The organism is Streptomyces sp. NPDC047841 (assembly GCF_040704085.1).
GTDB classification, from domain to species: domain Bacteria; phylum Actinomycetota; class Actinomycetes; order Streptomycetales; family Streptomycetaceae; genus Streptomyces; species Streptomyces argyrophylli.
In genome coordinates this window covers 115,343-170,921 of the sequence record NZ_JBEYRP010000010.1, presented here as the reverse complement: position 1 = coordinate 170,921, position 55,579 = coordinate 115,343, and the positions used below count along the sequence as shown (strand labels likewise).

Here is a 55,579-nt window from a genome sequence, read left to right as displayed (position 1 = left end):
TGGAGCGCGAGCCGGACAACGCGTACGCGCACTTCGCACTCGCCCGCACCTACGAACGCCAGGGCCGCCCCGACCAGGCCAAGCGCCACTTCCGGCTGGCGGCGGCGCTGGACCCCAACCCGCAGTACCTGAAGGCGGCACGCTTCGAGGAGTGACGGAGCGGCGTGACGCGCCGGCTGTGACCGGCCGCGCCGGCCGGTCACGGGTGGCGGTGTCGCGACTTCCCCCGGTACGGGTGGCGGTGTCCCGGCCGCTGCGGATTCGGCGGGCCGTCCGGCGGCCGGTACGGGGGTACGTCCCGGCCCGGCTGGTAGTGCGGGCCCTGCCGTATGTGCCGGAGGATCACGGTCATGTCGACGGTGACCAGCAGCCACAGCACCCCGCAGGCCGCCGCCCAGCCCGGACGCCCGGCCAGCGCGAACGCCGCCGTGCCGAAGACCGCCCAGCCCAGACCCCACAGGCTCAGCCAGAACCGCGCTCGCAGCGCACTGCGCGCGGTCGCCGGTTCACTGCCCGTACGCATCGGACCACCACTCCTCCTCAGCAACGTACTCTTCGACGACGACGCGCATCAACACTCGACGAGGCGACGGGAACCCCCGATGAGGGGGTGTGCCGATGCCGCCCGTCGAGGCCGAAGGGGGACCGCCCGTGCTGCCGGACGCCGACGACCTGCCCGCACTGCTCCTCGACCTGGCCGTACCGCACGAGGACGTCAACGAACTGGTCGCCCAGTGGCGCGGGCTGACCGGTGATCCCGGCACGCTCCGGCTCCTGACGCAATGCGTCGAGGAACTCTTCCGGGAGCCGGAGGACACCGGCCGCACGCCCGACCTGCCCGGTCTCCTCGCCTCGGCCCCGGCCGGTCTGACGGACACCTTCGCCGTGCACGTCCTCCTCGCCGCGCTGCCCCGCACCCAGGCGTACCACCGGGCGCGCGGCATCCCGGCCGAGATCTCCCGGCGCACCCTGGCCGACCTCGGCCGTCACCTCGCCCTCCATCGCAGACGTCAGGGCAGGGCCGGGATGCAGTCACTGCGCTGGCTCGTCCGGCACTTCCGCGGCGAGCTGTACCAGCTCGGGCGGCTGCAGTTCGAGCGGGCGAGGCTCGGGGACCGCGACGCGCGGCTGACGGCGCCGGCCGGACTGGACGCGGCGCCCGGAACGCCCTGCCTGAGCCTGCACATCCCCGACTTCCACGGCCCGCTGACCCCCTCCGCCTGCGACCGCTCCCTGGTGCTGGCCCGTGCGTTCTTCGCCCGGCACTTCCCCGAGGAGCGGCCGGTGGCGGTGCTGTGCCACTCCTGGCTGCTGGACCCGCAGTTGCGGCGGTATCTGCCCGCCGGCTCCAACATCGTGCGCTTCCAGGAACGGTTCCGCATCGCCCGCGAGGAGAGTGAGCCGGCCGACGCCGAGCCCGTCCAGTTCGTCTTCGGGGACCCGGACCTGCCGGTGGCCACGCTGCCCCGCCGGACGTCCGTGGAGCGGGCGGTCGGGGACCATCTGCGGGCGGGCGGCCACTGGTACATCGGGCACGGATGGTTCCCGTTCCGGACTGAATAGCTCGAACGAGTGAACTGGGGGAGGGTGGGAACGGGCGTGCGGGGGCGGGCCGTTGTCCCGGTATGAGGATCGAGACGCGTGAGGGCTACGAGGGCACGGGACCGGGTGCGATCACCCCGGACGGCTGCGCGGTCGAGTTGTACGCGCGCCTGCCGGTGGGCGGGGAGCCGGACATCATCGCCGCGGCCGTGCCGGCCGGGGCACACATCCTGGAACTCGGCAGTGGGGTGGGCCGGATGACCCATCCGCTGCTGGAGCGCGGCTTCACGGTGACGGCGGTGGACGAGTCGGCCGACATGCTGGCCCGGGTCCGCGGAGCGCGCACGATACACAGCTCCATCGAGGACCTCGACCTGGGCGAGAGGTTCGACGTGGTGATGCTTGCGTCGTTCCTGGTGCACGCCGGCGACGAGGAGGTGCGCCGGGGCATCCTGAGCACCTGCGCCCGGCATGTGGCGGACGGCGGATGTGTGCTGATCCAGCGCGAGGGCGCGGACTACCACACCCACGTGCCCAGGGAGCGGGTCGACCCGAGCGGCTTCACCGTGCGGGTCGCCTCGGTGCGGCCGGCCGGCGAGGGGGTGAACTCGGTCCACGTGGAGTATGTGTTCCCGGACGCCGTCTGGACGCAGACGTTCCTCTCCAGACCCCTGACGAAGGAGCAGTTCGAGTCGGCGCTGGCGGAAGCGGGACTGGAGGTGGACAGCTATCTGACACCGGACGGGATATGGGTCCGGGCGGTGCCCTCGGCGTAGTCACCTCGGCCCCCGCACACGGGATCGTGCGTCCGGGACCGGATGGCGAGCGTGCTCGACCGGTGGGGCGTCGGCCGATGAGTTCCGGAGCGCCGGCTGGTCTACCTCGGTGACAGCAATCGGGACCGCTTCACCGGGAGACCGCCATGTCCAGGACCACCGCCCCCGCCAGTTCCACGATGACGACGCCCGCCGGGGTCTGCGCCGGCGGGCTCACCGGCCGGGCGCGCGGAGCCCGGGTCGCGCTGCGCGTGGTGCAGGTGCTGCTCGCGCTGTTCTACGGCATCGCGAGTGCCCTGCCCAAGCTCATCGCGCACCCCACGGCCGTCGAGTCCTTCGACAGGATCGGCTGGGGCAGCGGGGCCATGTACACCATCGGCGCACTCGAACTCGCGGGAGCCATCGCGCTGTTGGTCCCGGTGCTGCAGTCCGTGGCGGCGATCGCCCTCAGTGCGCTCATGGTGGGGGCGTTCGCCGTCCAGGTCACCGTGTTCCACGGCCAGAACGCGGCGACGCCGCTGATCCTGATCGTTCCCCTCGCCCTGATCGCCTGGACCCGCCGGGCGCACAGCAGGGAACTGCTGCGGCTGCTGGGCCGACGGTGACGCCGGAACCGTGGGCCGGGTGAGGGCGCTTCGGCCGGCTCGGCAGCGGACGGCCCGGCGCGGGCGCGGTCTCGTCGGCTCAGCGTCCGCGCGGTCGTCCTCCCGAGCCGCCGGAGCCCCCCGAGCCGCCGCGTCCGCCGGAAGCGCGCGGGCCACCGCGTCCGCCACGGCCACCGGTCCCGCCAGGTCCGCCGGACGTGCCGGGGCCGCCCGGATCCGTCAGACCGGGGAAGCCCGCCGGGATGCCCGGGCCGGTGACACCGCGGAGGCGTTCCAGTTCGCGGCGGTCCCGTTTGGTGGGGCGGCCGGTGCCGCGGTCGCGCAGGCCGGCGGGGGCGGTGGCCTCGCGGGGCGGAGGCGGAGGGGAGTTGTCGATGTAGCACTGGGCGGCCACGGGTGCGCCCACCCGCTTGCGGATCAGGCGCTTGACGATCACGACCCGTTCCCGGCCCTCGTGCCGCAGCCGCACCTCGTCGCCGACGTGCACGGAGTGGGCGGGCTTCACCCGCTCACCGTTCACGTGCACATGCCCACCCCGGCAGGCGGTGGCGCCGAGGGAACGGGTCTTGATCAGGCGGACGGCCCAGATCCAGCTGTCGATACGGACGGTTTCACCGCCGGCGGGCCCGGCGGCCTCGGCGGCGGCCACCGCGGCGGCGACCTTGGGATCGAGCGGCCGGCCGTCCGGGGCGGGGCCGGTCGCGCCCGGCTCGCCGGTTTCCCCAGCGGTCCCACGGTCCACGTTCTCGTCCGCGTCATCGGTAGCCATGCACCGACCTTAACGCCCCGGACCCGCGGACCCGGAAGCGTTTTCCCGGTGGCAGCGGGCCCCTGGAGCCACCGCGCCCGGAGCACCGGCGGAGCCCGGCCTCCACGAATGGTGCCCCGGCGCCGAGGGCGGTGGCGCACCGGGCGCCGGCCGTGTCGCGGGTCCCGCCGCACCCGGCCTCCCCACGGCGGACCGCCCGCGCCCAGGGCATACCGTGGCCGTATGGACGACAGCAGTGCCCTGGCCCGGCTCGACCGGCGGGTCGCGGACTGCCGGGCGTGCCCCCGGCTGGTCGAATGGCGTGAGGAGGTGGCCCGTACGAAGCGGGCCGCGTTCGCCGACTGGACGTACTGGGGGCGGCCGGTGCCCGGGTTCGGGCCGGCCGACGCGCGGCTGGCGATCATCGGGCTGGCCCCGGCCGCGCACGGCGGCAACCGCACCGGCCGCATGTTCACCGGGGACCGTTCGGGAGACGTGCTGTACCAGGCGCTGTACGACGTGGGGCTGGCCTCGCAGCCGACCTCGGTCAGCGCCGACGACGGGCTGGAGCTGTACGGCGTGCGGATCACGGCGCCCGTGCACTGCGCCCCGCCCGCCAACAAGCCGACCCCGGGGGAGCGCGACACCTGCCGTCCCTGGCTGGTCCAGGAGCTGACGCTGCTCCGGCCGACCCTGCGGGCCGTGGTCGTGCTCGGCGCCTTCGGCTGGCAGGCCGCGCTGCCCGCGTTCGCGGCGGCGGGCTGGACCGTGCCCCGCCCCCGCCCGGCCTTCGCCCACGGCACCCGGGTCCCGCTCGACGGCCTGGACCTCTTCGGCTGCTTCCATGTCAGCCAGCGCAACACCTTCACCGGCCGGCTCACCCCCGCCATGCTCCGCGAGGTCCTGCGCACGGCGGCGCAGGCGGCCGGGCTGCCGTAGAGCTCGCGGAGGCGGTGCCGGTCCGCCTCAGCGCGGCAACTGGCGTTGACTGGCGACGAGTTCGGGCCACTCCTCGGTGCGCCGGCCGTGCCGCGGCGGGTCCGGGCACCACCGTGGCCGGGCTGACCCCTACCCGGGGCCCGAGTCCGCCGAGGGCTGGCTGGACAGCCATCTGTCCGCCGCTGCCGTCCTCGACGCGCTGACGGACGTACGACGGTCACGCCTACGACGCGGTCGTGCCGGCCGGGTTAAGGGAGCACGGCTGGAAGGCGCACGGGAGTCGGCGTTCCTGGCCGCCGCCGAACGGGCGCGGAGTCACTGGTGGGCCTGGGCCTGGCCCTGGGACTGAGGACGAGCCGGGCGGAAGGCCACGCGCGGCCGCTGCCGAAGGGGAGGACGTGCGGGCGGCCGGCCGGATGAGCCGCCCTCCGCACCCGCGGGAGGGGCGGGCGCCCGGCACCGCAGGTGACCGTCAGGGACGCCGGACGTACCGGGCGCCCGGCACCGGAGGTGGCGGTCAGGGACGCCAGACGTACCGGACGTCCGGCTCCCGCTCCTCGTTGCCGCTGCCGTCCGTGTGCTCGGCGGCGAGGAACCCGTGCCGCTCGTAGAAGCGGTGGGCGGGCGCGTTGACCTGGAAGGTCCACAGGCTGAGGCCCTGGGGACGGCGTTCCTTGGCGAGCGCCACGAACCGGTCCCCGATGCCCCGCCCCCGCCACTCCGGGTCCAGGTACAGCTGGGACAGCGACTCTCCGTCCAGGACCATCAGGCCGACCACCCCGGCCCCGGCCGCCTCGGCCACCCAGGTCTCCCGGAGCGGCACCACGACGTTCCGGATGTGGTCCCGGACCTCGTCGTCGGTGTGCGGCCGGACGACCGTCGGCAGCGCGGCGTCGAAGGAGCGCAGATAGACGTCGGCGGCGGCGCGGGCGTCCGCCGCGACGGCGCGGCGCAGGACGACCGCGTCCGTCATCGGCCGTCTCCCGCCCGCTCCGGCACCACGGCGGTGGCCGTGATCTCCACGAGCTGACCGGTGTAGCCGAGACAGGCGACGCCGAGCAGGGTCGAGGAGTGCGGTCCCGCGCCCAGCCCCGAGGACTCCACCACCTCCCACACCGTGGACAGCAGCGAGGGCTCGCCGCTCACGACGTACACGTCCGTCGACAGCACGTGCTCCAGGTCGCTGCCGACGGCACGGAGTTGCTCCCGGAGGTTGGCGATCACCTGCTCGGCCTGCCGTACGGGGTCGCCGGGGCCGACTATCTCTCCCCGCTCGTCCAGCGGCACGGCCCCGGCGAGGAACGCGAGCTTGGTGCCGGCCTCGACGACGGAGGCGTGGGAGTAGGTGGGCGGCGGGAAGAGGGCGGGGGCGGTGACGCGCCGGATCACGGTGAGCGGCTCCTCGGACAACAACGGTCGGCGGGCGACCCTCCGATGATCGGACCTCACCGGGTCCGCCCGCATCCGAATTACGCGCTCGCCGTCACCCCGAACCACCCGGGCCACCTCACCGGCGCTCACGAATTCCAGCAGCGGACCGGGGCGCGGCTGCGCCAGGCTGAGGGCATGCCGCACTCCTCCGACGCCGACTTCCTCGCCGGCACCGCCGACCGCCTGGCCGCCCTGCCCACCGTACGGGCCGTGGCCCTCGGCGGTTCCCGCGCCCAGGGCACCCACCGCCCCGACAGCGACTGGGACCTGGCCGTCTACTACCAGGGCCCCTTCGACCCCGACGACCTCCGTGCCCTCGGCTGGCCGGGCGAGGTCTCCGACATCGGCGGCTGGGGCGGCGGCGTCTTCAACGGCGGGGCCTGGCTGACCATCGACGGGCGCCGGGTCGACGTGCACTACCGGGACCTGGACGTCGTCGCACACGAGCTGGCCGAGGCGGAGCAGGGCCGGTTCCGGGTGGAGCCGCTGCTGTTTCACCTGGCCGGCATCCCTTCCTACCTGGTCGTCGCGGAACTGGCGCTGAACCAGGTCCTGCGCGGCGACCTCCCGCGCCCGGCCGCCTACCCACCCGCACTCCGCCGCACCGCCTTCGACCACTGGTCCGGCACCGCCCGCGCCACCCTCTCCTACGCCAGGACCCACCACGCCCCCCACGCCCGCCTCACCGAAACCGCCGGCGCCCTGGCCACGGCCGCCACCCAGTCCGCCCATGCCGTCCTCGCGGCCCGCGGCGAATGGGCGACCAACGAAAAACGCCTCCTGGAGCGGGCGGGGCTGCGGGAGGTCGACGCGGTGGTGGCCGCGCTGCGGGCCGAGCCCGGCGCCCTGGTGGATGCGGTGGCGGCGGCCGAGGACATCATCGCCGGGACGTTGCGTTCATAAAGAAACACCGCCTCCGGCACCTTTCACCTGCCCGAAACGTGAGCGTGCCGTTCGCGCGGGGAACGCGGTCTACCGTGGACGTACCCCACCGGCCACCGTCGTCCGAAGGCCCACCCCCGCCCTCGTGTGAACAGGAGCCCCGTGTCGCGGCGTGCTGTACCCCTCTGGCTCGCTCATGCCTTCCGCGCCCAGCGCGGTCCCGTTCCCTGGAGTGCCGTGTGCCGGGGAGCGCTCGCCGCCGGGCCGCTGCTGCTGGCCGGGATGCTCGGCGGGCAGACGGCCTCCGGGGTGCTCGCCGCCATCGGTGCGATGCTCGCCGGCATCAACGACCGGCCCGGCAGCAGGCGCGCGTCCGTGAAGCGGCTCGGGGTGCCCGCGCTGGCCGGGGCACTGGGGCTGTTCCTCGGCACGTGCGCCGGGCAGGGGCTCACCGCCGTACCGCTGACCCTCGCCCTCACCGCGTTGGGGCTGGTCGCCGGCGGCGTCAGCGCGGTCGGGCCCGTCGCCTCCGCCGCCGGCACCCAGCTGCTCGTCACCGCGGCCATCGGCGCCGGGATGCCCGCGGCCGAGAGCGGCTGGCAGCGGGCCCTGGTCTTCCTGGCCGGCGCCGGCTGGCTGCTGGCGCTGCGCCTGGCCCTGCCCACCCCCGGTTCGATCGCCGGTGACTTCCGGTTCGACGGCGAGCGGGACGCCGTCGCCGGGGTGTACGACGCCATCGCCGCGCTCCTCGACGCCGTGGGCGGGAAGGACGCCACCGCCCGGCGGGCCGCGCTGACCGCCGCGCTCGACCACGCCCAGGACGCCCTCGCCGGACCCCGGCTGCGCCGGTACACCGGTTCCGCCGCCGAACGCCGGCTGCACGCCCGGTTCGCAGCGGCCCTGCCCCTGGCCGAGGCCGCCACCGCCCTGTACTGGGCGGGAGAGGCCGTGCCGGCGCGGGCGGCGCAGGGACCCCGGCGGCTCGCCGCCGCCGTCCGTGGCGACAGAGGTACCGGCCCGCTGCCCGCACCGCACCGGTCGGCGCCCGCCCTGCGCGCCCTGGACGACGCCCTGCTGCAGGCCGCCGACGCCTTCGACCGGGGCGACGGCGCGCACCGCGGGCTGCTCGGCCGCCGCCGCGGCTTCCGGCACGCCCTGCGGGCCGCGCTGGGCACCGGCGGGCGCGAGTACGGGCTGCGTGTCGCCCTCTGCTTCGGCGCCAGCGCCGCCATCGCCCAGGCCCTGCACCACGCCCGCTGGTACGGACAGCACGAGCACTGGTACTGGCTGCCCGCCACCACCGTCTTCCTCGTCAAGCCCGACCTCGGCCCGCTCGCCTCACGGGTGCTGTGCCGGGCCGCCGGGACCGTGCTCGGCGCCCTGGTGTTCGCCGCTCTCGCCCCGCTGCTGCCCCGTCCCGCCGGGCTGGTCGCGCTGGTGGCGGTCTGCGGCGCGGTCATCCCGGTCGCCACCCGGCACTTCGCGGCGCTCACCGCCGCCGTCACCGTCCTCGTCCTCGCCCTGGTCATGGCCGGCGGGGAGCCGCAGGCCTCGGTCAGCCGGATCGGCGAGTCCCTGCTGGCCTGCGTGCTCGTGCTGGTCGTGGGGCATCTGCCGATGCCGGGGGAGCGGGGCGGCGGGGTACGGGCCCGGCTCGCCGCGGCCGGCAGCGCCGCCGACGCCTACCTCGTACACGTCCTCGGCGAGTCCGGCGACCGCGCCGAGCGGTGGGCGCTGCGCCGGGAGGCCTACCGGACCCTCGCCGAGGCCCGGACCGCCATCGCCCTCGCCGCCGCGGAACTGCCCGCCCTCGCCCGCCACACGGAGGGCACGGACGCCGTCGCCGAGGTGCTCGAACGGCTCGTGGACACGACCACGGCCTGCGCGGTGCACCTCGACGAGACCGGCCGGCTCACCCCCCGTCACCTGCGCCGCCTCCGGGATGCGCTGGGTGAGCTGGAGCGGCGGGGGATGCGGGTACCGGTGCAGGCGGCGGCTGCCGCGTAGCGGTGTCCGCCCGGCGGGTCGCGCGGCGGTGGTAGGACCTTGACCTCGCCGGGCTCCTCGGCACCGACCTCCTCATCGCCCACGGCATCCTCGCCCTCGAAGTACCCGCAGCCCCTACGGGAGCTGACGGACCGGCTGCTCGCGCCGCGCGCATCCACGGACGGCGTCCCCGCCAGTAGGGCACCCGAGCCCGCTCCTGGCCGAAAGCCGGGCGGGAGTTGGCCGGAAATCCTCCGTCCCGCGCGATGAGTTCCGCTGCCGCCGACGGTCACCACCCTGAACCGACCGTCGGACAGGAGGACCCATGTCGTACCCGGAGATCGTCTCGCGCGAGCAGTGGCGCGCGGCGCGCGAGGAGTTGCTGCGCAAGGAGGAGGCGGTCAGACGGGCGCGCGAGGCACTGGGCTCCGAGCGGCGGCGGCTGCCCATGGTCGAGGTCGACCCGGAGTACGTCTTCGAGGGCGGCGACGGCAAGGCCACCCTGCTCGACCTCTTCGGGGGGCGGGCCCAGCTCGTCGTCCACCACTTCATGTTCGCCCCGGAGTGGGAGACCGGCTGTCCGTGCTGCGCGGCCTTCCTGGACCAGGTCGGCCACCTGGCCCACCTGCGCGCCCGGAACACCTCCTTCGCGGCCGTCTCCCGGGCACCGTTCACCCGCATCCTGCCGTTCAAGGCGCGGATGGGCTGGGCGGTGCCCTGGTACTCCTCGGCGCACAGTGGCGACGACGGCGACCGCGACCGCCGCTCCGGCCGCGTCCGTGACGTCGACCGCGACGTCAACCGTGACTTCAACCGCGACTTCGAGGCCACCGTCGAGGCGGACGGCGAACTGGTCGAGCGCCCGGGGCTCAGCTGCTTCCTGCGCGACCACGACCGGGTCTTCCACACCTACTCGGTGTTCGACGACGGGCTGGACGGACTGGGCACCACCTCGGCCCTGCTCGACCTGACCGCACTCGGCCGCAGCCCGGCCGGAAGCGAGCGGCTCCGGCTGCATGACGAGTACGAGTACTGAGACGTGGTGATACCGGAGGTGCGGACGCTGACACGCATGGTGCGGTTCCGGATGCGGAGCGTGCGGTTCGTGTCACAAGGTGAGCGGATCCTCACGGTCCGCGCCGACCTGGTTCCGACAAGGTCTCAGTCCCGTCACTGACCGAGCCGTTTCCCCTCTCCAGGGCGTTAACTCCCTACACGTACAACGCTTTCTGGAGGTGCGAGATGGTGAACGGGCGAACGGTGCTCGAACGCTTTCCCGCCGGTGGTCCCCGGGGCTCCTGGCCCGCGGAGGAGTTCGCGCACGCCCGGCGGCTCGAAGGGCTGCCCGCCGAAGTCGTCATGGATCTCGCGACGGACGCCTTCCTCGTGATCGTCCGCGGCGGCGAGATGGCCGAATGAGTGCTGCCGGGGCGGTTCAGCCCGGCTCCGGGGCCGGCACCCGCGCCGTGAACTGCCGCGCTTGGAGGGAGTACAGCTCCGCATAGACACCGCCCCTGGACAGCAGCTCCTCCGGGGTGCCGGACTCCACCAGACGCCCGTGCTCCAGCACGTGCACCAGGTCGGCATGCCGGACCGAGGCCAGCCGGTGGGTGATCAGGACGACCGTCTGCCCACCGCCCGCCAGCGCCCGGATCTTCTCGAACACCTCCAGCTCGGCCCGCGCGTCCAGCGCCGCCGTCGGCTCGTCCACGATCAGGATGCTCCCGCGCCGGTAGGCGGCCCGGGCGATGCCGAGCCGCTGCCACTGGCCGCCGGACAGCTCGTGTCCGCCGCTGAAGTTCCGGGCCAGCAGGGTGTCCAGGCCGCGCGGCAGATCCGCGACCACGGCTTCGGCGCCCGCCTCGGTGATCGACGTGGCCAGCCGTTCCTCGGTCATCGGCGCGGTGGAGCGGCCGACGGCCACGTTCACCCGGGCGGTGAACGGCCACCGCTTGAAGTCCTGGGCCACCATCGCGATGCGCTCGGCGAGCAGCCGCCGGTCGGCTCGGGCCGCGTCGACGCCGTCCCACAGGATCCGGCCCCGGTCCGGTGTGTACAGCCCCGCGAGCAGCTTGACCAGCGTGGTCTTGCCCGAGCCGTTCTCACCGACGAGGGCGATGATCCGGCCCAGGGGGAGGGCGAGGGTGACGTTGTCGAGGGCGGGGCGGGGGACGGCGCCGGCCGGGTGTCCTCCGGCTGGGTGTCCTCCGGCCGGCTGTTCCCCGGCCGTGCGTTCTCCGGCCGGGTGGGGGACGGTCGCAGCCGGGGCGGCCCCGTGGTCGCAGGCCGGGTGCCGCTCGGCCGGAGGCTCGTCGTGCGGGTAACTGAAGGTGACGTTCTCGAAGCGGATCTCCTTGGGATCCTCGGGGAGCGGCTCGCCGCCCGCCGGGACGGCCCGCTCGGCCGCCTCGGCGTACAGCCGCTGGAGATCACCGACGAAGAGAGCCTCCTCGTGCAGCTGGTTGACCTCCAGCACCAGCGTGTCCAGGCTCGCCGCACCCGTGCGGATCGCGATCACCGCCGTACCGGCCACCGCCAGGGCCATCGTGCCCGACAGCAGCAGCGCGCCCAGCGTCGCGTACGTGGCGAGGGTCGCCAGGCCCGTCCAGGCCGCGGCGATCAGACCGGTCCGCGCGGCCAGCCGGGACAGCCGGGCCTGCTCCGCCTCCGCGGTCTCCGACATGGACCGGAAGTGGCGCAGCAGGAACGGGCCCACACCGTGCACCCGGATCTCGGGCGCGGCGGCCGGCTCGGTGAGCAGACTGCTGATCAGCTGACCGGCCCGCGCGTGCTGGACCCAGGTGTGGAACGACTCGTAGCGGCGCCGGGCGTTGGTCAGCGCGCTCCAGGCGCTGGGCAGGGTCATGGTGACCAGCAGGGGCAGCAGCGCGGGGTGCAGCACGGTGAGCACGCCCGCCGCGGCGACCAGCGAGATCATCGCGTTGATCACCCCGGTGCTGTAGCCGATCATGTGCCGGGCGGACCGGGCGCCGTACTGGGCCGTGTCCAGCAGCTTGTGGAAGGCGTGGTCCTCGATCGCGGCCAGCTCGACGTTCGCCGCCCGCTCCAGGTACAGCTCGGTCGCCACCCGCTCCACCTTGGGTTCCAGCCGTCCGGTGGCGTAGACGGAGGCGGCCCGCAGCAGCGCGGCGACCAGGGTCACGGCGGCCATCACGACGAGGGCGGGGGCGGCCGCGCGCAGCCGTTGCTCGACGCCGGGGCCGGTGAGCAGCTTGCCGAGCGCGTTGTTCACGGCCAGCAGGCTCACCGCCTGGGCCACGCCCCGGCCCGCCTCGGCGGCCAGCACCACCCGCGCGGCCCGCGCGTCCGCCTGCCGGGCCAGCCGGAGACTGGACGACAGCATGCCGGGCAGCCGGGTCAGCATCGCCCGGAAGGACAGCGTGAGGAAGGCGTCCGCATGCCGGTTCCAGCCCATGTCGTACCGCAGCGGGCCGCCGAACAGCAGCCGTTCCGACGCCGACACCACCGGCTCGGACGCCTCCCGCTTCTTCCTCACCGTGACCTCCCGCGCCCCGACGGAACGGCCACTATTCCGGCCGGGGACCCCGGCTCGGCAGGGCGCGAGCGGACGTACGAGGGGCGCGGAGGGAGCACGATCCGCGTGAGCGGCGCGGCGGGCGGGCGGTGGGAGGCGTGTGGGCCCTGGCCGAGACCGGGGCCGGGGGACCGGGCGGACCTGGGGGACCGGGCGGTACGGATCGGCGGCCGGACTGGGGCATCGTCGGTGGCGCCGGACGGCGAACAGCGCGCCGGGGACGGAGGGGACGGCCGTGCCCGGGCGGCGACGGCTACGCCGAGACCGCCCGCGACCAGTCCGGCGCCGTTCCCGTCACCCGGCACAGGGCCAGGTACAGCGGGATCGGCGGGGTGTACGGAACCGTGCCCTCCGGGCGATGGATGAGCCGGGCGGTGCCGGTGACCAGGGCACCGACTGCGTAGTGGGCCGGGGACGGCCAGGGCAGGGCGTAGTCGGAGTCCGACGGAACGATCCACCACCAATGGGAACCGTCGGCGTACACGCATCCCAGCCGTGGCAGCCGGGGTACGACGAGCGGACCGAGGCGGTCGGGCACGGCGACGGCGTCGCAGCCGAGCGGGGTCGTCATGCCGTCCGGCAGGGACAGGCGGTGGGCCGGATCAGGGGCCGGGCGCCGGCGTTGCAGCCGTACCAGCGTGTCCAGGCCGATGGCGTGCTCCTGGCCGGCACCGCCGCCACCGGGCCGCCCGCCGGTCACGGCCGCTCCCTGTGCAGAGGGGACGCCGGTGCGTGGTGCGGGGCCTGATCCGGTACCGGGGGCCGGTGCTGCTCCGGGTGCGCGGCGTGCGGGTGCTGTCCCGCCGCCATCCCATAGCCGTGCTGCTCGGGCAGCCGGTGCGTCGGTTGCCCGGCGGGGAGGTGCCTGTGGTGCTCCGGCTCCCCCCGCTCGTGCGGCCCGGGAGCACCTGGCCCGAGCGCATGCGGCCCGAGCTGCCCAAGCGCCCCGGACCCGAGCTGCCCAGTGGTCCCAGACCCGAACGCACCCGGGCCGAGCTGCCCGGTCCCCCCGGGCCCGAACCGCCCCGCCTTCCCCGGCCCGTTCAGCCGAGGAGTCCGCCGTTGCTGCTCCGGTACGGCGTCCCGGCGGTGCTCCCTGGCCGTGTCCCCGTGTTGCCCGGAGGCCACGTCGGGGCGGCCCTCCCGTACGGCGTCCCCGTGCTGCCCGAAGGCGACGTCCCCCTGCTGCCCGGAGGCCGCGGCCGCGTCCCGGCGCTCCTCCGGTACGGCGTCCCGGTGCGGCCCCGGTGCCGTACCCCGTCGCTCGTCCCGCGCCGCCCGCCCACTCGCCCCGGCCGGCCGGTCGTTGTCGGAGTCGCCCGGGCGGCCCGGCTTGGGGCGGGCGCCCCAGCCCAGGTCGTCGCGCGGCTCGGCGGCGTCCTGGGAGGCGGCGTCGCCCTGCCGGGGCAGCTCCGCCCAGACGAGCAGGCCGGGGCCGTGCTCCTGGGCACCCCAGGCCCGGCACAGCGCGTCGACGAGGAGCAACCCCCTCCCGTGCTCCTCGTCAGGTCGCTGCGGAGAAGGGTGGGGTTCGCCAGGAGCACAGCCCTCGTCACGTACGGCTATGCGCACCATGTCGTCGTGGTCGTGCAGCTCGCACACGACCCGGCCGCTCGCGGTGTGCACGATCGCGTTGGTGACCAGCTCGGATATGACCAGGGCGGCGCTGTCACAGGTGTCCGCGCACACCGCCCAGCCCGACAGCCGGGCGCGCGTCAGGCGTCTGGCCTGGGCGACGGAGCCCGGATGTGCGGCGAGTTCGAAGCGGAACCTGCGCTCGGCAGTGCCCCCCGGGGAGGTCGCCGCCTCCCCCGCGTTCGAACCGGCTCGCGCGGGGGAACCCGCAGCGGCGCCGAGACCGGGACGGTCAGCGGCGGCGTCTGTTCCTAAAGGCGCGGACGGAATCACGCCTGCCACTATCGCCCTGCCACGGACACTTGGCAAGAGTCACTCTGAAAATTGCAGAGTGCTGTGTGACTCGGTCAGGGCACGTGGCAGACTGCTCGCAACAGCACGTCGCGCGGCGCCAATTGGAGTCCTCGGAGGTCCGGCCCGGTCTTCGAATGAACTTTCGAGTGGCGCCGTAGGGCTGTCAGCGAACTTTCGGTGGAGGTGGGAGCGTGAGCGAACCGCGGTCCGCGCCGACGGTGGGCCAGGTGGTCCTCGGCCGGCGCCTGCTGGACCTGCGGGAACGCGCCGGACTGAAGCGCGAGGAGGCCGCCCGCGTCCTCCGTGTCGCCCCCGCCACCGTCCGCCGCATGGAGACGGCCGAGGTCTCCCTCAAGATCCCGTACCTCCAACTGCTGCTGAAGGCCTACGGCGTCCCCGACGACGAGGCCGAGATCTTCGTCCAGCTGGCCGAGGAGGCGAACAAGCCCGGCTGGTGGCAGCGGTTCCACGACATCCTGCCGGGCTGGTTCTCGATGTACGTCAGCCTGGAGGGCGCGGCCGGCCTCATCCGCTCCTACGAGCCGCACTTCGTCCCCGGTCTGCTGCAGACCGAGGACTACGCGCGCGGGGTGCTGAAGTCCGGTGCCGTCGGCCAGACGAGCCCGGAGGACATCGAGCGGCACGTCGCGCTGCGCATGCAACGCCAGCAACTGCTCACCCGTCCCGACGCCCCCCGCTTCTGGGTGGTGATGGACGAGACCGCCCTGCGCCGCCCGGTCGGCGGCCCGGAGGTGATGCGCGCGCAGATCGACAAGTTGCTCCAGGCCACGGAGCTGCCCCATGTGACGCTCCAGGTCGCCCCGTTCGCCCACGGGCCGCACCCGGGCACGTACGGGCCCTTCGTGCTGTTCCGATTCGCCATGCCGGAACTGCCCGACATGGTCTACAGCGAGTACCTGACCGGCGCCGTCTACCTCGACGCGCGCACCGAGGTGGCGACCCACCTGGAGGTCATGGACCGCATGGCGGCGCAGGCCGCTACTGCACAACGCACGAAGGAGATCCTCCGGGATCTCCGCAAGGAGCTGTGAATGGATCGCATCAAGCCGCGCGGACACGTCTACAACGGCATGCCCGCGCGGGAGTTGGGAAGCGAGGGGTGGCACAAGCCCTGGAGCGGCGGCAACGGCGGGAACTGCCTGGAGGCGATGAAGCTGGCCGACGGGCGGATCGCCGTACGCCAGTCGACCGACCCGGACGGGCCGGCCCTGATCTACACCACGGCGGAGATGACCGCGTTCATACAGGGCGCCAAGGCAGGGGAGGCCGATTTCCTGCTGTCCTGACTACGGCGTGTGTTGTTTCTGACCCAACTCCCTCACTGTGACAGCAAGTTGCTGATCGACCCCGCTTGACGCCCGCGGAGTGCGGCATGACGGGGCAGAACCCGACGGCCGTCCGGATCGACACCGGCGAGCCGCGTCCCGCGCGGACGTACGACTGGTATCCCGGCGGCAAGGACAACCACCCCGTCGACGAGGCGATGGGCCGGCAGATGCCGGCCCTCGACCCCAGGGCGCCGGTGACCATCCGGGTCCACCGCGCGTTCCTGCACCCCGCCACGCGCCGGCCGGCCCAGCAGGGCGTACGGCGGTTCCTGCACATCGGCACCGGCATCCCCACCGAACCGAACCGCACCAGGTCGCCCAGCGGCGCCCGGCGCGTCGCGGACCCGGACCGGCCGGTCGCCGCCTCCCTGGTCGCCCTGCCGCACTTCATTCCGACGAGGACGGAGCGCACCCCGCGCTTCCGCAAGGCCGGTCAGGCCGCGCGGGAACCCGGTCTACGGCTTGCGGGCCACCGCCCCGCAAGCGGGGATCATGCCGTTGTCCCGGCCCGGGAACGGTCCCTGCCTCACTCCGGCGGCAGCACCCCGCACAGCGCCTCCAGCGCGGCCCCGTAGACGTGTTCGGCCGGGGCGGCGTATCCCACCACCAGGCCGTCGCCGGCATCCGTCGGACTCCGCGGATGCCGGAACGCGGCCAGCCCGTCGAGCGCGACGCCCTGCCACACGGCGGCCTTCACCGTCGACCGCTCCGTGCCGGGCGGCAGCCGCAGCACCGCGTGCAGCCCGGCCGCGATCCCCGTCACCTCGATGTGCGGCGCCCGCGCGGCGAGCGCCGCGACGAGCCGGTCCCGCCTGCGCCGGTACCGCTGCCGCATACGCCGCACATGACGGTCGTACGACCCACAGGCGACGAAGTCCGCGAGAGCCAGCTGGTCCAGCACGCTCGCCCACCCCTCCCGCTCACCCTTCGCCGCCAGCACCGGCTCCACGTACCGCTGCGGCAGGACCATCCAGCCCAGCCGCAGCGCCGGCGACAGGCTCTTGCTGACCGACCCGATGTGGATCACCCGCTCCGGGTCGAGCCCCTGCAACGCGCCGACGGGCCGGCGGTCGTAGCGGAACTCGCCGTCGTAGTCGTCCTCCAGCACCACCGCCCCCCGCGCGCGTGCCCAGTCGATCACCGCCGCCCGGCGCTCCGGGTGCAGCGGGCCGCCGGTCGGGAACTGGTGCGCAGGTGTCAGCAGCACCGCCCGCTCGCGCCCCAGCGCGTCCACCCGCGCCCCGTGCTCGTCCAGCGGCAGCGGTACGGTGCGCACGCCCGCCGCCGTGAGCAGTTCCCGGTGGAACCCCAGCCCGTACGCCTCCACGCCCAGCGGACCGCGCACCACCCCGCCCGTACCCGGCCCGTCCCGGACGCCCCGGCCGAAGAGAAGCCGCAGCGCGTGCGCGAACCCCGAGCAGATCACGATCCGGTCCGGCTCGGTACGCACCCCCCGCGCGCGAGCCAGGTACTCCGTCAGCGTCTCGCGCAACTCGCGGCGCCCGGCGGGATCGCCCGGACCGAACGCCTCGCTCGGCGCCGCCTGCAAGGCCCGGCGGTACGAGGCCGCCCACGCCGCACGCGGAAAGGCCGACGCGTCCGGCGCCCCCTGCCGCAGGTCGTGCACCGGCCCCCGTGCGCGCGGGGGCACCTCGACGGGCGTTCGTACGGTGTCACGCGGCGGCCCGGCCCGCTCCGCCACCCGCGTCCCGGAACCCTGCCGGGCGGTCAGCCAGCCCTCGGCGACCAGCTCGGCGTAGGCGTCGGCCACCGTGTTGCGGGCCACCCCCAGGTCCGCGGCGAGCGACCGGTACGGCGGCAACCGGGTGCCCGGCGCCAGCCGCCCGCTGCGCACGGCCTCGCGCAGAGCCCTGGTCAGCGCCGCCCGCCGGCCACCCGGACCCGACAGCTCGAGATGCAGGTCCGCACCGATCCGCTCCGCGGAATTGACCCACGATTCCGTCATGGAAATGCACCCTACTGCCGGTCTTTTCGGTCCCTAGGCTGGAGACATGACGACGAACACGACCACCGCGACCGCCGCCACCTCCACCGTCGGCCTCCCGCACGGCATCGCCCCGGCCGGGGCCACCCGTACCCGCCTGGACTTCGCGAAGGCCGCCCCGAAGGTGTTCCGGGCGGTCGTCGGCCTGGACGCCGCCGCCCGCCAGGGCCTCGAACCGGCCCTGGTCGAACTGATCCAGATCCGCGCCTCCCATCTCAACCGCTGCGCCTACTGCCTGCACATGCACACCAACGACGCCCGCAAGGCCGGCGAGAACGAGGACCGGCTGCACATGGTCGCCGTCTGGCGCGAGGCCCGGCACTTCTTCACCCCGAGGGAACAGGCCGCCCTCGCCCTGACGGAGGCGGTGACCCTGGTAGCCGACGGCGGTGTCCCCGACACCGTCTACGCCGAGGCCGCCGCACACTTCGAGGACCAGGAACTGGCCCACGTCCTGTCGCTGATCCTCACGATCAACACGTGGAACCGCGTGGCCCTGGCCACGGGAAAGGTCGCGGGCACCGACGAACGCGCCGCCGGCTGAGGGCAGCTCCCGGCGGTCCCCGGCCGCACCCGTTCTTGTGCGGCTCCCCGTCGGTGTGTCAGACCACCATCGGCCGGTCCGTGGGCCGGATCGGGGCCGGCAGCCGGGAACTCCCCGTCAGATAGCGGTCCACGGCCGCCGCGACCGCCCGGCCCTCCGCTATCGCCCACACGATGAGCGACTGCCCGCGCGCCGCGTCCCCCGCGACGAACACCCCCGGGGCGTTGGTCGCGAAACCGTCGTCCCGGGCGATCGTGCCGCGCGGCTGCAACGCCAGCCCCAACTGCTCGATGAGACCGTCCTCCTGGTCCGGCCCGGAGAACCCGAGGGCGAGCAGCACCAGGTCGGCGGGGAGCGTCCGCCCGGTACCCGGCACCGGACGCCGCTGCTCGTCGACCTCCACCAGGTGCAGTGACCGTACGTTCCCCCTCTCGTCGCCGGTGAAGCGGAGCGTGGACGCCGCGAACAGCCGCGCGTCCGCGTCCGCCGCCGGTGCCGTCCGCAGGTCCCGCGCCTCCTCGTGCGCGGCCGACAGCCGGTAGACCTTGGGGTACGTCGGCCACGGCTCGGCGTCCTCGTCGCGCTCCGCCGTCGGCTGTGCGTAGATGTCCAGCTGGGTCACGGACGCGGCCCCCTCGCGCACCGCGGTGCCCAGACAGTCCGCCCCGGTGTCCCCGCCGCCGACGATCACGACGTGCTTGCCGGCGGCCGACAGCGGCGACACCTCCAGATCCCCCTCGCACACGCGGTTGGCCAGCGGCAGGTACTCCATCGCCTGGTGTATCCCGTTCAACGCACGGCCCGGCACCGGGAGTTCCCGCCACGCCGTCGCACCCGTGGCGATCACCACCGCGTCGTACCGGGACCGCAGTTCGGCCGCCGGGACGTCCCGGCCGACCGCCGTCGACGTGCGGAACTTCGTCCCCTCGGCCCGCATCTGCTCGATCCGCCTCTCCAGGTGCCGCTTCTCCATCTTGAACCCGGGGATGCCGTACCGCATCAGCCCGCCGATTCGGTCGTCCTTCTCGTACACCGCCACCGTGTGTCCCGCCCGGGTCAGCTGCTGTGCCGCGGCCAGCCCGGTGGGCCCGGAGCCGATGACGGCGACCGTCTTCCCGGACAGCCGCTCGGGCGGCCGGGGAGGCGTGAAACCCTCCTCCCACGCCCGGTCGGCGATCGCGCACTCGACGTTCTTGATGGTGACGGCCGGCTGGTTGATCGCCAGCACGCACCCCGCCTCGCACGGCGCCGGGCACAGCCGCCCGGTGAACTCCGGGAAGTTGTTCGTGGCGTGCAGCCGGTCGCTCGCCGACCGCCAGTCCTCCCGTGCGACCAGGTCGTTCCACTCCGGGATGAGATTGCCCAGCGGGCAGGCCTGGTGGCAGAAGGGGACGCCACAGTCCATGCAGCGGTCGGCCTGCTTGCTGATGATGGGCAGCAGCGCGCCCGGGACGTACACCTCGTCCCAGTCCCGCACCCGCTGCTCCACGGGCCGCCGCGGCCACTCCTGGCGCGGCGTGGTCATGAACCCCTTGGGATCGGCCATGGCGTCTTCCTCGCGTACGGGCAGCGGAGGCACCGGGTGAACGAAGGGCCGTGCGTCATCGGGCGGCGCTCTTGCGGCCACGATACGTCTCCGCGGACGCCCGCGCAGAGTGGCGGACAGCGCTTTCTCCCAGGGTGCGCGGCCGGGGCGGCTCAGGCGAGGGCCAATATGTAGAACAGGGCCGCCGCGGCGGCGGCGACCGTCCGGACGTGGTTCCAGAACGTCCACTCGCGCACATACGCCGGCCAGTACACCGCGGCCTCCGGCGCTCCCGGGGTGAGCCGGGCCAGCCGGTCGTTTCGGGGCACGTTCGCGACGACCGTCAGCCCGAACGAGCCGGCCAGGTACAACGCGCTGCCCAGCAGCAGTTCCGCCTTCCCCTCCTCAGGCCACACCACGAACGTCACCACCGCGATCAGCGCGCACAACGCCGCCGACCCGGCGAACACGGTCATGAAGGCCGGCCGCACCGCCGCGACGTTGATCGCGTTTATCGCCGCCACACCCTGCGCGGGCGGCAGCGCCGCGAGCCCCCGCATCACGAAGGTCGAGAACCCGCAGAAGACCCCGGCCACCAGCCCGGTCCCGAGAACGCCCACCACGACCAGCACGAAGAACGGCCCGCCGATCATCCCCGCACCCCCATTTCCGTCCCGGCCGGACCGCAGCCCGGCACCGATCCCTCTCATCCGTCACCGCACCCCATCCGCACCACGGGCGCGCCCTGGCCACTCACACAGCTCCCATGCCCCATCCGGGTACGGGTGAGCGCTGGAGGCGCCGCCACCAGGGCGAGGCACCCCGCCGGCGCGGGCAAGCGTCGCCAGGCCCGGCCGAGGCCCGCTGTCACACGAGCCCTCCGCGGACGCCGGTGGCCCTGCAAGCGCCAGCCGGGCCCACCCCGTCCACGTTCACCCCGAGCCCGTTCCTCAACCCACGTCCTCCTCACCAGCCTCCTGCCACGCCCGCAGCACGCTCTCCACGGTCCCCGTGATCCGCCGCCGCGCCTCGTACCGGGGGACCCCGCTCATCAAGAGCCGGTCGTACGCCGTGTCCCCATGCCGCACGCCCGCCACGACCGCCGAGATCACCGCCCCTTCGGTCAGTGCCCGTCCGGCCGCGCTGCGACCCACCCGTCCACTGCCCCGCACCGACGCGTGAGCCGCGATGGCGCGGGCCCGCTCGGCGGGGCAACCGGGGAACAGCCGAAGGATCTCGGCCGCGAACGCCGCCGCGAACCGCTCGTCCTCCGCCGCCCGGCGCCGCGCGTCCCGCGCCCGCCGCCGGCGCCGGGCCTCGGCGTCCGCCAGACAGCGGGCCTCGGCCCGGGCCAGCGCGGCCTCCTGCACGAGCACGCCCTGGCGTTCGTAGCGGCTCTTGCGCCGGTTGAACCGCACGACCACCACCGACAGCCCGCTCTCCTCCCGCGACCTGCGCGTCAGGGCCGTGTCGCCGCGCGGCAGGAACACCAGATGGCCGAGGTCGGCGCAGTCCAGGCAGCGCGGCGCCCCGTCCTCCAGCATCAGCAGCGACAGCGGACCGCGCCGGCAACCGGCACACCGCCTGCGCTTCAGCGGCTGGATGGCGACAAGACGACCGGGGGAGTGGGGAGTTGCGGGAAGCGCCATACGCGGTACTTTCCCCGTCACCGCCCACGGCTCCCACGCCCGCCTACCTTCCTTCCCCTCCGGTCAGTCCCTCCTGCGTACGTCCTCCTGTCCCACCTCTCGGAACTACCTCTTCTCCTCCCGGTAGTTGAACACCGACACCCGCTTCCGGTGCCGCACCGGTTGCTCGATCTCGTCGACCACCGCCACCGCGAGGTCCGCGTACGACAGCCATGGCTCAGGATCGCCGCCCGGCAGCCGCTCCCCTCCGACGCGGTACCGCCCCGTCCGCGCACCGCTGTGCTCCAGGTACCCGGCGGGCGTCAGCATCACCCAGTCGACGGGCCCGTCCCCGCGCTCCCGCAGCCGGTGCAGGCCGGCCGTGTGCGCCAGCGCGAACGGCCGGATCGCCGGGGGGAACGCGCCCGGGTCGTCCATCACCGGCCGCCCGTCCGCGCCGAGCAGGTTCGCCCCGAGACCCACCGCGACGAGCCGGCCCACGCCGGCCGCGGCGAGGCCTTCGAGCAGCGCGTCCGCCGCCTTCACGAAGAACCCGGGGTCGAGCGTGTCGAAACCCTGCTCCGGCCCGCTGAACGGCGAAACGGCGTGCACGGCCCCGGCATGCCCGGCGGCGACCCCCGTGACCGACCGGAGATCGGTGACATCGCCCCGTACGACCGTGACACCCTCCGCTCCGAGATCCGGATATCTCGCCGGATCCCGCACCACGGCCGTCACCGCGTACCCACGCGCCCGTGCCTCGGCCGTCACCGCCCGACCGGCCCGGCCCCCGGCACCGAAGACCACGATCCCGCTCATCCCGACCTCCAAGTCCTGCGCGGTCGCCCGCGATCGGACCAGGACGTTAGGGACCGGACCCCCGGTTACCGCAACGGAATCGGCGTTACCCTCGACGGATGACCGACGCGACGGCCCACGACCGTGCCGCACCTCTCGATCCCGGCATGTTCCACCCCCTCTGTCCGTCGTCCGCCATGCCCTTCCGGGTCGGCGACAAGTGGTCCGGCATGGTGATCCGCTGTCTCCAGAACGGCCCACGCCGTTTCGGTGAACTGCGGGTCCCGCTCAGGGCCGTCACACCCAAGGTCCTCAGCGAGACCCTGCGCGCCATGGAGCGCGACGGCCTGGTGACCCGTACCGCGTACGACGAGAACCCGCCCCGCGTCGAGTACGCACTCACTCCCCTCGGTCGCACCCTCATTCCCCTCCTCGACGCCGCCCGCACGCGGAGCGAGACGCACCTCCCCGCCCTGCTCGCGGCCCGCCGCGCGGCCGGACGGCCCGCCTGACGCCGGCACCCGCGCCGCTCTCCTCCGCCACCCGGCATCATGGGCGTGTGCGACTGGAAGCGATCACCTGGGAACGGCTGGCCGAGCGGCTCGCCGACCGGCTGGCCGGCGCGGGACCGTCCGACGGCGCCGCCTGGCAGCGCGTCGGCATCGACGGGGCCCCGGCCGCCCGTCCGGGAGACCTCGCCACGCGTGTCGGCGAGGCGCTGCGGGTGCGCGGCCGGCCCTCGCTCGTGATCGGCACCGAAGGCTTCCTGCGGCCCGCCTCGCTCCGCCTGGAGCACGGCCGGCGCGACGCGGAGTCGTACTACAACGGATGGTTCGACACGGGCGCCCTGTGGCGGGAGGTCTTCGGGCCGCTCGACCCCGGAGGCACCGGGCGGATCCTGCCCGACCTGTGGGATCCGGCCACGGACCGGGCCACCCGCAGCCCTTACGTCCCACTCCCGCCCGGCGGCATCCTGTTGCTCCACGGCCCCCTCCTGCTGCGCCACTGGTTCCCCTTCGACCTGACCGTGCACCTCCTCCTCTCCCCGGGCGCCCTCCGCCGCCGTACGCCCGAGGCCGACCACTGGACCCTCCCCGCCTTCGAGCGCTACGAGGCCGAGACCGACCCGGCCGGCACGGCGGACGTCCTGGTGCGAGCCGACGACCCGCGCCATCCCGCTTGGAGCGGCTGATCCGGAAGCGCCGTCCGGAGATCCGGCCGCGATGACTGTGGGAACCGGCACCGCGTAGACCGGTACCGGCAGCCCGCCGATCCCCGCTGCCGCCGTCGCTCAGAGCCAGCCGTTGCGCCGGAAGCCCCTGTACACCGCCAGACACGCCCCCGCCGTCACGGCCATGATCAATGGGTAGCCGAACCGCCAGTGCAGCTCCGGCATGTGCTCGAAGTTCATGCCGTACACCCCGCACACCATCGTCGGCACGGCGATCACCGCGGCCCAGGCCGTGATCTTCCGCATGTCCTCGTTCTGCGCCACCGTCACCTGCGCGAGATGTGCTTGCAGGATCGAGTTGAGCAGCTCGTCGAACGCGGCGATCTGTTCCTTGGCCCGGATCAAGTGGTCGAGCACATCCCGGAAGTACGTCTGTATCTCCGGGGCGACGACCCGTATCGGCCGGGTCGCCAGGTCCTCCAGCGGGCGCCCCAGGGGCACCACCGCCCGCTTCAGCTCCAGCAGTTCGCGCTTCATCTGATAAATGCGGCCCGCGTCCAGACGCGCGCCGTTCTCCGAGAACACGTCGGTCTCGACCTGGTCGATGTCGGCCTGCACCGCGTCCGTGACGCTGAGGTAGTCGTCCACCACATGGTCGGCGATCGCGTGCAGCACGGCCGCCGGTCCCTTGGCCAGCTGGTGCGGGTCCGCCTCCAACTCCTCGCGCAGCGGCCCCAGCGAGCCGTGCCGGCCGTGCCGCACCGTGATCACGAAGTCCTCGCCGGCGAACACCATGATCTCGCCGGTGTCCACCACCTCACTGGTCGCCGTCAGCTGCTCGTGCTCCACGTAACACACGGTCTTGAACACCGCGAAGAGCGTGTCGCCGTAGTGCTCCAGCTTCGGCCGCTGGTGTGCCTCGATCGCGTCCTCCACCGCCAGCGGATGCAGGTCGAACAGCTCGGCGATCCCGGTGAACTCACGGTCCGTCGGCTCGTGCAGCCCGAGCCAGACGAAGCCTTCGCCGGTCTTGCGCACGAGCCGTACGGCATCCACCAGGTCGGCGCACCCGGGCACGCGCACGCCGTCCTGATACGTCACGCAGTTCACCACCGACGAGCCCAGCGGCGACCTGGCGGGATGGCTCAGGTCCACGCGCGGCCGGCGCCGGGCCAGCCGCGCCACCGTGCGCAGGCCGCCGACCCTGCCCAGCCCCGTGACCTTCCGCAGATTCCCTGCCATGGACATCTGGATCTCCCCGTGTGGATCTCCTCATGCGACGCTTCCGCGCCTTGCCCGGCAAGTCTGCCAGTCCCGGGCAAAGCGCGGGCAAGCCTGTGGGAACAGGGAGTTCCGCTTTGTTCCCGCCTGTGGACGAAGGGGCGACCGAGCCGGGCGGGCCGGCTGACCGGGATGATGGGAGCATGGCGCGCTCCGACGGATACCTCCTGGACAACCGGCAGAACGAGGCGGGCGAACGCTTCGACGCCTTCACCGCCCTCTTCGACCCCACGACCTTCCGGCACCTCGAAGGACTCGGCGTCGGCCCCGGCTGGCGCTGCTGGGAAGTGGGGGCCGGCGGCCCCTCCGTCACGTCCTGGCTCGCCGGGAAGGCGGGACCGGCCGGTCAGGTCGTCGCCACCGACATCGACACCTCCCGTCTCACCGCCGCGGACCGCCCGCCGGTGGAGATCCGCGTCCACGACGTGGGCGCCGAGGAGCCGCCCGGGGAGGACTTCGACCTGGTCCACGCCCGGCTCGTCCTCGTGCACGTACCCGACCGGGAACGGGCGCTGCGGAACATGATCAAAGCCCTGCGGCCCGGCGGACACCTGCTGATCGAGGACGCCGACCCCGCCCTCCAGCCCCTGACCTGCCCCGACGAGTACGGCCCCGAGCAGCGGCTCGCCAACCGGCTGCGCCAAGGCTTCCGCAAGCTGCTCGCCGACCGCGGCGCCGACCTCTCCTACGGCCGCAAACTCCCGCGGTTGCTCCGCGAGGCCGGACTGCACGGAGTCGAGGCCGACGCGTACTTCCCCGTGGCCTCGCCCGCCTGCACCGCCCTGGAGGCCGCGACGGTCCGTCAGGTCCGTGGCCGGCTCGTCGCCGCCGGCCTGGCCACCGACGCGGAGATCGACGAGCACCTGGCCAACGTGGAGACCGGCCAGATGGACCTGACCACGGCGCCGATGATCTCGGCGTGGGGGCGCAAGGGGTAGCCGGGGCAGCGGGCAGCCGCGGCCGCCGGACCGTTTCGACGACCGCCGGCTCCACGCGCCTGCCGGCGCGCCGCCTACAGGTCCCGGTTCGCGTGCCTGCCTGCAGGTTCCGGCGTTCGCGTGCCCGCCTGCACGGCCCGGCATCCGGCAGAGGGCGTGACCGGGCCACCGCTCGCAGGCCTCCGCAGCCGGCGGAGGCGGCCGGCACGCACCCGTCCGCTCAGCCCCCGTCCCCCGGACGCGGTGGTCTGCCGCCCACTCGTCCGACCGCCTCCGCACCCGCCCGGCAGCCCCGTGCCGCGGCTTCCTCCGGGGCCGCGCCCGCGAGGAGGGCGGCCAGGAACGCACCGGTGAAGGCGTCACCCGCGCCCGTGGTGTCCCGGGGGTCCGCCGGCACGGCCGGAACCCGGACCGGCACGGCGCCCGAACGGGCCACCAGTGCTCCCTCCGCGCCCGCCTTGGCCACCACCAGCGGTACGAGACGGCTCAGCTTCGCCGCCGCGTCCGCCGGATCCGGCAGCCCGGTCAGCAGACATGCCTCGTCCCGGCTGGGCAGCAGCACGTCCAGCCCCTCGGCGAACGCCAGGAAGCGGTCCACCCCCAGCTCGACCAGGAAACCGGCGGAGGCCGGGTCCAGGCTGACCGGCACACCGCGCGCGCGTGCCGCCGCGAGCGCCGTCTCCGCGAGTGCCCGGCTCGACCCGGTGAACAGCAGATAGCCCGACAGATGCAACCGGGCCACCCCGTCGAGCAGCGCGTCCGACCAGTCGGCGGGGCCCAGCCGCAGGGATGCCCCGCTGTCCGTCAGGAAGGTCCGCTCGGCCGCCGCACCCGTGTCGACGAGGCAGATCACGGTGCCGGTCGCTGCCTCCCGGTCCACCACGAGCCGGGGCCGCACCCCGGCCGCGACCAGCTCCCGCTCGTGCCACGCGACGGCGTCCGTGCCCACCCGCCCCAGCAGCCGTACGTCCGCGCAACCCGCGTGGGCGGCCCAGCAGGCCACGTTGGCGCCCGCGCCGCCCGGCAGCCTCCGGATCACGGCGGCCGTGTCGGTGCCGGCCGCGAGAGGCCCCCGGTGCCGGGCGATCACGTCCGTGACCACGTCGCCGACGACCAGCAGCGCGCCGTTCCGCCCGGCGGTCACCCCCTGGCCCACGCCGAGGAGATCCGCGCCGCGAGCCGGACGTTCCCGCGCACCGCCGCCAGGTTGGCGCTCAGCGAGGCACCGTCCGTGTGCCGGACCAGGTGGTCCAGCAGGAACGGGGTCACCGCCTGCCCCGTGACACCCTGCTCCGCGCAGGCGCGCAGCGCGTCGGCGAGCACACGCGCGTGCAACTCGGGATCCAGCTGTTCCGCCTCCGGGACCGGGTGGGCGACGATCAGCGCCGAGTCCGGGGCGTCCAGCGCGTCCTGGGCGCGCATGACAGCGGCGACCCGCTCGGGAGTGTCCAGCCTCCAGTCGACCGGATGCCCCGAGTCCGACAGGTAGAAGCCGGGGAACCGGTCGGTGCCGTACCCGGCGACGGCCACGCCCAGGGTCTCCAGCCGCTGCAACGTCGCCGGTACGTCCAGGATCGACTTCACGCCCGCGCACACCACCGTGATCCGGGTCCGCGCCAGCAGTCCCAGGTCGGCCGACTCGTCCTGGGTCACGGTCCACTCCCGGTGCACCCCGCCGAGCCCACCGGTGGCGAACACCCGCACCCCCGCGAGGGACGCCAGCTGCGCCGTCGCCGACACGGTCGTCGCCCCGCTCGCCCCCGCCGCCACGGCGAGCGGCAGGTCACGATGGCCCAGCTTGCGGATGCCGTCCTCGTTGGCGACCCGCTCCAGCTGGTCCTTGTCCAGGCCGACCCGGGGCCGCCCGTCCAGCACGGCGATGGTCGCCGGCACGGCACCCTCCCGCCGCACCGCCTCCTCCAGCTCCAACGCCACCTGCAAGTTGCGCGGACGGGGCAGACCGTGCGCGATGATCGTGGACTCCAGAGCCACCACCGGCCGCCCCGCGTCGATCGCCTCCCGGACTTCTTCCGACACCACCAGCACCACGTGCCCGCCTCCTGTCCGTCGGTCCTTCCTAGTCTCTGGCGGGCGCCGGCCGCGGATAAACGCTTGTGACCCGTCACGGGGGCCGCCAGCCTGGTGCACATGAGGAACAACACCACGCGCCTCGACCACGTCGTCCTGTGGGTGGCCGACCCGGTCGCCGCGGCAGCCTTCTACGAGACGGCCGTCGGCCTGGAGCCGGTCAGGGTCGCCGAGTACGCGGAGGGCACGGTGGCCTTCCCCTCCGTACGCGTCAACGAGGACACGATCCTCGACCTCGCCCCGCACGGCTTCGCCGGGCAGATGAGGATGCTGCCCGGTTCCGCGGACAGCGCGGGCCACCCCGTCAACCACGTCTGCCTGTCGCTGCCGGCCGAGGACTTCGACACCCTGAGGGACCGCCTGGAGGAACACGGCGTCCCCTTGTCGGGCATCGACCACGGTCTGTCCGGCGCCCGCGGCGACGCCACGCGCAGCTTCTACTTCCGCGACCCGGACGGCAACGTCTTCGAGGCCCGGCACTACGACGACTAGCTACACTCCGGGCCGGTCAGAACAGCGGCTCCGGCAGCACACCCTCCAGGGCGAGCAGCTTCCGCTTGGTCTCCAGCCCGCCCCCGAAACCACCGATGCCGCCGCCGCTCTCCACCACCCGGTGGCACGGCACGACCACCGGCAGCGGATTGGCGCCCATCGCCGCGCCGACCGCCTGCGCCCCGCCGGGCTGGCCGACCCGGCCCGCCAGATCGCCGTACCCCACCACGGTGCCGTACGGCACACCGGAGGCCAGTTCGCGCAGGACCTGCCGGTTGAAACCGGAGATCAGCGACCAGTCCAGCGGCAGGTCGAAGTCATGCCGCCGGCCCGCGAAGTACGCCCGCAGCTGGCCTATCGCCTCGCTCAGCAGCGGCGAGTCCGGGTCCTCCACGGGCTCGGAACCCAGCCGTGCGGCCAGCCGCTCCAGCGCCCGGCCGCGCACCGCGTCCGAGGCGTGGAAGACGACGTTGACCAGGCCGTCGCGGGTCGCCGCCAGCATCAGCGGGCCGATGTCCGTGCCGACGACGGCCCACACGACCCGCTGCTCATCCTGTGCATGGCTGTCCATGCGCCTACGGTACGGCCCGCCACTGACAACGCCGGCCGGGTCAGCCGGAGCCCAGCGCCGCCCGCACCACGTCGGGCTTGTTGCTGATGATCCCGTCGACTCCGTAACCGGCGACCTCACGTGCGGTGGCCGCGTCGTCCACCGTCCAGGCGAGGAGCTCCAGCGGCCGGCCGTGCGGTCCGTCCAAGGCGTGCACGGAGGCGACGTACCCCTGGGAGAGTGACCCGTACGAGGGATTGATCAGATCCGCGAAGCGCGTGAACCCGTGCAGCTGCGCCACGGTGGGCGTACCGAGGTAGCCGGTGATGACCGACGGCTTCAGCTCGTGCACGGTCCGCACGCTGTCGGCGCTGAAGCTCTGCACGATCAGCCGCCCCAGGTGCCCGCCGTCCAGCCAGCCCTCGTTGTCCAGCAGCTTCAGCGTCTGCTGCTCGATGCCCGGGTACAGCTCCGGATTCTTGATCTCCAGGAGGAGTTTCTCGTGATCGTGTTCGATCCGGCGCATGTACTCCTTCAGTGTCGGCACGCGCACGCCCGCGTAGGCCGGGGAGAACCAGCTGCCCGCGTCCAGCCGGGCGATCTCGGCGGCGGTGAAGTCCCGCACCTTCCACGGCGCCCGGTCGGGGAAGACCTCCTCGGCGTTCGTGGTGCGCCGCAGGGTCTCGTCGTGCACGACGACCAGCTCGCCGTCCTTGGTGCGCTGGACGTCGTTCTCGACCCACGAGAAGCCCAGTTCGGCGGCCTTGTCCACGGCGGCCAGCGTGTTCTCGGGTGCGTAGGTGGAGGCGCCCCGGTGGGCGATCACCGTGGGCACGTCGTGCTCGCCCGCCCGGGCATCGGACGTGGGGCTCAGCAGGGCGGTCACCGTCCCCAGGACCGCGGCCACCGGGGCGGCGACTACGCGCGCGTACATGCGTACTCCTCGCATCGAGCGGATACCGACAGCAACAGACTGACAGCACTGAGTCAACGGCATTCGCCGCACGACGGCCACACCATGCATGGAGATGTCCAAGTCCGCTCACCGATGCCGCACAACTGCGGCAAGGCCGTGTTTCTTTGCCGGAAAATCGTTCGACCCCTCCGATGGGGGTCATACTCTCTGCGACAACCCTGACCGCCCGTGCGGTCCTGGGACGGGGGCGTATTCGGGTTTTCCGGGACACAAGAAGGCGGGAAGGGCAGCCGCGGATGCAAGGCACGGTCGACGGATTCAGCTACGGGGCCGTCACCCCGTTGGTGGCCTACCTGATGGCGTGCCTCGGCGGCGCCCTCGGCCTGCGCTGCACCACACGGTCCTTGCTGGTCACGCACGCACGGCGGCCCGCCTGGCTGGCCCTCGGCTCGGCGGCGATCGGCTCCGGCATCTGGACCATGCACTTCGTCGCCATGATGGGCTTCAGCATCAAGGAGGCACCGCTCCACTACGACAAGCCGTTGACCTACGCGAGCCTCGGCCTCGCCATCGTCATGGTCGGTGTCGGGATCTTCATCGTCGGCTACCGGGGCGCCACCGGCACCCCCCTGTTCACCGGCGGCACGATCACCGGTCTGGGCGTCGCCTCGATGCACTACCTCGGCATGGCGGGCGTCCAGTTCCACGGACGGTTCACCTACAACACGTTCACCGTCGCCGCCTCCGTCGTCATAGCGGTCGTGGCCGCCACCGCCGCCCTGTGGGCCGCCGGACAGGTGCGTGGCTTCCTGTGGAGCGTGGGCGCGAGCCTCGTCATGGGGCTCGCGGTCAGCGGCATGCACTACACCGGCATGGCCGCCCTGAGCGTCCACCTCGACGGCGCCTCCCGCACCGCCGGGGGCGCGCCCGCCGCTTCCACGCTGGCCCCGATGCTGATCGGACCGCTCGCCTTCCTGCTCCTCGCGGGCGTCGTCGTGATCTTCGACCCGCTGATGCTGGTGGGCCGCCCCGACTGGAGGCCCGTCGAGCAGAAACCGGGCGTTCCGGCCGCCGCCGTCGCCTCCCACGCCGAGCGCCGCCCCGCCGTCCACGACGGGCACCGGCCCGTGCACCACGCCTCCCGCACCCCGCAGAACCGCTGATCGCAACCCGTTGTCAGTGCGGGGTCGTACGGTTGATGCCATGCGGCCCGTTTCCCACATCGAACGCACGGTGGCGCCCTTCGAGGTCGTCAGCCCCTACCAGCCCAGCGGCGACCAGCCGGCGGCCATCGCCGAGCTGGCCAAGCGCATCGAGGCCGGCGAGAAGGACGTCGTCCTCCTGGGCGCGACCGGCACCGGCAAGTCCGCCACCACCGCGTGGATGATCGAGAAGCTCCAGCGCCCCACCCTCGTGATGGCGCCGAACAAGACACTGGCCGCGCAGCTGGCCAACGAGTTCCGCGAGCTGCTGCCGAACAACGCCGTCGAGTACTTCGTCTCGTACTACGACTACTACCAGCCCGAGGCCTACGTCCCGCAGTCGGACACCTACATCGAGAAGGACTCCTCGATCAACGAGGAGGTCGAGCGCCTGCGCCACTCGGCCACCAACTCGCTGCTCACCCGGCGTGACGTCGTCGTGGTCGCCTCGGTGTCCTGCATCTACGGCCTCGGTACGCCGCAGGAGTACGTGGACCGCATGGTCACCCTCCGGGTCGGCGACGAGATCGACCGGGACGAGCTGCTGCGCCGCTTCGTCGACATCCAGTACACGCGCAACGACATGGCGTTCACCCGCGGCACCTTCCGGGTCCGCGGCGACACCATCGAGATCTTCCCGGTCTACGAGGAGCTGGCCGTCCGCATCGAGATGTTCGGCGACGAGATCGAGGCGCTGTCCACGCTGCACCCGCTCACCGGCGAGATCATCAGCGACGACCGGCAGCTCTACGTCTTCCCCGCCTCCCACTACGTTGCCGGGCCCGAGCGCATGGAGCGGGCCGTCAACGACATCGAGAAGGAACTGGGCGAGCGCCTGGGCGAGCTGGAGAAGCAGGGCAAGCTCCTGGAGGCCCAGCGCCTGCGGATGCGCACCACGTACGACCTCGAGATGCTCCGCCAGATCGGCACCTGCTCCGGCGTGGAGAACTACTCGATGCACTTCGACGGCCGCTCGCCGGGCTCCCCGCCCAACACGCTGCTGGACTACTTCCCGGACGACTTCCTGCTCGTCATCGACGAGTCGCACGTCACCGTCCCGCAGATCGGCGCCATGTACGAGGGCGACGCCTCCCGCAAGCGCACCCTCGTGGACCACGGCTTCCGCCTGCCCTCCGCCCTGGACAACCGGCCGCTGAAGTGGGAGGAGTTCCAGGAGCGCATCGGGCAGACCGTCTACCTGTCGGCCACCCCTGGCCCCTACGAGCTGTCGCGTTCGGACGGGTTCGTGGAGCAGATCATCCGCCCCACCGGCCTGATCGACCCGGAGGTCGTGGTCAAGCCCACCGAGGGCCAGATCGACGACCTGGTGCACGAGATCCGCAAGCGCACCGAGAAGGACGAGCGGGTCCTCGTCACCACGCTGACCAAGAAGATGGCCGAGGACCTCACCGACTACTTCCTGGAACTCGGCATCCAGGTGCGCTACCTGCACAGCGACGTCGACACCCTGCGCCGCGTCGAGCTGCTGCGCGAACTGCGCTCCGGTGAGTACGACGTCCTGGTCGGCATCAACCTGCTCCGTGAGGGCCTCGACCTGCCCGAGGTGTCCCTGGTGGCGATCCTGGACGCCGACAAGGAGGGCTTCCTCAGGTCGGGCACCTCGCTGATCCAGACCATCGGCCGAGCGGCGCGCAACGTCTCCGGCCAGGTCCACATGTACGCCGACAAGATCACCCCGGCGATGGAGAAGGCCATCGAGGAGACCAACCGCCGCCGGGAGAAGCAGGTCGCCTACAACAAGGCGAACGGCATCGACCCGCAGCCGCTGCGCAAGAAGATCAACGACATCGTCGCGCAGATCGCCCGCGAGGAGGTCGACACCGAACAGCTCCTCGGCTCCGGGTACCGCAAGACGAAGGACGGCAAGGGAGCGAAGGCCCCCGTTCCGGCGCTCGGCGACAAGGCGGCCAAGGGCGCGAAGGCCGGAAAGGCCGCCAGGAACGCCAAGGGCAAGGCGGTGCCCACGGACCGTCCCGCGGCCGAACTGGCGCAGCAGATCGACGAGATGACCGAGCGCATGCGTGCCGCCGCCGCTGAGCTGCAGTTCGAGATCGCGGCCCGGCTGCGCGACGAGGTCTCCGAGATGAAGAAGGAGCTGCGCCAGATGCGGGAGGCCGGTCTGGCCTGAGTCCCGCCCGGTACCGGTCTTCGGCCCGAACGCCAAGTGTTGCAACCCCGACACAAAGCCCGGGCCGGGGGTCGGCACCGTCCGGGGCCCTGCGTAGGGTTCTGACACAACCGCGCGGTGGGCAGCAACGGCTCGGCGCGGCAACAGGGGACTGTCGAGAGGGGATCCAGCCGTGTCCGTCAACTTGTCCAAGGGTCAGGCCATCAGCCTGGAGAAGAAGGACGGGGCCACCCTGACGGCGGTCCGCATGGGCCTCGGCTGGCAGGCGGCCAAGCGGCGCGGCCTGTTCGGCTCCCGCACCCGCGAGATCGACCTGGACGCCTCCGCGGTCCTCTTCGCCGGCGCGGAACCCAAGGACGTCGTCTTCTTCCGCCACCTGGTCAGCGACGACGGTTCCGTGCGCCACACCGGTGACAACCTCGTCGGCGGCGCCGGCCAGGGCGGGGACGACGAGGCCATCCTGGTGGACCTGCAGCGCGTCCCGGTCCACATCGACCAGATCGTCTTCACGGTCAATTCCTTCACCGGCCAGACCTTCCAGGAGGTGCAGAACGCCTTCTGCCGGCTCGTGGACGAGACCAACGGCCAGGAACTCGCCCGCTACACCCTGGCCGGCGGCGGCGAGTACACCGCCCAGATCATGTGCAAGGTGCACCGGGCGGGCTCCGGCTGGACGATGACGGCCATCGGCGCCCCGGCCAGGGGCCGCACCTTCCAGGACCTGATGCCGGCGATCCTGCCGCACCTGTAGGGCCTGTCGTCAGCAGGGGGGCGACGACGATGGGGGCCGAGCTGGTGCGGGGGCAGAACCACCCGCTGTCCCACGTCCGGCTGGAGATCCGGATCTCGGCCGGGGCGCCGGTCCTGGCCGGAGTCACACTCGGCGACGAGCACGGCACGGTGCACGGCCCCCAGTGGGTGGCCCACCCCGGCGCCCCCGTGCTGCCGGGCGTCGAGGTGCCCCGGCAGCCGGCCGCCGGGCACCGCCTGGCCGTCGACCTGGACGCCCTGCCCGAGGCCGTGCACCGCGTCGAGGTGTTCCTCGCCCTGCCCACCGGCACGGCAGGTCCCCCCGGCTTCGGTGCCGTCCCGGCCCCGCACACCACGGTGTACGGACCCGACGGCACCGAACTGGCCTGTTACACCCTCACCGGCCTGGACACCGAGACGGCCGTGATCGCCCTGGAGCTGTACCGCAGGCAGGGCGCCTGGAAAGTGCGCGCGATGGGCCAGGGTTATGCGAGCGGTCTCCCCGCCCTCCTCGCCGACCGGGGGCTGCCCGACGCGGACGACCTCGCGACGGCCATCCAGGGGGCGGCGGACCGGACCCTGCCCGGTACGGCATCGGCACCGTCGACCGATCTCGGTCCTTGGCCCGCCTCCGCTCCGGCACCGCCGACCTCGCCCACCCATCAACCGGCGTCCACTTCCCAGCCCGCGCCTGCTTCCCAGTCCACTGCCGCTTCTCAGCCGGCACCGGCTTCTCCGCCCGCCACCGCCTCCCAGCCGTCCGCTTCGGGGCCTGCGGAGCCGCCGTGTCCGTACGACCCGCAGGTCCCTGATGAGGGTGGCGGCCCCGATCCCCACCAGCCCGGCGGCCCGGTCGACTACACACATCCGCGCCGCACCCGCGGCCTTCCGCCCTCGCCTCCCGCACCCTCGGTCGCCGACGGACAGCCCGCTCGGGCCGTTGCCGGGGACGCCGTGGGCTGGTCGATGGAGGAACGGCTGTACAACCAGGTCTGGGGCATGTTCGAGGACCTCGTCCGCACCACGGCCGCCTACCGCAGCGCCGTCGACTTCGCCGACTCCCGTTTGGAGAAGGAGCTGGACCAGGCCCTCGCCGACCCCCGCACGCGGCTCGGCACGGTGGGAGATGCCGCGCGTGAGGCGGCCCACGCCCGCCGGACCCAGCTGGCCGGCCAGGCACGGGCGGCCTTCGATCGCGACCTCGCCCAGCTCATCGCCGAGGCGGAGGTGGTCGAGCCCGCCCTCCCGCCCGCCTACGCCCGCTGGGACAGCCCCGTCTGGCACGCCTACCGCCTCCCCGACGAGCCGCCGATGGCGCTGCGGCTCGGCGATCTGCACCTGCCCGAAAGCGCGCCCTTGCGCATTCCCCTGCTGGTCAGGCTGCCCCTGGAGAGGGGTTTGTGGATCGACAGCGGTGCGTCCGGGGCCGGCGCCGCTGACCTGACGGACCCCGCCGAGCTGCGGAACCTGGCCCTGTCCGTGGCCGTCGCCCTCGCGGCGCGTCTGCTCGCCGTACACCCGGCCGGCGAGTTCGCCGTGCGCGTCCTCGACCCTGCCGGTGCCGGGACCCACGCGCTGCTGCCGCTGACGCGGACCGGGGTTCTCGCGGCGCCGCCCGCGACCGGGGCGGCGGGTGTCGCGCAGACGCTGGAGGGGCTCACCCGGCGCGTCGACCTGGTGCAGATGGCGGTGCGCGGTGGGGCGGCCGAGTCACTGCCGGCGGACGTGGACACCGCCCAGCAGCTCCTGATCGTCAACGACTTCCCGCACGGCTTCGACGACCGTTCGGTGACCCGGCTGCGCTATCTCGCCGACGAGGGCCCGGCCGTCGGCGTACACCTCCTGCTCGTCGCCGACCGCGGGGAGGCCACCGCATTCGGCCCCTTGCTCGATCCGCTGTGGCGTTCGCTGCTGCGACTCACCCCGCTGCCCGACGACCACCTCGCCGATCCCTGGATCGGTCACGCCTGGACCTACGAACCCTCACTGGCCCCTGCCGCCGACCCGATCGTGCACGACGTGCTCACCGAGGTCGCCAGAGCCCGTACCAAGCAATGGTAAAAGCTACTTAACCTGGGAACTTGGTCTTTGCTTTACCTTTCACTTTACCTTTCCTTGGTGGTTGGGGTACAGTCTTCCGTACGGAGGGGAGTACTCCCTGACTGCGGCGCACCCGTCAGTACGGACCGGTCCGGTCCCGGGGCGCCGGCCCATCACGGGTGGAAGAGACCTCCGGCAGCGACAACGCTGATGTGTTTGCCGTCCCCTAATGCCGGAGGTGCAATGGAAGTCTCCATGGGCCTGTGGGCCCTCACCATCGCAGGTCTCGCCGCCTTGATCTCGGTCGACTTCTTCATCGGTCGCAAGCCGCATGAGGTGTCGATCAAGGAAGCGGGCATCTGGACAGCCGTCTGGATCGCCCTGGCCGGTCTCTTCGGTCTCGGTCTCCTCGTCTTCGGCGGCGGGCAGCCGGCCGGTGAGTTCTTCGCGGGCTTCATCACCGAGAAGTCGCTGAGCGTCGACAACCTCTTCGTCTTCGTCCTGATCATGGCGAAGTTCGCGGTGCCCGCGCAGTACCAGCAGCGCGTCCTGCTCGTCGGCGTCCTCATAGCTCTGGTCCTGCGGGCCGTCTTCATCGCCGCCGGGGCCGCGATCCTCGCCAGCTTCTCCTGGGTGTTCTACCTCTTCGGCGCCTTCCTGATCTGGACCGCCTGGAAGCTCATCCAGGAGGCCCGTACGGACGAGGCCGACGAGGAGTTCGAGGAGAACAAGCTGCTGAAGGCCGCGGAGCGCAAGTTCGGCGTGGCCGACCGGTACCACGGCACCAAGCTGTGGATCCAGCAGAACGGCAAGCGCGTCATGACCCCGATGCTGGTGGTGATGCTCGCCATCGGCACCACGGACGTGCTGTTCGCCCTGGACTCCATCCCCGCGATCTTCGGCCTCACGCAGGACCCGTACATCGTCTTCACCGCGAACGCGTTCGCCCTGATGGGTCTGCGCCAGCTGTACTTCCTCATCGGCGGGCTGCTCAGGAAGCTGGTCCACCTCTCGTACGGGCTGTCGATCATCCTCGGCTTCATCGGCGTCAAGCTGGTGCTGCACGCCCTGCACGAGTCGGGTGTCCACGTGCCCGAGATCAGCATCCCGGTCTCGCTCGGCGTGATCTGCGCGGTCCTGGCCGTCACCACGGTCACCAGCCTGCTGGCCTCCAGGAAGCAGGCGGCCGTCGAGGAGGCGGACGCCGACGGCGAGGGCGCTCGCAAGAGCAGCGTCGATGTCTGACCCCGGGTGCGACGGAAGCCCGCGCCCTCGCATAGCCGCATAGCCGCACAGCGAACGGGGCCTTGGCCCTCGCCGGGGGAGTGTGCCCCCCCGGCGAGGCCATCAGCCCTCCGCGGGAATCGTCGTCCCCCTTCGCGGGTTCCGTCGCCCCACGGCGGGGTCCCGTCGCCCCACGGCGGCGTCTCATAGCGACGCGGAGGCCTGGTCCCACCGGCACCGGGCCCCGCACCGGAAAGGATGAGAGGTATCCGGAAAGAACGGAATGCGAACCTTGTACACCTCTGCGACCATCGCCGCATGATCACTCGGCTCTGGTCGCTCACCCGACAATGGACGATCCTCGTGCCGGTGCTCGCGGTCGTCCTGCTGGTCTTCACCTGGGGCCGGGGCCTGCCCGGCGCGGTCGTCGGCCTGGTGACCCTCGTTCTCGCCGGTTCCGTCCTGGCGGCCGTGCACCACGCCGAGGTGGTCGCTCACCGGGTCGGCGAGCCCTTCGGTTCCCTGGTGCTCGCCATCGCCGTCACGATCATCGAGGTGGCCTTGATCGTCACCCTCATGGCCGACGGCGGCGACAAAAGCGCCACCCTGGCCCGGGACACCGTCTTCGCCGCGGTGATGATCACCTGCAACGGCGTCGTCGGGATCTGCCTGCTCGTCGCGTCCCTGCGGCACGGCACGGCCGTCTTCAACCCCGAGGGCACCGGCGCGGCGCTGGCGACCGTGGCGACACTGGCCACACTCAGCCTGGTGCTGCCGACCTTCACCACCAGCAAGCCCGGACCAGAGTTCTCCACCATCCAGCTGACCTTCGCCGCGCTGTCCTCACTGATCCTGTACGGGCTGTTCGTGACCACCCAGACCGTGCGTCACCGCGACTACTTCCTGCCCATCACCCGGCAGGGCGAGGTCATCACCGCCGAGGACCACGCCCGGCCCCCGTCCCCGCGCACCGCCTGGACCAGCCTCGGCCTGCTCGGGCTGGCCCTGATCGGCGTGGTCGGCCTGGCGAAGGGCGTGTCACCCACGATCGAGTCGGGCGTGGCGGCGGCGGGCCTGCATCACGCCGTCGTCGGTGTGATCATCGCCCTGCTCGTCCTGCTGCCCGAGACCATTGCCGCGCTGCGCTCCGCTCGCCGCGACCGGGTGCAGACCAGCCTCAACCTGGCGCTCGGCTCCGCGATGGCCAGCATCGGCCTGACCATCCCGGCCGTGGCGCTCGCGTCCGTGTGGCTGCCCGGGCCGCTCGTCCTGGGCCTCGGCCCGACCCACATGCTGATGCTCGCGCTGACCGTGGTGGTCAGTTCCCTGACCGTGGTGCCGGGCCGGGCCACGCCCCTCCAGGGAGGGGTCCACCTGGTGCTGTTCGCCGCCTACCTGGAACTGGCGATCAACCCGTAGCGGGAACGGAGGCGGCCGGTGCGTACGGTCAGCCCGTGACCGGCTCGACCGCCGGCACGGGCGCCGGCCGCGTCTCCGGCAGCATGGCGAAGCAGGCCAGGCTGATCAGCGCGATACCCGTCAGGTAGGCCCCCACACCCCAGGGCACCCGCCCGCCCCGCTCCGCGAGCTCCGTCGCCACGATCGGGGTGAGGGCGCCGCCGAAGACCCCGCCGAGGTTGTAGCCCACGGCGGCGCCCGTGCACCGCACCCGGGCCTCGTACAGTTCCGGCAGGTACGCGGCGATCACCGCGAACATGGTGACGAAGGCGAGCAGGGCGCCCAGGATGGCGAGGAACATCAGCAGCGGCTCGCCGGTCGCCAGCAGGGCGACCATCGGGAGCATCCACAGGACGCACGCCGTGCACCCCGTCAGACACAGCGGCCGGCGTCCGTACCGGTCGCCGAGCAGCGCCACGACGGGCGTGCAGGCGCCCTTCACCAGCACCGCGCCCATGACGCACACCAGCATGACCGTACGGCTCACGCCGAGCCGTTCCGTCGCGTAGGCCAGCGACCAGGTCGTCACCGCGTAGAACACCGCGTAACCGACCGCGAGCGCGCCGGCCGTCAGCAGCACCAGCCGCCCGTGGTGCCGTACGACCTCCACGAGCGGCACACGCGCGTGGTCGTCGATCTCCAGGAATCGGGGACTTTCCCTGAGGGAGGAGCGCAGCCACAGCCCGGCCAGTGCGAGGACGCCGGCCGCCCAGAACGGCACGCGCCAGCCCCACCGGGCGAACTCCGCGTCGGACAGCCCTGCCGACAGCGCGAGCACCACCCCGTTGGCCAGGACGAAGCCGAGCGCCGGCCCGATCTGGGGGAAGCTCGACCACAGGGCGCGCCGCCCGGCGGGAGCGTGTTCGGCGGTCAGCAGCACCGCCCCGCCCCACTCACCGCCGAGCCCCAGCCCCTGCAGGAACCGCAGCACGAGCAGCAGCACGGGCGCGGCCACGCCGATGGTCCCGTAGGACGGCACACACCCGACCGCGACCGTCGAGGCGCCGGTGAGCAGCAGCGAGACGACGAGCACCGGACGCCGGCCGCGCCGGTCCCCGAGGTGCCCGAAGATCACGGAACCGAGCGGCCGGGCCAGGAACCCCACCCCGAACGTCCCGAAGGCCGCGAGCGTCCCGGCGACCGGCGAGAACGTCGGGAAGAACAGCGGCCCCAGCACCAGGGCCGCCGCGGTCCCGTAGACGAAGAAGTCGTAGAACTCGATCGCGGTCCCGGCGAGCGAGGCGGCGGCGAGCCGCGGCATGGACGGGGTCTTTACGGTGCGTACATCGTGCATGCCGCGTCAACTACCCACAGTGATCGGGGGTTACGGGGGCGCGCGAAGGTGATCACGGTGCCTGGGCGCGCGCCGCGGCGACCGGCGCACGGGCCCGCTGCCAGCGCCGACCGGCGTGATAGACCGGGTGCGAGCGGCGGTCGTGGACGGACCGCCCCGAACGGACCGGAGGAACCGTGCCCCGCACCCTGGCCAACGCCCCGATCATGATCCTCAACGGGCCCAACCTGAACCTCCTGGGTCAGCGCCAGCCCGAGATCTACGGCCACGAGACGCTGGCCGACGTGGAGGCGCTGTGCGCCAAGGCGGCGGCCGCGCACGGCGGCACGGTCGACTTCCGGCAGTCCAACCACGAGGGCGAGCTGGTCGACTGGATCCACGAGGCGCGGCTGAGCCACTGCGGGATCGTCATCAACCCCGGCGCCTACTCGCACACGTCGGTCGCCCTCCTGGACGCGCTCAACACCTGTGACGGCATGCCCGTGCTGGAAGTGCACATCTCCAACATCCACCGGCGGGAATCGTTCCGGCACCACTCCTACGTCTCGCTGCGCGCCGACGGCGTGATCGCGGGCTGCGGAGTGCAGGGCTATGCGTTCGGCGTGGAGCGGGTCGCGGCACTGGTCGGGGCGGCGCGAGCGGACGCGTGAACCGCGCGGGACTACAGCCGGCCCGCCTCCACGATCCGCCGCAGGAAGCGCCGTGTGCGCTCCTGCCGCGGGTCGCCGAAGACCTGCTCGGCGGTGCCGCGCTCCAGCACGACCCCACCGTCCAGGAAGCACACCTGGTCCGCGACGTCCCGCGCGAAGCCCATCTCGTGCGTGGCCAGCACCATGGTCATGCCCTCGTCCTTCAGGCCACGCACCACCTCCAGCACCTCGCCCACCAGCTCGGGGTCGAGCGCGGCCGTGATCTCGTCCAGCAGCAACAGCCGGGGCCGCACCGCCAGGGCCCGTACGATCGCCACGCGCTGCTGCTGACCGCCGCTGAGCCGGTCCGGGTACGCGTCGGCCTTGCCGCCCAGTCCGAGGCGCTCCAGCAGTTCCCTGGCCCGTTCCTCGGCCTCCGTACGGGAGACGCCGTGCACCCGGCGCGGCGCGAGCGTGATGTTGTCCAGCACCGTCATGTGCGGGAAGAGGTTGTACGCCTGGAAGACGACGCCGATCCGGCGCCGTACCGCGTCCTGGTCCACGCGCGGGTCGGTGATCTCCTCGCCGTCCAGCCAGATGGCGCCGTCGTCGATGTCCTCCAGCAGGTTGGCGCAGCGCAGCAGCGTGGACTTGCCCGAACCGGAGGCGCCGATCAGCGCGGTCACCGTGTGCGGGGCGACCTCGAGACCGACGTCCCGCAGGACGACCGAGCCGCCGAAGGTCTTGCGGACCGACTCCATCCGCAGCACCGGCGCGCTGCTCGCGGGCGTGTCCGCAGGCGTGTTCTGAGGCGTGTTCTCGGGCGTGCTCACAGGACTCCTCCCCGGGTCGTCACAGGGACCCTCCCTGGGCCCGCCGCCGGTCCATCCGGGCCGTCACCCAGTCGGTGAACCGGGTCATCGGAATGGTCAGCGCCACGAACACCAGCCCCGCGACGATGTACGGCGTGTAGTTCAGACTGCGGCCCACGACGATGTCGGCCGCCCGTACGGCGTCCACCGCGCCCCCGATGGACACCAGACCGGTGTCCTTCTGCAACGACACCAGGTCGTTGAGCAGCGGCGGCACCTGGCGGCGCACCGCCTGCGGCAGGACGACGTGGCGCAGGGCCTGCCGGTTGGTGAGGCCCAGCGAACGCGCCGCGGCGCGCTGCGAGGGGTGGATCGACTCGATGCCGGCCCGGAACACCTCCGCCACGTACGCCGAGTACGTCAGCGTCAGGGCCGTACCGCCGAGCAGCACCGGATCGACCGTCACGCCCTGCAGCCGCAGCGCCGGCACGCCCAGGACCACGATCATCAGATTGATGATCAGCGGCAGGCCGCGGAAGAAGTCGGTGTACGCCGCGGCCAGTACCCGCAGCGGGAAGAAGACCGGGCCGCGCAGGGTGCGCGCGACGGCGATCAGCATGCCCAGGACCAGGACGGCGACGCCGCAGACCAGCAGCAGGCGGACGTTCAGCCACAGCCCTTCGAGGACCTTCGGCAACGCCTCGCGCGCGTAGTGCGCGCTGAAGAACGTCTCCTTGGTGCGCGGCCAGCCCGGCGCGTTGACGACGACCAGGTAGAGCAGGACGGCCGTGACGAGCGTGGAGAGGGCCGCGACGGCCGTGGCGCGGCGAGCACGCGCGCGTTTGTAGCGCTCGCGCGCCAGACGCCGCTCGGAGGGCGCGTAGCCGTCGTCCGGGACGCCGTCACCGCCGGTCATGTCCCCCTTGTCGTCCGCCCCCTCCCGGGCCGACTCTCCCTTGGTGACCGTCACTTGAGCACCGGGGCGTCGACGGCGTCCGAGAGCCACTGCTTCTCGATCCGGGCCAGCGTGCCGTCCTTGCGGAGGGCGTCGACGGCGCCGCTCACGCAGGAGGTCAGCGCACTGCCCTTGTCCAGTACGAGCCCGAACTGCTCGGGTGTGCCGGTCTGGTTCTCGAACTGGCCGACGATCTTCGCGTTCGTCACCTCGGCGGCCGTGATGTAGAACGCCGTCGGCAGGTCCGTGACGATGGCGTCGACCTGGCCGTTCTTCAGCGCGGACTTCGCCTGGTCGTTCTTGGCGTAGACGGCCGCGTCCTGTGCCGGCTTCACGATGTCGGTGATGTAGTCGAGGCTCGTGGTGCCGACCTGTGCGCCCAGCTTCAGCTTCCTGAGGTCCGCGATGCTCTTCGCCGCGGCGGCCTTGCCGCCCTTCAGGGCGATGACCGCCTGGCGCACGTCGTAGTAACCGGAGGAGAAGTCCACGGCGTTCTTGCGCTCGGCGCTGATCGAGACCTGGTTGATGTCGAAGTCGAACGTCTTCACCCCGGGCGCGAACGCCTTGTTGAAGGGCACGCTCTGCCAGACGACCGCGCTCTTGTCGTACCCCAGTCGCTTCGCCACGGCGTAGGCGACGGCCGACTCGAAGCCCTTGCCGTTGGCGGGCTTGTCGTCCTTGAACCAGGGCTCGTACGCCGGTTCGTCCGTCGCGATCGTCAGTTTCCCGGCCGTCCTGGTGGCGAGCGATCCCTTGGCGCAGCTCTTCGCAGCCGACCCGGACGGGGCGGCCGACGCCTTCTCCTCGGGCTGCGGGGCGCAGCCGACGGCGGTGGCGAGCAGGGCTACGGTGACGGCGGCGACCGCGCGGCGCGGGGCGCGAGGGGCAGGATGCATGGCGGGAGACTGACAGCGAACGCGGCGTCTGTCCAGGTCACGACGGTGGTTGTCCGCATGCTGGGAACGGGTGTTGCGGGCGTGTGAACACGGCTGCCCGCAGCCCACGCGCGCGTGCGGGCTGAGCCCGGGCCGCCGGCCGAGGGCGGGGGTGTAGACCGGCGGCCCCTACCGCTCAGGAGCCGTCGTCCTGCGCGGGGCCCTACCAGTTGACTGCGGTCGGCCGGTCTCCGGGAGTGCGCACGGGGGCCCGGTGCGTGCGAAAGGTTCACACGGGGCGCGCGGAGGGGTCGTGCACGCAGGGCGCGTGCACGGCGCACGCTCGGCTCATGCTCAACCGCCGTGCGTGGCGCGCGTACGGCAGTCGCGCCGGAGTGCGCCCCGGGACGTGGAGCCGGCCGGCGTCCCCGGTCACCACCCGCGCGCGTGCCACTCCGGCAGATGCGGCCGTTCCGCGCCCAGCGTGGTGTCGTTGCCGTGCCCCGGGTAGACCCACGTCTCGTCCGGCAGCACCTCGAAGAGCTTCGTCTCCACGTCGTGGATCAGGCTGGCGAACGCCTTGGGGTCCTTGCGGGTGTTGCCGACACCGCCGGGGAAGAGGCAGTCGCCGGTGAAGACGTGCGGGTGGCCGTGCGGGTCGTCGTAGACCAGCGCGATCGATCCGGGCGTGTGCCCGACCAGGTGGCGCGCGGTGAGCTCCACGCGGCCCACCCTGATGACGTCGCCGTCGTCGACGAGGACGTCGGTGGGCACCGGGATGCCGGGGGCGTCGTCGCGGCCGGCGTACGTCCGCGCGCCCGTGGCCGCGACGACCTCGGCGAGCGCCTGCCAGTGGTCGCCGTGCTGGTGCGTGGTGACGACGGACGCGATGCCGTCGTCACCGATCGTGCCGAGGAGCGTCTCCGCCTCGTTGGCGGCGTCGATCAGGAGCTGCTCGTCGGTGGCACGGCAGCGCAGCAGATAGGCGTTGTTGTCCATCGGGCCGACCGCGATCTTGGTGATCATCAGGTCTTTCAGCTCGTGCACATCCGCCGGTCCGCCGACCCTGACCTCTCCGGAGTACGTCATGAAGGTCAGCCTATAGCGCGGGAGTCCTGGTGGACGGCCGGGTGGGGCCGCACCCGGTCCGTCCGGTCCCGTCCTACAGCGGGGGCAGTTTCGGCAGCGCCCCGCCCCGCACCTGAAGCGCCGTGCCGTCGCGGCGCCCGGCGAGCCAGCCCACCAGGTCCGCCGGCCGGCCGGTGACCGTGATCCCGGGCTCCTCCTCCGCGCGCCCGGTCGTCCACGCGCGCGTGCCGTCCGTGACGCGGGTCGCCGGGATGTCCGGATGCCCGGAGAACCGCTCGGTGAGGAAGCCGGTCTCCCGCTCCAGGAACTCCGCCGGAAGATCCTCCAGCTCGTACCCGGTCCCGAGGTCGACGTGGTGCAGCTCCACCTCCGCCCACCGGCGGAACGGAACCCGGGCCGCGCTGTCGGTGACCCCGTTGCGCAGCTCCACCGTGCGCGTCCAGTCCGCGGGCGCCTCCCCGGCCGCCTGGAAGCGGGCCGCGCTCTCCCGGACGTCGGCGGCCTGGACCTCCAGGGTGCGCGCGGCGTCCCGCTCGATGTCGGCGTCCCGCGCCTCGGCGCTCGCGTACATGGGACGGCCCTGGAGGACGTTCACGAGCGCGTCCGCGTTGCGGGCGAGGTGGGCCAGGACATGTCCGCGGCTCCAGCCAGCGAGCCGTGACGGCTCGGCGAGCGAGGCGTTGTCCATGGTGGTGACCGCGTTGAGGAGCCGATCCGTCGCTTCCCGTACACAGGCCAGGTCATGAGCGTGATCCATCATGACGCCGACCCTAGTCCGGCCACCCCTTCGGGTGAAGGTGACGAACGCCGCCCGTGAATCGAATGCACGTGCTATATGGTCGAAGGCGGCGTCGGGCATGCTGGATGGCCGGGGGTTGTTATGCAACCGGGCAATCCGACCGGCGTTGTCAGTGGCTCCCCCTAGTCTGAAGAAGCACGGGGGCCCCGCCCCTGTCACTTCTCTCAAGAAAGGTGCGGACCGGCGTGGCCGACCGTCTCATCGTCCGTGGCGCGCGCGAGCACAACCTGAAGAATGTCTCGCTCGACCTGCCTCGTGACTCGCTCATCGTCTTCACGGGCCTGTCCGGGTCGGGCAAGTCCTCCCTGGCCTTCGACACGATCTTCGCGGAGGGCCAGCGCCGTTACGTGGAGTCGCTCTCCTCGTACGCACGGCAGTTCCTCGGCCAGATGGACAAGCCCGACGTCGACTTCATCGAGGGCCTCTCCCCGGCCGTCTCCATCGACCAGAAGTCGACCTCGCGCAATCCGCGCTCGACGGTCGGCACGATCACCGAGGTCTACGACTACCTGCGGCTGCTCTTCGCGCGCATCGGCAAGCCGCACTGCCCCCAGTGCGGCCGCCCGATCTCGCGCCAGTCGCCGCAGGCCATCGTGGACAAGGTCCTGGAGCTGCCCGAGGGGAGCCGCTTCCAGGTGCTGTCCCCGCTGGTGCGCGAGCGCAAGGGCGAGTTCGTCGACCTCTTCGCCGACCTCCAGACCAAGGGCTACTCCCGCGCGCGCGTGGACGGCCAGACCGTCCAGCTGACCGAGCCGCCGGTCCTGAAGAAGCAGGAGAAGCACACCATCGAGGTGGTCGTGGACCGCCTCACGGTGAAGGACTCCGCCAAGCGCCGCCTCACCGACTCCGTGGAGACCGCGCTCGGCCTGTCCGGCGGCATGGTCGTGCTCGACTTCGTGGATCTCCCCGAGGACGACCCCGAGCGCGAGCGCATGTACTCGGAGCACCTGTACTGCCCGTACGACGACCTGTCCTTCGAGGAGCTGGAGCCCCGCTCCTTCTCCTTCAACTCGCCCTTCGGCGCCTGCCCGGAGTGCACCGGCATCGGCACGCGCATGGAGGTCGACCCGGAGCTGATCGTCCCGGACGAGGACAAGTCCCTGGACGAGGGCGCCATCCACCCGTGGTCGCACGGCCACACCAAGGACTACTTCAGCCGCCTGATCGGCGCCCTCGCCGACGCCTTGGGCTTCCGCACGGACATCCCCTTCGCGGGCCTGCCCCAGCGGGCCAAGAAGGCCCTGCTCTACGGCCACAAGACCCAAATCGAGGTGCGCTACCGTAACCGGTACGGCCGCGAGCGCGTCTACACCACGCCCTTCGAGGGCGCGGTTCCGTTCGTCAAGCGCCGTCACAGCGAGGCCGAGAGCGACGCCAGCCGCGAGCGCTTCGAGGGCTACATGCGCGAGGTGCCCTGCCCCTCCTGTGAGGGCACGCGCCTGAAGCCGATCGTCCTCGCCGTCACGATCATGGGGAAGTCCATCGCCGAGGTCTCCGCGATGTCGATCAGCGACTGCGCCGAGTTCCTGGGCGAGCTGAAGCTGAACGCCCGCGACAAGAAGATCGCCGAGCGGGTCCTGAAGGAGGTCAACGAGCGGCTCCGCTTCCTGGTCGACGTCGGCCTGGACTACCTCTCGCTCAACCGCGCGGCCGGCACGCTCTCCGGCGGCGAGGCCCAGCGCATCCGCCTCGCCACCCAGATCGGCTCCGGCCTCGTCGGCGTGCTCTACGTCCTGGACGAGCCGTCCATCGGCCTGCACCAGCGGGACAACCACCGTCTGATCGAGACCCTGGTGCGTCTGCGCGACATGGGCAACACGCTCATCGTGGTGGAGCACGATGAGGACACCATCAAGGTCGCCGACTGGATCGTGGACATCGGCCCCGGCGCCGGTGAGCACGGCGGCAAGGTCGTGCACAGCGGTTCCCTCAAGGAGCTGCTCGCCAACACCGAGTCGCAGACCGGCGCGTACCTCTCGGGCCGCAAGGCGATCCCGCTCCCGGACGTACGGCGCCCCCGCGACCTCTCCCGGCAGCTCACCGTGCACGGCGCCCGTGAGAACAACCTCCAGGACATCGACGTGTCCTTCCCGCTGGGTGTCTTCACGGCCGTCACCGGCGTCTCCGGATCCGGCAAGTCGACCCTGGTCAACGACATCCTCTACACGCACCTGGCGCGCGAGCTGAACGGCGCCCGGACCGTCCCCGGACGGCACACGCGCGTGGACGGCGACGACCTGGTCGACAAGGTGGTGCACGTCGACCAGTCGCCGATCGGGCGCACCCCGCGGTCCAACCCGGCGACGTACACCGGCGTCTTCGACCACATCCGCAAGCTGTTCGCCGAGACCACCGAGGCGAAGGTCCGGGGCTACCTGCCCGGCCGCTTCTCCTTCAACGTCAAGGGCGGCCGCTGCGAGAACTGCGCGGGCGACGGCACCATCAAGATCGAGATGAACTTCCTCCCGGACGTCTACGTCCCGTGTGAGGTCTGCCACGGCGCCCGGTACAACCGGGAGACCCTGGAGGTCCACTACAAGGGCAAGTCCATCGCCGAGGTGCTGAACATGCCCATCGAGGAGGCCATGCACTTCTTCGAGGCGGTCCCGGCGATCTCCCGTCACCTCCGGACGCTGAACGACGTCGGTCTCGGTTACGTCCGCCTCGGCCAGTCCGCCACCACCCTCTCCGGTGGTGAGGCGCAGCGCGTCAAGCTCGCCAGCGAACTGCAGAAGCGGTCCACCGGACGCACGGTCTACGTCCTGGACGAGCCGACCACGGGTCTGCACTTCGAGGACATCAGCAAGCTGCTGACGGTGCTCGGAGGACTGGTCGACAAGGGCAACACGGTCATCGTCATCGAGCACAACCTCGACGTGATCAAGACCGCCGACTGGATCGTGGACATGGGTCCGGAGGGCGGTGCCGGCGGTGGCCTGGTGGTCGCCGAGGGCACGCCCGAGGAGGTCGCCGGGGTTCCGACGAGCCACACGGGCAAGTTCCTGCGCGAGATCCTCGGCGCCGACCGCATCAGTGACGCCGAGCCGGTGAAGGCACAGCGGGGCGGCACGGCACGGAGGACCGCCGCGGCCAAGTCGTCGACGAGGAAGACGGTGACGGCCAAGGCCGACGGCACCGCGACCAAGAAGGCGGCCACGAAGAAGGCGACGCCGGCGAAGAAGACGACTCGGGCCCGCAAGGCCTGACCTGTTCTGACGCGCCGTCAAAAGTCCGGTGCCCCGCGGGAACTTCCCGCGGGGCACCGCTCGTTCCACCATCAGCCAGCCCGGTCCGGCGGTCGACAGGCCCCCGCCACACCGCGGGCCCGGCCGTACCTTGTCAACAGCACAGGGAAAGCGGACCGCTCACAGCGCGGCCGAACCGCCCAGCTCCGCCGCGTACGGCGGCTCGGCCCCCGCCCGCGAGCAGGTGATCGCCGCCGCCCGTGCCGCGAAGCGCAGCAGTCGTGTCCAGCCCTCCGTCCCGAGGGCGGCGAGCGCTTCCGCGGACAGCGCGTCCCGGGCGGCCAGCCCGTGCAGCAAGGCCGCGTTCACCGTGTCACCGGCACCGATGGTGTCCACGACCTCGACCTTCTCACCCGGCACGGAATGCTCCCCACCGTCCCGGGTGAACACGGTCAGACCGTCGCCGCCCCGCGTGACCACCACGGCCGCCGGTCCCGCGGCCAGCCACTCGCGGGGGGTGCCGCCGAGCCACGCCGCGTCCTCCTCGGACAGCTTCAGCAGCGTCACCGAGGGCAGCCAGCTCCTGAAACGCGCCCGGTAGGCGTCCGCGTCCGGGATGAGTCCCGCCCGGATGTTGGGATCCAGGGCGGTGAACAGCCCTTGCCCCGCAGCGGTCCGCATCAGCTCCTCGTAGGCGCTCGCCCCCGGCTCCAGGACGAGCGAGCAGGTGCCGAAGGACACCGCACGCGTCCCCGCGGGGAGCGCGCCGGGGGCGGTGAACAGACGGTCGGCGGTGCCGTCGACGTAGAAGGAGTAGGCGGCCGAACCGGCGGCGTCGAGCGTGGCCACGGCGAGGGTCGTCGGTTCCGGCCCCCGCTGGACAGCGGACACATCGACGCCGGCCCGCCGCAACCCTTCGAGCAGGGCCTCGCCGAAGGCGTCGTCCGATGTCCGGGAACAGAAGGCGGTGCGGGAGCCGAGCCTGCCCAGCGCCACGGCGGTGTTGTACGGGCCGCCGCCGAGCGCCGGCTTCAGGCCCGCGAGGGCACCAGGGCCCTGCGGTACCAGGTCGATCAGTGCCTCACCGGCGACGACGATCACGAGGCGGTTCCCTTCTCGGCGAGCGTGGACACTGCGGTGGCCCCGGCGGCTCCGGTGCCGCTGCCAGGCTCCTCCGGGCAGCCGCAGGACGTGCGGTGGACGAACGTGCACGGCAGCCGGACCGTCCGGGCCGGCCGGTCCGGCTCGGTCAGGCGGTCCAGAAGCACCCGGACGGCTTGGGTGCCCACCTCCCGGCTGGGCTGGGCGATGGCGGTCAGCCGGGGTGAGAACAGGTCGGCCCAGGCGAAGTCGTCGAAGCAGCACAGGGCGACGTCGTCCGGCACCGTCCGGCCGTGCCGGCGCAGCGCGCGCAGTGCGCCGATGGTCATCGCGTTGTTGGCGGTGACGAGTGCCGTGGGCGGATCGGGCAGGGCGAGCAGGCCGGCCGTGGCACGCTCGGCCCCGGCGGACTCCGAGTTGCCCGACACGAGGAGACGCTCGTCGTGTGCCAGACCGGCCGCGGCGAGGCCCTCCCGGTAGCCGGAGACGCGCTCACTGGTGGTACTGAGCCCGGGCAGGCCCGCGACCAGGGCGATCCGGCGATGCCCCAGTGCGGCGAGATGGGTCACGAGCAGGGCCGTCGGCGCGGCGCTCTCGGTACAGACCTGGTCGAAACACGGGACGCCCGGCGAAGTGGCGGCGCCGCCCGCACCGTCGCCCGGCGCGATGTCCTGCGGCGCGCCGGCGTCGACCAGGCGGTCCAGGAACACCGTCGGTACGGCGTGGCGGCGCAGGTAACCGACGAGGTCACCCGGCTCGGCGGACGGGGCGACGATCATGCCGTCCACCCGGCGCTCGTGGAGGAGCTGCACGACCTTGCGCTCGTGCCGGGGGTCGTCGTGCGGATCCGCGATGAGCAGGCTGTAGCCCGCCTCCAGGGCAGCGGCCTCGACGCCTTGCAGGATCTCCGTGAAGTAGGGGTTGCTGATGGCCGACACCGCGAGGCCGATGGAGCGGGTGCGGGAGGTCACCAGGGAGCGGGCGAGGGTGTTCGGGGTGTAACCGAGGGCGTCCACGGCGTCGAGCACGGCCTGACGGGTGTGCGGGAGTACCGGACGCGTGCCGTTGAGCACGTGGGAGACGGTCGCCACGGAGACCCCGGCACTGCGGGCGACATCCGCCATGGTGGCCATCGCGATCCCTTCGCCAGGGCTGGTCCGGATCTGGCGCCGGCCCGGGTCTCATCAGCTTCCGGCCGGACGGTACCCCAAGCCCGCGCCTCGCGTAAACGCTTACGTAAGCGTTTACGCCCATGCCCCGGAGCGTCTCCTGCCTTTACGGCACTCGTCCCCTCGACGACCCTCGGGTGGACATCGGGCTCCGCCCGCATCCAGCGCGGCCCCGCTCCGGGACCGTCCGCCACCCCGCTCCGGGACCGTCCGCCACCCCGCTCCGGGACCGTCCCCTCTGCCCGGGTATCGTCGCCCTGCACACCCCTTGACCAGTGGAGTTCCAGATGCCCGCCCGCTCCTCCGCGAGCCGCCGTACTGTCCTTCGAGGGGCCGCCGCGGCCCCGGTCGCCGGGCTCGCCCTCGCCGCGTGCTCGGCCCGGGACGGCAGTGGTTCCGCCTCGGACGCCCCCACCGCGCCGGTCGACCTCGGCGCGGAGAACGAGGTCCCGAAGGGTGGGGCCAAGCTCTACCGGGACCACAACGTGGTGGTCAGCCGTGCCGAGGACGGCACGCTGAAGGCGTACAGCACGATCTGCACGCACGCCGGGTGCCCCATCAACAAACTGCGGGGGACGACCCTGGTCTGCCCCTGCCACGGCAGCGAGTTCGACGCCGTGACGGGCAAGGTGGTCCAGGCGCCGGCCACCGAGCCCCTGACCGAGCTGTCGGTGAAGGCCGCCAAGGGCAGGATCGTCGCCGGTCCCGCGGACTGACCGGAGGACAGCGGGCCGACGGGCGGTGACGCGAGCCCGGTCCGGTGAGCGGGCGGCGGGCTCGGGTCACTCCCAGTCCCAGGCGATCCCCAGGACGCCCGGCCGGATGCGGGACTCGACCAGGTGGGCACAGTGGTGCGGACTGGTCACGGGCAGCTCCTGCCGGCCGCTGCGCGGGGCCGCGGCCGAGTGCTGGGTGAAGCGGTGGCAGCGGACCGGCAGCGTGGCCGTGTCGAAGCGCACCTGGAGCGCGTACTGGCCGCCGGGGAAGCCGAACCGCTGGAGATGCTCGCGGGACGTCCCGGCCGTGCCGTCCTCGATGCCGTACCGGAAGAGAAAGGTGTCGCCGGTGCGCAGCCGGGTGCCGAAGAGCAACTCCGCGACGAGGACGCCGGTGTCCTGGTCCCAGCGGAGGCGGCCGGTGCGGCAGTTCTCCAGGGCGTGCACGGTGACACGGCGCGGGTCGCGGCCGGGGTCGCCGTGGTGGAGGGCGACGAAGCGGTCGACGCCGTCGCGGTGGGCCCGCACGATGTGGTGGGCCTCGCGGCTCACCAGCTCCCGCCGGGCGCCGATCCGGACGCGCTCGTGGTGCCCCACGGTGTGCAGCCCGCCGTCCAGGGACCAGCCGAGGTCGGCGGTGAGGCGGTCCACGACGCCCGAGGCCTCGATCAGGGAGCGGTAGGAGCGGCCCGCCGGACGGTCGGCCGTCGCCCGCTCGTCGGACTCGGCGAGCAGCCGGATCAGCGACTCGTCCGGCAGCTGGAGGATCTCCTCCAGCGCGCGTACGGCGCGCAGCGACTCCGGGCGCTGCGGGCGGCGAGCACCTTGCTGCCAGTAACTCAGGCTGGTGACGCCGACCTTGACCCCGTGGCGTGACAGATGGTGCTGCACGCGCTGGAGCGGCAGTCCGCGTGCGGCGATCGCGGCGCGCAGCGCCACATGGAAGGGGCCGCCGCGCAGGGCCGTGTCCAGTTCCGCGGTGGGGACGTCCGCGTGCTCTGTGGCATGCCGCATGCCGAGGGGCCTTTCTGTGAGGTGTCGCTACGGCTGGTCAGACCGCCTGTGCGGTGTGCGGGGCCACCCCCGTGGGCACCGCGCGCGTCCCTGGCTGGGCACGCCGCGCCTGCCGTACGCACGCGCGTACGGCCCCGAGTTCCCCCGCATTGAAGCGTGTTGACCAGAACCCGACAACACCTGCGACCCGGTCGTTCCGGCCGACTGGCCGGGCTGTGCCGCTCCATGACCGGTGGGCGGGATGGCGGAGGCTCCCCACGCTCGCCCAGGGCAGGGCCGGACAGACGACGCCGGGCGGGGCGCCACCGGCATGGCCGGAAGGCGACTGACGGACGGCGCGAAGGTGTGCGGAGGGCGTACGGGGGAGGGCGCGCGGAGGGACCTCGGGAGGAGGTGCGGGCGAGCTCGGAGAACCGCCCTGCGCGACCGCCCGCCCCCTGTCCGCGAGGCCCTGCGAGCGCCCGGGCGAGACCTCCGGCCGGCCGTAATCCGGAGGGGATGCCGCGAGGCCACCGTGCGGGCGCCGTGCGGGTGGGGGCGTTGTCCACAGGCCCGACGCGGTGTCGGTGCTCGCCAGTAGGGTGTGAGACATGGCCGACCCCTCCAGCTACCGCCCCAGGCCGGGAGACATCCCGGACTCCCCGGGGGTGTACAGGTTCCGTGACGAGCACCGCCGGGTGATCTACGTCGGAAAGGCGAAGAGCCTGCGCCAGCGCCTGGCGAACTACTTCCAGGACCTGGCGAACCTGCACCCGCGCACCCGGACGATGGTGACCACAGCAGCGTCCGTGGAGTGGACGGTGGTGTCCACGGAGGTCGAGGCGCTCCAGCTGGAGTACTCCTGGATCAAGGAGTACGACCCCCGGTTCAACGTCAAGTACCGGGACGACAAGAGCTACCCGTACCTCGCGGTCACGATGAACGAGCAGTTCCCGCGGGTCCAGGTGATGCGCGGTCACAAGAAGAAGGGCGTGCGCTACTTCGGGCCGTACGCGCACGCGTGGGCCATCCGGGACACCGTCGACCTGCTGCTGCGGGTGTTCCCGGTGCGCACCTGCTCGGCCGGCGTCTTCAAGAACGCCGCCCGCACCGGCCGGCCCTGCCTGCTCGGCTACATCGCCAAGTGCTCCGCCCCCTGTGTCGGCCGGATCACCCCCGAGGACCACCAGGACCTGGCCGAGGAGTTCTGCGACTTCATGGCCGGGCGCACCGGCACCTACCTCCGCCGTCTGGAGAGGCAGATGATGGAGGCGGCCGAGGAGATGGAGTACGAGCGGGCGGCCCGCCTGCGGGACGACATAGGGGCCCTGAAGAAGGCCATGGAGAAGAACGCGGTCGTGCTCGCCGACGCGACCGACGCCGACCTCATCGCCGTCGCCGAGGACGAGCTGGAGGCGGCCGTGCAGATCTTCCATGTGCGTGGCGGCCGGGTCCGCGGTCAGCGCGGCTGGGTGACGGACAAGGTCGAGGAGGTCACCACCGGCGCCCTGGTCGAGCACGCCCTTCAGCAGCTGTACGGCGAGGAGAGCGGGGACGCGGTCCCCAAGGAGGTGCTGGTCCCGGCCCTGCCCGAGCCGGTCGAGCCGGTCCAGGAGTGGCTGACCGGCCGCCGTGGGTCGAACGTGTCGCTGCGCATCCCCCAGCGCGGCGACAAGAAGGCGCTCATGGAGACCGTGCAGCGCAACGCCCAGCAGGCACTCGCGCTGCACAAGACCAAGCGCGCCTCCGACCTGACCACGCGCTCGCGTGCGCTGGAGGAGATCGCCGAGGCCCTCGACCTGGACAGCGCACCGCTGCGGATCGAGTGCTACGACATCTCGCACCTCCAGGGTGACGACGTGGTCGCCTCCATGGTCGTCTTCGAGGACGGTCTGCAGCGCAAGAGCGAGTACCGGCGGTTCCAGATCAAGGGCTTCGCCGGGCAGGACGACGTCCGCTCCATGCACGAGGTGATCACCCGCCGCTTCAAGCGCTACCTCGCCGAGAAGGAACGGACGGGGGAGTGGGCCGACGGCTCCGGCGCCGAAGACCCCCTCACCGCGGGCACCGGCCCCGACGGCTCCCTCGCCGGAGGCCCCGGCACCGGCGGCTCGCTCCCCGACGTCGGCGCCGCGCTCACCGACGCCGAGATGATCACCGGTTCCCTCAAGGACGACGACGGCCGTCCCAGGAAGTTCGCCTATCCGCCCCAGCTCGTCGTGGTCGACGGCGGTCAGCCGCAGGTCGCGGCGGCCCGGCGCGCGCTGGACGAGCTGGGTATCGACGACATCGCCGTCTGCGGTCTCGCCAAGCGTCTGGAGGAGGTCTGGGTGCCCGGCGAGGACGACCCGGTGGTGCTGCCCCGCACCAGCGAGGGTCTCTATCTGCTCCAGCGCGTCCGCGACGAGGCGCACCGGTTCGCGATCACCTACCAGCGCACCAAGCGCGCCAAGCGCTTCCGCGCGAGCCCGCTGGACGACGTCCCCGGTCTCGGCGAGACCCGCAAACAGGCGCTCATCAAGCATTTCGGCTCGGTGAAGAAGCTGCGGTCCGCCACAATCGAGCAGATCCAGGAAGTGCCCGGGATAGGCCGGAAGACGGCCGAGACCATCGCCGTGGCTCTCGCCCAGGCGGCCCCGGCCGCGCCCGCCGTGAACACGGCGACCGGAGAGATCATTGAGGACGAGGAACCCGGCACGACGGGGGGTTCCTCGGGGGAGCCCGTGACCGCGGGCGTCCCGGACGAACGACGGGGGCAGGAGACATGACCGAGCACGACGCACAGCCCACGGCACAGCGAGATCAGGCGCCCGTGCGTGATCAGGCGCACAGCGGCACGGGTGAGGATGCCGTCCGGCACGACACCGGCCGGACGGACGCGGGCCGAACCGGCGCCGGACGGGACACCCGCCGGCCCGGCGCCGGCCAGGACGCCGGACAGGACACCGGCCAGAACAACGGAGCACAGGTGAGTACGGGCAGCGAGACAGCCGGGGTCCCCGAGGCGGCCATCCCCGAGCTGGTGATCATCTCCGGCATGTCCGGGGCCGGCCGGTCCACGGCCGCGAAGTGTCTGGAGGACCTCGGCTGGTTCGTCGTCGACAACCTCCCGCCCGCCCTCATCCCCACCATGGTGGAACTGGGAGCCCGTTCCCAGGGCAACGTGGCGCGGATCGCGGTCGTCGTGGACGTGCGCGGCCGGCGCTTCTTCGACAACCTGCGCGAGTCCCTCGCCGACCTGGACACCCGCGGCGTCACCCGGCGGATCGTCTTCCTCGAGTCCTCCGACGAGGCCCTGGTCCGCCGCTTCGAGTCGGTGCGCCGCCCGCACCCGCTCCAGGGCGACGGGCGCATCGTCGACGGCATCGCCGCCGAGCGGGAGCTGCTGCGCGAGCTGCGCGGCGACGCCGACCTGGTGATCGACACCTCCAGCCTCAACGTGCACGAGCTGCGCGCCAAG

At 72.7% G+C, this 55,579-nt stretch carries 52 protein-coding genes and 3 pseudogenes (2 of these 55 cut by a window edge); 29 read left to right on the top strand and 26 right to left on the bottom strand.

The window, feature by feature from the left end:
• A protein-coding gene (locus tag AB0947_RS18330) for a tetratricopeptide repeat protein (RefSeq protein WP_014672069.1) crosses the window boundary here: on the top strand, positions 1-155 show its 3' portion. The gene continues 226 nt to the left of window position 1, outside the view; only the last 155 of its 381 coding nucleotides appear in the window; its start codon lies beyond the left edge, outside the window; it ends in the stop codon at positions 153-155.
• Positions 156-199: 44 nt separating this feature from the next.
• Here the strand turns inward: AB0947_RS18330 and AB0947_RS18325 are convergent, their stop codons facing one another.
• Positions 200-523, bottom strand: coding sequence for a DUF6343 family protein (locus AB0947_RS18325; RefSeq protein ID WP_366751352.1), 324 nt, complete (start codon positions 521-523; stop codon positions 200-202).
• 128 nt (positions 524-651) lie between these two features.
• On the opposite strand from AB0947_RS18325, the gene AB0947_RS18320 reads away from it, so the two are divergent.
• The 3 genes from AB0947_RS18320 to AB0947_RS18310 all read left to right on the top strand — a co-directional run bounded on the left by AB0947_RS18320 (position 652) and on the right by AB0947_RS18310 (position 2,923).
• A complete protein-coding gene (locus AB0947_RS18320; protein ID WP_366751499.1) occupies positions 652-1,563 on the top strand; it encodes an acyltransferase domain-containing protein in 912 nt (303 codons plus the stop codon).
• Positions 1,564-1,625: 62 nt separating this feature from the next.
• Positions 1,626-2,318 carry a class I SAM-dependent methyltransferase gene (locus tag AB0947_RS18315; RefSeq protein WP_366751351.1) on the top strand — a complete coding sequence of 231 codons (693 nt, stop codon included), beginning with the start codon at positions 1,626-1,628 and terminating at the stop codon, positions 2,316-2,318.
• Positions 2,319-2,464: 146 nt separating this feature from the next.
• Positions 2,465-2,923, top strand: coding sequence for a DoxX family protein (locus AB0947_RS18310; RefSeq protein ID WP_366751350.1), 459 nt, complete (start codon positions 2,465-2,467; stop codon positions 2,921-2,923).
• Between the two features lie 79 nt (positions 2,924-3,002).
• Here AB0947_RS18310 and AB0947_RS18305 read toward each other — a convergent pair whose 3' ends face one another.
• On the bottom strand, positions 3,003-3,692 hold the full coding sequence (locus AB0947_RS18305) for an RNA-binding S4 domain-containing protein (RefSeq protein WP_366751349.1): 690 nt from the start codon (positions 3,690-3,692) through the stop codon (positions 3,003-3,005).
• A 222-nt stretch (positions 3,693-3,914) separates the two neighbouring features.
• Between AB0947_RS18305 and AB0947_RS18300 the strand changes: the two genes are divergently transcribed.
• A complete protein-coding gene (locus AB0947_RS18300; RefSeq protein WP_366751348.1) occupies positions 3,915-4,610 on the top strand; it encodes a uracil-DNA glycosylase in 696 nt (231 codons plus the stop codon).
• Positions 4,611-4,723: 113 nt separating this feature from the next.
• A pseudogene (locus AB0947_RS18295) lies at positions 4,724-4,873 on the top strand (Asp/Glu/hydantoin racemase); the annotation flags it as partial.
• 254 nt (positions 4,874-5,127) lie between these two features.
• On the opposite strand, the gene AB0947_RS18290 reads toward AB0947_RS18295, so the two are convergent.
• Positions 5,128-5,583 carry a GNAT family N-acetyltransferase gene (locus AB0947_RS18290; RefSeq protein ID WP_366751347.1) on the bottom strand — a complete coding sequence of 152 codons (456 nt, stop codon included), beginning with the start codon at positions 5,581-5,583 and terminating at the stop codon, positions 5,128-5,130.
• Positions 5,580-5,999, bottom strand: coding sequence for a RidA family protein (locus AB0947_RS18285; protein ID WP_366751346.1), 420 nt, complete (start codon positions 5,997-5,999; stop codon positions 5,580-5,582). The genes AB0947_RS18290 and AB0947_RS18285 overlap by 4 nt, the downstream gene beginning before the upstream one ends.
• A gap of 177 nt (positions 6,000-6,176) precedes the next feature.
• Here AB0947_RS18285 and AB0947_RS18280 point away from each other — a divergent pair, with 177 nt between their 5' ends.
• The 4 genes from AB0947_RS18280 to AB0947_RS18265 all read left to right on the top strand — a co-directional run bounded on the left by AB0947_RS18280 (position 6,177) and on the right by AB0947_RS18265 (position 10,328).
• Positions 6,177-6,944: a nucleotidyltransferase domain-containing protein gene (locus AB0947_RS18280; protein ID WP_366751498.1), complete on the top strand. Its 768-nt coding sequence runs from the start codon at positions 6,177-6,179 to the stop codon at positions 6,942-6,944.
• 141 nt (positions 6,945-7,085) lie between these two features.
• A complete protein-coding gene (locus tag AB0947_RS18275; RefSeq protein ID WP_366751345.1) occupies positions 7,086-8,930 on the top strand; it encodes an FUSC family protein in 1,845 nt (614 codons plus the stop codon).
• Positions 8,931-9,234: 304 nt separating this feature from the next.
• The gene (locus tag AB0947_RS18270) at positions 9,235-9,945 is read left to right on the top strand and encodes a DUF899 domain-containing protein (protein WP_366751344.1); all 711 of its coding nucleotides are present in this window, start codon (positions 9,235-9,237) and stop codon (positions 9,943-9,945) included.
• A gap of 206 nt (positions 9,946-10,151) precedes the next feature.
• Positions 10,152-10,328, top strand: a complete 177-nt coding sequence (locus AB0947_RS18265; protein WP_366751343.1) for a hypothetical protein — start codon at positions 10,152-10,154, stop codon at positions 10,326-10,328.
• Between the two features lie 16 nt (positions 10,329-10,344).
• Here the strand turns inward: AB0947_RS18265 and AB0947_RS18260 are convergent, their stop codons facing one another.
• The 3 genes and pseudogenes from AB0947_RS18260 to AB0947_RS18250 all read right to left on the bottom strand — a co-directional run.
• Positions 10,345-12,426: an ABC transporter ATP-binding protein gene (locus AB0947_RS18260; RefSeq protein WP_366751342.1), complete on the bottom strand. Its 2,082-nt coding sequence runs from the start codon at positions 12,424-12,426 to the stop codon at positions 10,345-10,347.
• 292 nt (positions 12,427-12,718) lie between these two features.
• Positions 12,719-13,165: a hypothetical protein gene (locus AB0947_RS18255; RefSeq protein WP_366751341.1), complete on the bottom strand. Its 447-nt coding sequence runs from the start codon at positions 13,163-13,165 to the stop codon at positions 12,719-12,721.
• A 626-nt stretch (positions 13,166-13,791) separates the two neighbouring features.
• A pseudogene (locus AB0947_RS18250) lies at positions 13,792-14,382 on the bottom strand (ATP-binding protein); the annotation flags it as partial.
• Between the two features lie 203 nt (positions 14,383-14,585).
• Here AB0947_RS18250 and AB0947_RS18245 point away from each other — a divergent pair.
• From AB0947_RS18245 to AB0947_RS18235, 3 genes and pseudogenes are all read left to right on the top strand, one after another.
• Positions 14,586-15,446, top strand: coding sequence for a helix-turn-helix transcriptional regulator (locus tag AB0947_RS18245; RefSeq protein WP_366751340.1), 861 nt, complete (start codon positions 14,586-14,588; stop codon positions 15,444-15,446).
• Positions 15,447-15,701 carry a DUF397 domain-containing protein gene (locus tag AB0947_RS18240; RefSeq protein WP_366751339.1) on the top strand — a complete coding sequence of 85 codons (255 nt, stop codon included), beginning with the start codon at positions 15,447-15,449 and terminating at the stop codon, positions 15,699-15,701.
• 86 nt (positions 15,702-15,787) lie between these two features.
• Positions 15,788-16,155 (top strand): annotated as a pseudogene (locus AB0947_RS18235) (SAM-dependent methyltransferase); the annotation flags it as partial.
• Positions 16,156-16,269: 114 nt separating this feature from the next.
• Here the strand turns inward: AB0947_RS18235 and AB0947_RS18230 are convergent.
• Positions 16,270-17,709, bottom strand: coding sequence for a PLP-dependent aminotransferase family protein (locus AB0947_RS18230; protein WP_366751338.1), 1,440 nt, complete (start codon positions 17,707-17,709; stop codon positions 16,270-16,272).
• A 46-nt stretch (positions 17,710-17,755) separates the two neighbouring features.
• On the opposite strand from AB0947_RS18230, the gene AB0947_RS18225 reads away from it, so the two are divergent.
• Complete coding sequence (locus AB0947_RS18225; RefSeq protein ID WP_366751337.1) at positions 17,756-18,292, top strand: carboxymuconolactone decarboxylase family protein; 537 nt, start codon at positions 17,756-17,758, stop codon at positions 18,290-18,292.
• A gap of 58 nt (positions 18,293-18,350) precedes the next feature.
• On the opposite strand, the gene AB0947_RS18220 is transcribed toward AB0947_RS18225, so the two are convergent.
• The 4 genes from AB0947_RS18220 to AB0947_RS18205 all read right to left on the bottom strand — a co-directional run bounded on the left by AB0947_RS18220 (position 18,351) and on the right by AB0947_RS18205 (position 22,264).
• Positions 18,351-19,838 (bottom strand): glutamate synthase subunit beta, encoded by a 1,488-nt coding sequence (locus AB0947_RS18220; protein ID WP_366751336.1) that lies wholly within the window; start codon positions 19,836-19,838, stop codon positions 18,351-18,353.
• Between the two features lie 152 nt (positions 19,839-19,990).
• Positions 19,991-20,470, bottom strand: a complete 480-nt coding sequence (locus AB0947_RS18215; protein ID WP_366751335.1) for an anthrone oxygenase family protein — start codon at positions 20,468-20,470, stop codon at positions 19,991-19,993.
• A gap of 297 nt (positions 20,471-20,767) precedes the next feature.
• Positions 20,768-21,466: a DUF2293 domain-containing protein gene (locus AB0947_RS18210; RefSeq protein WP_366751334.1), complete on the bottom strand. Its 699-nt coding sequence runs from the start codon at positions 21,464-21,466 to the stop codon at positions 20,768-20,770.
• Between the two features lie 105 nt (positions 21,467-21,571).
• The gene (locus tag AB0947_RS18205; RefSeq protein WP_366751333.1) at positions 21,572-22,264 is read right to left on the bottom strand and encodes an NAD(P)H-binding protein; all 693 of its coding nucleotides are present in this window, start codon (positions 22,262-22,264) and stop codon (positions 21,572-21,574) included.
• A gap of 98 nt (positions 22,265-22,362) precedes the next feature.
• On the opposite strand from AB0947_RS18205, the gene AB0947_RS18200 reads away from it, so the two are divergent.
• A complete protein-coding gene (locus AB0947_RS18200; RefSeq protein WP_366751332.1) occupies positions 22,363-22,755 on the top strand; it encodes a helix-turn-helix domain-containing protein in 393 nt (130 codons plus the stop codon).
• 47 nt (positions 22,756-22,802) lie between these two features.
• Positions 22,803-23,435 carry a uridine kinase gene (locus tag AB0947_RS18195; protein ID WP_366751331.1) on the top strand — a complete coding sequence of 211 codons (633 nt, stop codon included), beginning with the start codon at positions 22,803-22,805 and terminating at the stop codon, positions 23,433-23,435.
• Between the two features lie 99 nt (positions 23,436-23,534).
• Here the strand turns inward: AB0947_RS18195 and AB0947_RS18190 are convergent, their stop codons facing one another.
• Positions 23,535-24,662, bottom strand: a complete 1,128-nt coding sequence (locus tag AB0947_RS18190) for a magnesium and cobalt transport protein CorA (protein WP_366751330.1) — start codon at positions 24,660-24,662, stop codon at positions 23,535-23,537.
• 176 nt (positions 24,663-24,838) lie between these two features.
• Between AB0947_RS18190 and AB0947_RS18185 the strand changes: the two genes are divergently transcribed.
• Positions 24,839-25,633: a methyltransferase domain-containing protein gene (locus AB0947_RS18185; RefSeq protein ID WP_366751329.1), complete on the top strand. Its 795-nt coding sequence runs from the start codon at positions 24,839-24,841 to the stop codon at positions 25,631-25,633.
• A 220-nt stretch (positions 25,634-25,853) separates the two neighbouring features.
• Here AB0947_RS18185 and AB0947_RS18180 read toward each other — a convergent pair whose 3' ends face one another.
• Entirely contained in the window at positions 25,854-26,789 is a 936-nt protein-coding gene (locus AB0947_RS18180) for a PfkB family carbohydrate kinase (RefSeq protein ID WP_366751328.1), read from the bottom strand.
• Positions 26,774-27,682, bottom strand: coding sequence for a pseudouridine-5'-phosphate glycosidase (locus AB0947_RS18175; RefSeq protein WP_366751327.1), 909 nt, complete (start codon positions 27,680-27,682; stop codon positions 26,774-26,776). The genes AB0947_RS18180 and AB0947_RS18175 overlap by 16 nt, the downstream gene beginning before the upstream one ends.
• Before the next feature lie 99 nt (positions 27,683-27,781).
• On the opposite strand from AB0947_RS18175, the gene AB0947_RS18170 reads away from it, so the two are divergent.
• On the top strand, positions 27,782-28,213 hold the full coding sequence (locus AB0947_RS18170; RefSeq protein ID WP_366751326.1) for a VOC family protein: 432 nt from the start codon (positions 27,782-27,784) through the stop codon (positions 28,211-28,213).
• Positions 28,214-28,229: 16 nt separating this feature from the next.
• Here AB0947_RS18170 and AB0947_RS18165 read toward each other — a convergent pair whose 3' ends face one another.
• Positions 28,230-28,784 (bottom strand): methylated-DNA--[protein]-cysteine S-methyltransferase, encoded by a 555-nt coding sequence (locus AB0947_RS18165; RefSeq protein WP_366751325.1) that lies wholly within the window; start codon positions 28,782-28,784, stop codon positions 28,230-28,232.
• Between the two features lie 40 nt (positions 28,785-28,824).
• Entirely contained in the window at positions 28,825-29,697 is an 873-nt protein-coding gene (locus AB0947_RS18160) for a glycerophosphodiester phosphodiesterase family protein (RefSeq protein WP_366751324.1), read from the bottom strand.
• Positions 29,698-29,975: 278 nt separating this feature from the next.
• Here AB0947_RS18160 and AB0947_RS18155 point away from each other — a divergent pair, with 278 nt between their 5' ends.
• The 6 genes from AB0947_RS18155 (at position 29,976) to AB0947_RS18130 (ending at position 38,463) form a co-directional block, all read left to right on the top strand.
• Positions 29,976-30,842, top strand: coding sequence for an MHYT domain-containing protein (locus AB0947_RS18155; RefSeq protein ID WP_366751323.1), 867 nt, complete (start codon positions 29,976-29,978; stop codon positions 30,840-30,842).
• Positions 30,843-30,882: 40 nt separating this feature from the next.
• Entirely contained in the window at positions 30,883-33,030 is a 2,148-nt protein-coding gene (gene uvrB, locus AB0947_RS18150) for an excinuclease ABC subunit UvrB (RefSeq protein WP_366751322.1), read from the top strand.
• 172 nt (positions 33,031-33,202) lie between these two features.
• Positions 33,203-33,781, top strand: a complete 579-nt coding sequence (locus AB0947_RS18145; protein WP_366751321.1) for a TerD family protein — start codon at positions 33,203-33,205, stop codon at positions 33,779-33,781.
• A 29-nt stretch (positions 33,782-33,810) separates the two neighbouring features.
• Positions 33,811-35,841: a TerD family protein gene (locus tag AB0947_RS18140; protein ID WP_366751320.1), complete on the top strand. Its 2,031-nt coding sequence runs from the start codon at positions 33,811-33,813 to the stop codon at positions 35,839-35,841.
• 222 nt (positions 35,842-36,063) lie between these two features.
• Positions 36,064-37,065, top strand: coding sequence for a TerC family protein (locus AB0947_RS18135; protein WP_366751319.1), 1,002 nt, complete (start codon positions 36,064-36,066; stop codon positions 37,063-37,065).
• A 297-nt stretch (positions 37,066-37,362) separates the two neighbouring features.
• Positions 37,363-38,463: an ionic transporter y4hA gene (locus AB0947_RS18130; RefSeq protein WP_366751318.1), complete on the top strand. Its 1,101-nt coding sequence runs from the start codon at positions 37,363-37,365 to the stop codon at positions 38,461-38,463.
• Positions 38,464-38,491: 28 nt separating this feature from the next.
• On the opposite strand, the gene AB0947_RS18125 is transcribed toward AB0947_RS18130, so the two are convergent.
• Positions 38,492-39,763: an MFS transporter gene (locus tag AB0947_RS18125; RefSeq protein WP_366751497.1), complete on the bottom strand. Its 1,272-nt coding sequence runs from the start codon at positions 39,761-39,763 to the stop codon at positions 38,492-38,494.
• 209 nt (positions 39,764-39,972) lie between these two features.
• Between AB0947_RS18125 and aroQ the strand changes: the two genes are divergently transcribed.
• Entirely contained in the window at positions 39,973-40,446 is a 474-nt protein-coding gene (aroQ, locus tag AB0947_RS18120) for a type II 3-dehydroquinate dehydratase (RefSeq protein WP_366751317.1), read from the top strand.
• A gap of 11 nt (positions 40,447-40,457) precedes the next feature.
• Here aroQ and AB0947_RS18115 read toward each other — a convergent pair whose 3' ends face one another.
• The 5 genes from AB0947_RS18115 to AB0947_RS18095 all read right to left on the bottom strand — a co-directional run bounded on the left by AB0947_RS18115 (position 40,458) and on the right by AB0947_RS18095 (position 44,916).
• The gene (locus AB0947_RS18115; protein ID WP_366751496.1) at positions 40,458-41,186 is read right to left on the bottom strand and encodes an amino acid ABC transporter ATP-binding protein; all 729 of its coding nucleotides are present in this window, start codon (positions 41,184-41,186) and stop codon (positions 40,458-40,460) included.
• Between the two features lie 91 nt (positions 41,187-41,277).
• Complete coding sequence (locus AB0947_RS18110; protein ID WP_366751316.1) at positions 41,278-42,207, bottom strand: amino acid ABC transporter permease; 930 nt, start codon at positions 42,205-42,207, stop codon at positions 41,278-41,280.
• A complete protein-coding gene (locus tag AB0947_RS18105) occupies positions 42,204-43,088 on the bottom strand; it encodes an ABC transporter substrate-binding protein (protein ID WP_366751315.1) in 885 nt (294 codons plus the stop codon). The genes AB0947_RS18110 and AB0947_RS18105 overlap by 4 nt, the downstream gene beginning before the upstream one ends.
• Before the next feature lie 411 nt (positions 43,089-43,499).
• A complete protein-coding gene (locus AB0947_RS18100; RefSeq protein ID WP_366751314.1) occupies positions 43,500-44,156 on the bottom strand; it encodes an MBL fold metallo-hydrolase in 657 nt (218 codons plus the stop codon).
• A gap of 73 nt (positions 44,157-44,229) precedes the next feature.
• Positions 44,230-44,916: a maleylpyruvate isomerase family mycothiol-dependent enzyme gene (locus tag AB0947_RS18095; RefSeq protein WP_366751313.1), complete on the bottom strand. Its 687-nt coding sequence runs from the start codon at positions 44,914-44,916 to the stop codon at positions 44,230-44,232.
• A 224-nt stretch (positions 44,917-45,140) separates the two neighbouring features.
• On the opposite strand from AB0947_RS18095, the gene uvrA reads away from it, so the two are divergent.
• A complete protein-coding gene (gene uvrA, locus AB0947_RS18090; RefSeq protein ID WP_366751312.1) occupies positions 45,141-48,161 on the top strand; it encodes an excinuclease ABC subunit UvrA in 3,021 nt (1,006 codons plus the stop codon).
• A 159-nt stretch (positions 48,162-48,320) separates the two neighbouring features.
• Here uvrA and AB0947_RS18085 read toward each other — a convergent pair whose 3' ends face one another.
• Together AB0947_RS18085 and AB0947_RS18080 are read right to left on the bottom strand one after the other, a co-directional pair.
• Positions 48,321-49,241: a carbohydrate kinase gene (locus AB0947_RS18085; protein WP_366751311.1), complete on the bottom strand. Its 921-nt coding sequence runs from the start codon at positions 49,239-49,241 to the stop codon at positions 48,321-48,323.
• Positions 49,238-50,374, bottom strand: a complete 1,137-nt coding sequence (locus AB0947_RS18080; protein WP_366751310.1) for a LacI family DNA-binding transcriptional regulator — start codon at positions 50,372-50,374, stop codon at positions 49,238-49,240. Before AB0947_RS18080 ends, AB0947_RS18085 begins: the two co-directional genes overlap by 4 nt.
• A gap of 323 nt (positions 50,375-50,697) precedes the next feature.
• On the opposite strand from AB0947_RS18080, the gene AB0947_RS18075 reads away from it, so the two are divergent.
• The gene (locus tag AB0947_RS18075) at positions 50,698-51,126 is read left to right on the top strand and encodes a Rieske (2Fe-2S) protein (protein ID WP_366751309.1); all 429 of its coding nucleotides are present in this window, start codon (positions 50,698-50,700) and stop codon (positions 51,124-51,126) included.
• A 66-nt stretch (positions 51,127-51,192) separates the two neighbouring features.
• Here the strand turns inward: AB0947_RS18075 and AB0947_RS18070 are convergent, their stop codons facing one another.
• Positions 51,193-52,140 carry a hypothetical protein gene (locus tag AB0947_RS18070; protein WP_366751308.1) on the bottom strand — a complete coding sequence of 316 codons (948 nt, stop codon included), beginning with the start codon at positions 52,138-52,140 and terminating at the stop codon, positions 51,193-51,195.
• 590 nt (positions 52,141-52,730) lie between these two features.
• On the opposite strand from AB0947_RS18070, the gene uvrC reads away from it, so the two are divergent.
• Both uvrC and rapZ read left to right on the top strand, forming a co-directional pair.
• The gene (gene uvrC / locus AB0947_RS18065; RefSeq protein ID WP_366751307.1) at positions 52,731-54,887 is read left to right on the top strand and encodes an excinuclease ABC subunit UvrC; all 2,157 of its coding nucleotides are present in this window, start codon (positions 52,731-52,733) and stop codon (positions 54,885-54,887) included.
• A protein-coding gene (gene rapZ, locus AB0947_RS18060) for an RNase adapter RapZ (RefSeq protein ID WP_366751306.1) crosses the window boundary here: on the top strand, positions 54,884-55,579 show its 5' portion. It continues 408 nt past the right edge of the window; 696 of the gene's 1,104 nt are visible here — the first part of the coding sequence; its start codon is at positions 54,884-54,886; its stop codon lies off the right edge, out of view. The genes uvrC and rapZ overlap by 4 nt, the downstream gene beginning before the upstream one ends.

What these genes read in the sequence shown, in the direction of transcription:
- AB0947_RS18325 (WP_366751352.1), bottom strand. Translation starts at nt 523, where the DNA reads ATGCGTACGGGCAGTGAACCGGCGACCGCGCGCAGTGCGCTGCGAGCG.
- AB0947_RS18315 (WP_366751351.1), top strand. Translation starts at nt 1,626, where the DNA reads ATGAGGATCGAGACGCGTGAGGGCTACGAGGGCACGGGACCGGGTGCG.
- AB0947_RS18310 (WP_366751350.1), top strand. Translation starts at nt 2,465, where the DNA reads ATGTCCAGGACCACCGCCCCCGCCAGTTCCACGATGACGACGCCCGCC.
- AB0947_RS18305 (WP_366751349.1), bottom strand. Translation starts at nt 3,692, where the DNA reads ATGGCTACCGATGACGCGGACGAGAACGTGGACCGTGGGACCGCTGGG.
- AB0947_RS18300 (WP_366751348.1), top strand. Translation starts at nt 3,915, where the DNA reads ATGGACGACAGCAGTGCCCTGGCCCGGCTCGACCGGCGGGTCGCGGAC.
- AB0947_RS18290 (WP_366751347.1), bottom strand. Translation starts at nt 5,583, where the DNA reads ATGACGGACGCGGTCGTCCTGCGCCGCGCCGTCGCGGCGGACGCCCGC.
- AB0947_RS18280 (WP_366751498.1), top strand. Translation starts at nt 6,177, where the DNA reads ATGCCGCACTCCTCCGACGCCGACTTCCTCGCCGGCACCGCCGACCGC.
- AB0947_RS18270 (WP_366751344.1), top strand. Translation starts at nt 9,235, where the DNA reads ATGTCGTACCCGGAGATCGTCTCGCGCGAGCAGTGGCGCGCGGCGCGC.
- AB0947_RS18265 (WP_366751343.1), top strand. Translation starts at nt 10,152, where the DNA reads ATGGTGAACGGGCGAACGGTGCTCGAACGCTTTCCCGCCGGTGGTCCC.
- AB0947_RS18240 (WP_366751339.1), top strand. Translation starts at nt 15,447, where the DNA reads ATGGATCGCATCAAGCCGCGCGGACACGTCTACAACGGCATGCCCGCG.
- AB0947_RS18230 (WP_366751338.1), bottom strand. Translation starts at nt 17,709, where the DNA reads ATGACGGAATCGTGGGTCAATTCCGCGGAGCGGATCGGTGCGGACCTG.
- AB0947_RS18225 (WP_366751337.1), top strand. Translation starts at nt 17,756, where the DNA reads ATGACGACGAACACGACCACCGCGACCGCCGCCACCTCCACCGTCGGC.
- AB0947_RS18220 (WP_366751336.1), bottom strand. Translation starts at nt 19,838, where the DNA reads ATGGCCGATCCCAAGGGGTTCATGACCACGCCGCGCCAGGAGTGGCCG.
- AB0947_RS18215 (WP_366751335.1), bottom strand. Translation starts at nt 20,470, where the DNA reads ATGATCGGCGGGCCGTTCTTCGTGCTGGTCGTGGTGGGCGTTCTCGGG.
- AB0947_RS18210 (WP_366751334.1), bottom strand. Translation starts at nt 21,466, where the DNA reads ATGGCGCTTCCCGCAACTCCCCACTCCCCCGGTCGTCTTGTCGCCATC.
- AB0947_RS18205 (WP_366751333.1), bottom strand. Translation starts at nt 22,264, where the DNA reads ATGAGCGGGATCGTGGTCTTCGGTGCCGGGGGCCGGGCCGGTCGGGCG.
- AB0947_RS18200 (WP_366751332.1), top strand. Translation starts at nt 22,363, where the DNA reads ATGACCGACGCGACGGCCCACGACCGTGCCGCACCTCTCGATCCCGGC.
- AB0947_RS18190 (WP_366751330.1), bottom strand. Translation starts at nt 24,662, where the DNA reads ATGTCCATGGCAGGGAATCTGCGGAAGGTCACGGGGCTGGGCAGGGTC.
- AB0947_RS18185 (WP_366751329.1), top strand. Translation starts at nt 24,839, where the DNA reads ATGGCGCGCTCCGACGGATACCTCCTGGACAACCGGCAGAACGAGGCG.
- AB0947_RS18170 (WP_366751326.1), top strand. Translation starts at nt 27,782, where the DNA reads ATGAGGAACAACACCACGCGCCTCGACCACGTCGTCCTGTGGGTGGCC.
- AB0947_RS18165 (WP_366751325.1), bottom strand. Translation starts at nt 28,784, where the DNA reads ATGGACAGCCATGCACAGGATGAGCAGCGGGTCGTGTGGGCCGTCGTC.
- AB0947_RS18160 (WP_366751324.1), bottom strand. Translation starts at nt 29,697, where the DNA reads ATGTACGCGCGCGTAGTCGCCGCCCCGGTGGCCGCGGTCCTGGGGACG.
- AB0947_RS18155 (WP_366751323.1), top strand. Translation starts at nt 29,976, where the DNA reads ATGCAAGGCACGGTCGACGGATTCAGCTACGGGGCCGTCACCCCGTTG.
- uvrB (WP_366751322.1), top strand. Translation starts at nt 30,883, where the DNA reads ATGCGGCCCGTTTCCCACATCGAACGCACGGTGGCGCCCTTCGAGGTC.
- AB0947_RS18140 (WP_366751320.1), top strand. Translation starts at nt 33,811, where the DNA reads ATGGGGGCCGAGCTGGTGCGGGGGCAGAACCACCCGCTGTCCCACGTC.
- AB0947_RS18135 (WP_366751319.1), top strand. Translation starts at nt 36,064, where the DNA reads ATGGAAGTCTCCATGGGCCTGTGGGCCCTCACCATCGCAGGTCTCGCC.
- AB0947_RS18130 (WP_366751318.1), top strand. Translation starts at nt 37,363, where the DNA reads ATGATCACTCGGCTCTGGTCGCTCACCCGACAATGGACGATCCTCGTG.
- AB0947_RS18125 (WP_366751497.1), bottom strand. Translation starts at nt 39,763, where the DNA reads ATGCCGCGGCTCGCCGCCGCCTCGCTCGCCGGGACCGCGATCGAGTTC.
- AB0947_RS18115 (WP_366751496.1), bottom strand. Translation starts at nt 41,186, where the DNA reads ATGGAGTCGGTCCGCAAGACCTTCGGCGGCTCGGTCGTCCTGCGGGAC.
- AB0947_RS18105 (WP_366751315.1), bottom strand. Translation starts at nt 43,088, where the DNA reads ATGCATCCTGCCCCTCGCGCCCCGCGCCGCGCGGTCGCCGCCGTCACC.
- AB0947_RS18100 (WP_366751314.1), bottom strand. Translation starts at nt 44,156, where the DNA reads ATGACGTACTCCGGAGAGGTCAGGGTCGGCGGACCGGCGGATGTGCAC.
- AB0947_RS18095 (WP_366751313.1), bottom strand. Translation starts at nt 44,916, where the DNA reads ATGATGGATCACGCTCATGACCTGGCCTGTGTACGGGAAGCGACGGAT.
- AB0947_RS18080 (WP_366751310.1), bottom strand. Translation starts at nt 50,374, where the DNA reads ATGGCCACCATGGCGGATGTCGCCCGCAGTGCCGGGGTCTCCGTGGCG.
- AB0947_RS18075 (WP_366751309.1), top strand. Translation starts at nt 50,698, where the DNA reads ATGCCCGCCCGCTCCTCCGCGAGCCGCCGTACTGTCCTTCGAGGGGCC.
- AB0947_RS18070 (WP_366751308.1), bottom strand. Translation starts at nt 52,140, where the DNA reads ATGCGGCATGCCACAGAGCACGCGGACGTCCCCACCGCGGAACTGGAC.
- uvrC (WP_366751307.1), top strand. Translation starts at nt 52,731, where the DNA reads ATGGCCGACCCCTCCAGCTACCGCCCCAGGCCGGGAGACATCCCGGAC.